The organism is uncultured Cytophaga sp. (genome assembly GCF_937863595.1).
Classification (GTDB): Bacteria; Bacteroidota; Bacteroidia; order Cytophagales; family Cytophagaceae; genus Cytophaga.
In genome coordinates, this window is sequence record NZ_CALMGQ010000014.1 from 1 (window position 1) to 57,671 (window position 57,671).

The 57,671-nt window shown below is 35.1% G+C and carries 50 protein-coding genes and 1 pseudogene (1 of these 51 running past the window's edge); 35 read left to right on the forward strand and 16 right to left on the reverse strand.

The genetic code is table 11. From position 1 onward, the window contains the following. Window positions 1–66: 66 nt before the first annotated feature. Together Q0543_RS01210 and Q0543_RS01215 are read left to right on the forward strand one after the other, a co-directional pair. Window positions 67–372: pseudogene (locus Q0543_RS01210) on the forward strand (ATP-binding cassette domain-containing protein); the annotation flags it as partial. A gap of 18 nt (window positions 373–390) precedes the next feature. After that, window positions 391–1,386, forward strand: coding sequence for an ATP-binding cassette domain-containing protein (locus Q0543_RS01215; RefSeq protein WP_366799922.1), 996 nt, complete (start codon window positions 391–393; stop codon window positions 1,384–1,386). 19 nt (window positions 1,387–1,405) lie between these two features. Here the strand turns inward: Q0543_RS01215 and Q0543_RS01220 are convergent, their stop codons facing one another. Beyond that, window positions 1,406–1,747 (reverse strand): helix-turn-helix transcriptional regulator, encoded by a 342-nt coding sequence (locus tag Q0543_RS01220; protein ID WP_299247929.1) that lies wholly within the window; start codon window positions 1,745–1,747, stop codon window positions 1,406–1,408. 222 nt (window positions 1,748–1,969) lie between these two features. Here Q0543_RS01220 and Q0543_RS01225 point away from each other — a divergent pair, with 222 nt between their 5' ends. The 3 genes from Q0543_RS01225 to Q0543_RS01235 all read left to right on the forward strand — a co-directional run bounded on the left by Q0543_RS01225 (window position 1,970) and on the right by Q0543_RS01235 (window position 7,813). Continuing rightward, entirely contained in the window at window positions 1,970–5,104 is a 3,135-nt protein-coding gene (locus Q0543_RS01225; protein WP_299247932.1) for a T9SS type A sorting domain-containing protein, read from the forward strand. A 66-nt stretch (window positions 5,105–5,170) separates the two neighbouring features. Further along, window positions 5,171–5,899 (forward strand): porin family protein, encoded by a 729-nt coding sequence (locus Q0543_RS01230; RefSeq protein ID WP_299247935.1) that lies wholly within the window; start codon window positions 5,171–5,173, stop codon window positions 5,897–5,899. Window positions 5,900–5,902: 3 nt separating this feature from the next. Further along, a complete protein-coding gene (locus Q0543_RS01235) occupies window positions 5,903–7,813 on the forward strand; it encodes a gliding motility-associated C-terminal domain-containing protein (RefSeq protein WP_299247938.1) in 1,911 nt (636 codons plus the stop codon). Window positions 7,814–7,921: 108 nt separating this feature from the next. On the opposite strand, the gene Q0543_RS01240 is transcribed toward Q0543_RS01235, so the two are convergent. Both Q0543_RS01240 and Q0543_RS01245 read right to left on the reverse strand, forming a co-directional pair. Beyond that, window positions 7,922–8,584: a hypothetical protein gene (locus Q0543_RS01240; RefSeq protein ID WP_299247942.1), complete on the reverse strand. Its 663-nt coding sequence runs from the start codon at window positions 8,582–8,584 to the stop codon at window positions 7,922–7,924. An 86-nt stretch (window positions 8,585–8,670) separates the two neighbouring features. Then, a complete protein-coding gene (locus Q0543_RS01245; protein WP_299247945.1) occupies window positions 8,671–9,264 on the reverse strand; it encodes a hypothetical protein in 594 nt (197 codons plus the stop codon). Between the two features lie 326 nt (window positions 9,265–9,590). On the opposite strand from Q0543_RS01245, the gene glyA reads away from it, so the two are divergent. The 3 genes from glyA to rpiB are packed head-to-tail and all read left to right on the forward strand — an operon-like array spanning window position 9,591 to window position 12,163. Then, the gene (glyA, locus tag Q0543_RS01250) at window positions 9,591–10,886 is read left to right on the forward strand and encodes a serine hydroxymethyltransferase (protein ID WP_299247948.1); all 1,296 of its coding nucleotides are present in this window, start codon (window positions 9,591–9,593) and stop codon (window positions 10,884–10,886) included. 53 nt (window positions 10,887–10,939) lie between these two features. Further along, window positions 10,940–11,719, forward strand: a complete 780-nt coding sequence (tatC, locus tag Q0543_RS01255) for a twin-arginine translocase subunit TatC (RefSeq protein ID WP_299248071.1) — start codon at window positions 10,940–10,942, stop codon at window positions 11,717–11,719. Window positions 11,720–11,725: 6 nt separating this feature from the next. Beyond that, on the forward strand, window positions 11,726–12,163 hold the full coding sequence (gene rpiB, locus Q0543_RS01260) for a ribose 5-phosphate isomerase B (RefSeq protein ID WP_299247950.1): 438 nt from the start codon (window positions 11,726–11,728) through the stop codon (window positions 12,161–12,163). Between the two features lie 180 nt (window positions 12,164–12,343). On the opposite strand, the gene Q0543_RS01265 is transcribed toward rpiB, so the two are convergent. Then, complete coding sequence (locus Q0543_RS01265) at window positions 12,344–13,759, reverse strand: DUF6427 family protein (RefSeq protein WP_299247952.1); 1,416 nt, start codon at window positions 13,757–13,759, stop codon at window positions 12,344–12,346. Between the two features lie 128 nt (window positions 13,760–13,887). Here Q0543_RS01265 and Q0543_RS01270 point away from each other — a divergent pair, with 128 nt between their 5' ends. The 3 genes from Q0543_RS01270 (at window position 13,888) to Q0543_RS01280 (ending at window position 18,605) form a co-directional block, all read left to right on the forward strand. Then, window positions 13,888–14,289, forward strand: coding sequence for a ribosome-binding factor A (locus Q0543_RS01270; protein WP_299247954.1), 402 nt, complete (start codon window positions 13,888–13,890; stop codon window positions 14,287–14,289). Window positions 14,290–14,376: 87 nt separating this feature from the next. Continuing rightward, window positions 14,377–15,525 (forward strand): FtsX-like permease family protein, encoded by a 1,149-nt coding sequence (locus Q0543_RS01275; RefSeq protein WP_299247956.1) that lies wholly within the window; start codon window positions 14,377–14,379, stop codon window positions 15,523–15,525. A gap of 131 nt (window positions 15,526–15,656) precedes the next feature. After that, window positions 15,657–18,605 carry an SNF2-related protein gene (locus Q0543_RS01280; protein WP_299247958.1) on the forward strand — a complete coding sequence of 983 codons (2,949 nt, stop codon included), beginning with the start codon at window positions 15,657–15,659 and terminating at the stop codon, window positions 18,603–18,605. 257 nt (window positions 18,606–18,862) lie between these two features. Here the strand turns inward: Q0543_RS01280 and rnk are convergent, their stop codons facing one another. After that, on the reverse strand, window positions 18,863–19,270 hold the full coding sequence (gene rnk / locus Q0543_RS01285; protein ID WP_299247961.1) for a nucleoside diphosphate kinase regulator: 408 nt from the start codon (window positions 19,268–19,270) through the stop codon (window positions 18,863–18,865). Between the two features lie 1,017 nt (window positions 19,271–20,287). Here rnk and Q0543_RS01290 point away from each other — a divergent pair. From Q0543_RS01290 to Q0543_RS01325, 8 genes are all read left to right on the forward strand, one after another. After that, complete coding sequence (locus Q0543_RS01290; RefSeq protein WP_299247963.1) at window positions 20,288–21,226, forward strand: hypothetical protein; 939 nt, start codon at window positions 20,288–20,290, stop codon at window positions 21,224–21,226. A 21-nt stretch (window positions 21,227–21,247) separates the two neighbouring features. Next, window positions 21,248–22,372, forward strand: coding sequence for a DUF4280 domain-containing protein (locus tag Q0543_RS01295; RefSeq protein ID WP_299248074.1), 1,125 nt, complete (start codon window positions 21,248–21,250; stop codon window positions 22,370–22,372). Between the two features lie 2 nt (window positions 22,373–22,374). After that, the gene (locus Q0543_RS01300; RefSeq protein WP_299247964.1) at window positions 22,375–23,118 is read left to right on the forward strand and encodes a hypothetical protein; all 744 of its coding nucleotides are present in this window, start codon (window positions 22,375–22,377) and stop codon (window positions 23,116–23,118) included. Between the two features lie 144 nt (window positions 23,119–23,262). Continuing rightward, window positions 23,263–23,949 carry a type 1 glutamine amidotransferase gene (locus tag Q0543_RS01305; RefSeq protein WP_299247965.1) on the forward strand — a complete coding sequence of 229 codons (687 nt, stop codon included), beginning with the start codon at window positions 23,263–23,265 and terminating at the stop codon, window positions 23,947–23,949. Window positions 23,950–24,063: 114 nt separating this feature from the next. Then, entirely contained in the window at window positions 24,064–24,900 is an 837-nt protein-coding gene (locus tag Q0543_RS01310; RefSeq protein ID WP_299247967.1) for a DUF2490 domain-containing protein, read from the forward strand. A gap of 125 nt (window positions 24,901–25,025) precedes the next feature. Next, on the forward strand, window positions 25,026–26,393 hold the full coding sequence (gene radA, locus Q0543_RS01315; protein WP_299247970.1) for a DNA repair protein RadA: 1,368 nt from the start codon (window positions 25,026–25,028) through the stop codon (window positions 26,391–26,393). Window positions 26,394–26,400: 7 nt separating this feature from the next. Next, entirely contained in the window at window positions 26,401–26,907 is a 507-nt protein-coding gene (locus Q0543_RS01320) for a hypothetical protein (protein WP_299247973.1), read from the forward strand. A 3-nt stretch (window positions 26,908–26,910) separates the two neighbouring features. Then, a complete protein-coding gene (locus Q0543_RS01325) occupies window positions 26,911–27,576 on the forward strand; it encodes an MgtC/SapB family protein (RefSeq protein ID WP_299247975.1) in 666 nt (221 codons plus the stop codon). Window positions 27,577–27,653: 77 nt separating this feature from the next. Here the strand turns inward: Q0543_RS01325 and Q0543_RS01330 are convergent, their stop codons facing one another. Next, a complete protein-coding gene (locus Q0543_RS01330; protein WP_299247978.1) occupies window positions 27,654–29,249 on the reverse strand; it encodes a hypothetical protein in 1,596 nt (531 codons plus the stop codon). Between the two features lie 52 nt (window positions 29,250–29,301). On the opposite strand from Q0543_RS01330, the gene Q0543_RS01335 reads away from it, so the two are divergent. Then, window positions 29,302–30,027 (forward strand): hypothetical protein, encoded by a 726-nt coding sequence (locus Q0543_RS01335; protein ID WP_299247981.1) that lies wholly within the window; start codon window positions 29,302–29,304, stop codon window positions 30,025–30,027. Window positions 30,028–30,087: 60 nt separating this feature from the next. On the opposite strand, the gene Q0543_RS01340 is transcribed toward Q0543_RS01335, so the two are convergent. Beyond that, window positions 30,088–30,486: a hypothetical protein gene (locus tag Q0543_RS01340; RefSeq protein WP_299247983.1), complete on the reverse strand. Its 399-nt coding sequence runs from the start codon at window positions 30,484–30,486 to the stop codon at window positions 30,088–30,090. Window positions 30,487–30,688: 202 nt separating this feature from the next. On the opposite strand from Q0543_RS01340, the gene Q0543_RS01345 reads away from it, so the two are divergent. Continuing rightward, window positions 30,689–31,468 carry a hypothetical protein gene (locus Q0543_RS01345; RefSeq protein WP_299247986.1) on the forward strand — a complete coding sequence of 260 codons (780 nt, stop codon included), beginning with the start codon at window positions 30,689–30,691 and terminating at the stop codon, window positions 31,466–31,468. Window positions 31,469–31,597: 129 nt separating this feature from the next. Further along, window positions 31,598–33,445: an asparagine synthase (glutamine-hydrolyzing) gene (gene asnB, locus Q0543_RS01350; protein ID WP_299247989.1), complete on the forward strand. Its 1,848-nt coding sequence runs from the start codon at window positions 31,598–31,600 to the stop codon at window positions 33,443–33,445. A 60-nt stretch (window positions 33,446–33,505) separates the two neighbouring features. Here the strand turns inward: asnB and Q0543_RS01355 are convergent, their stop codons facing one another. Beyond that, the gene (locus tag Q0543_RS01355) at window positions 33,506–34,786 is read right to left on the reverse strand and encodes an MFS transporter (RefSeq protein ID WP_299247992.1); all 1,281 of its coding nucleotides are present in this window, start codon (window positions 34,784–34,786) and stop codon (window positions 33,506–33,508) included. 145 nt (window positions 34,787–34,931) lie between these two features. Here Q0543_RS01355 and Q0543_RS01360 point away from each other — a divergent pair, with 145 nt between their 5' ends. Next, complete coding sequence (locus tag Q0543_RS01360) at window positions 34,932–35,237, forward strand: DUF4286 family protein (RefSeq protein ID WP_299247994.1); 306 nt, start codon at window positions 34,932–34,934, stop codon at window positions 35,235–35,237. 287 nt (window positions 35,238–35,524) lie between these two features. Here the strand turns inward: Q0543_RS01360 and serS are convergent, their stop codons facing one another. After that, entirely contained in the window at window positions 35,525–36,796 is a 1,272-nt protein-coding gene (gene serS, locus Q0543_RS01365) for a serine--tRNA ligase (RefSeq protein ID WP_299247996.1), read from the reverse strand. 306 nt (window positions 36,797–37,102) lie between these two features. Between serS and rho the strand changes: the two genes are divergently transcribed. Beyond that, window positions 37,103–38,857, forward strand: a complete 1,755-nt coding sequence (gene rho / locus Q0543_RS01370) for a transcription termination factor Rho (protein ID WP_299247999.1) — start codon at window positions 37,103–37,105, stop codon at window positions 38,855–38,857. Between the two features lie 79 nt (window positions 38,858–38,936). On the opposite strand, the gene Q0543_RS01375 is transcribed toward rho, so the two are convergent. After that, on the reverse strand, window positions 38,937–40,088 hold the full coding sequence (locus tag Q0543_RS01375) for a hypothetical protein (RefSeq protein WP_299248002.1): 1,152 nt from the start codon (window positions 40,086–40,088) through the stop codon (window positions 38,937–38,939). A 177-nt stretch (window positions 40,089–40,265) separates the two neighbouring features. Between Q0543_RS01375 and Q0543_RS01380 the strand changes: the two genes are divergently transcribed. After that, window positions 40,266–42,443: a DNA topoisomerase 3 gene (locus Q0543_RS01380; RefSeq protein WP_299248005.1), complete on the forward strand. Its 2,178-nt coding sequence runs from the start codon at window positions 40,266–40,268 to the stop codon at window positions 42,441–42,443. Window positions 42,444–42,643: 200 nt separating this feature from the next. Continuing rightward, window positions 42,644–43,927: a glycosyltransferase gene (locus Q0543_RS01385; RefSeq protein ID WP_299248008.1), complete on the forward strand. Its 1,284-nt coding sequence runs from the start codon at window positions 42,644–42,646 to the stop codon at window positions 43,925–43,927. An 81-nt stretch (window positions 43,928–44,008) separates the two neighbouring features. Here Q0543_RS01385 and Q0543_RS01390 read toward each other — a convergent pair whose 3' ends face one another. Next, window positions 44,009–44,602 carry a murein L,D-transpeptidase catalytic domain-containing protein gene (locus Q0543_RS01390; RefSeq protein WP_299248011.1) on the reverse strand — a complete coding sequence of 198 codons (594 nt, stop codon included), beginning with the start codon at window positions 44,600–44,602 and terminating at the stop codon, window positions 44,009–44,011. Between the two features lie 99 nt (window positions 44,603–44,701). Next, complete coding sequence (locus Q0543_RS01395) at window positions 44,702–45,016, reverse strand: hypothetical protein (RefSeq protein ID WP_299248014.1); 315 nt, start codon at window positions 45,014–45,016, stop codon at window positions 44,702–44,704. A 263-nt stretch (window positions 45,017–45,279) separates the two neighbouring features. Here Q0543_RS01395 and Q0543_RS01400 point away from each other — a divergent pair, with 263 nt between their 5' ends. Beyond that, a complete protein-coding gene (locus Q0543_RS01400) occupies window positions 45,280–45,651 on the forward strand; it encodes a hypothetical protein (RefSeq protein WP_299248017.1) in 372 nt (123 codons plus the stop codon). A 323-nt stretch (window positions 45,652–45,974) separates the two neighbouring features. Here Q0543_RS01400 and Q0543_RS01405 read toward each other — a convergent pair whose 3' ends face one another. The 3 genes from Q0543_RS01405 to Q0543_RS01415 all read right to left on the reverse strand — a co-directional run bounded on the left by Q0543_RS01405 (window position 45,975) and on the right by Q0543_RS01415 (window position 48,945). Beyond that, window positions 45,975–46,349 carry a hypothetical protein gene (locus tag Q0543_RS01405; RefSeq protein ID WP_299248020.1) on the reverse strand — a complete coding sequence of 125 codons (375 nt, stop codon included), beginning with the start codon at window positions 46,347–46,349 and terminating at the stop codon, window positions 45,975–45,977. 9 nt (window positions 46,350–46,358) lie between these two features. After that, window positions 46,359–46,997 (reverse strand): hypothetical protein, encoded by a 639-nt coding sequence (locus tag Q0543_RS01410; RefSeq protein ID WP_299248022.1) that lies wholly within the window; start codon window positions 46,995–46,997, stop codon window positions 46,359–46,361. Window positions 46,998–47,181: 184 nt separating this feature from the next. After that, window positions 47,182–48,945, reverse strand: a complete 1,764-nt coding sequence (locus tag Q0543_RS01415) for a long-chain fatty acid--CoA ligase (protein ID WP_299248024.1) — start codon at window positions 48,943–48,945, stop codon at window positions 47,182–47,184. 128 nt (window positions 48,946–49,073) lie between these two features. On the opposite strand from Q0543_RS01415, the gene Q0543_RS01420 reads away from it, so the two are divergent. The 8 genes from Q0543_RS01420 to Q0543_RS01455 all read left to right on the forward strand — a co-directional run bounded on the left by Q0543_RS01420 (window position 49,074) and on the right by Q0543_RS01455 (window position 57,004). Further along, the gene (locus Q0543_RS01420) at window positions 49,074–49,427 is read left to right on the forward strand and encodes a Spx/MgsR family RNA polymerase-binding regulatory protein (RefSeq protein ID WP_299248028.1); all 354 of its coding nucleotides are present in this window, start codon (window positions 49,074–49,076) and stop codon (window positions 49,425–49,427) included. Between the two features lie 80 nt (window positions 49,428–49,507). Beyond that, the gene (locus Q0543_RS01425) at window positions 49,508–49,774 is read left to right on the forward strand and encodes a hypothetical protein (RefSeq protein WP_299248031.1); all 267 of its coding nucleotides are present in this window, start codon (window positions 49,508–49,510) and stop codon (window positions 49,772–49,774) included. Between the two features lie 138 nt (window positions 49,775–49,912). After that, window positions 49,913–50,353 (forward strand): MarR family winged helix-turn-helix transcriptional regulator, encoded by a 441-nt coding sequence (locus Q0543_RS01430; RefSeq protein ID WP_299248034.1) that lies wholly within the window; start codon window positions 49,913–49,915, stop codon window positions 50,351–50,353. 16 nt (window positions 50,354–50,369) lie between these two features. Further along, the gene (locus Q0543_RS01435; RefSeq protein ID WP_299248037.1) at window positions 50,370–52,775 is read left to right on the forward strand and encodes a 3-hydroxyacyl-CoA dehydrogenase/enoyl-CoA hydratase family protein; all 2,406 of its coding nucleotides are present in this window, start codon (window positions 50,370–50,372) and stop codon (window positions 52,773–52,775) included. 169 nt (window positions 52,776–52,944) lie between these two features. Continuing rightward, a complete protein-coding gene (locus tag Q0543_RS01440; protein WP_299248040.1) occupies window positions 52,945–53,295 on the forward strand; it encodes a four helix bundle protein in 351 nt (116 codons plus the stop codon). A 46-nt stretch (window positions 53,296–53,341) separates the two neighbouring features. Next, window positions 53,342–54,526, forward strand: a complete 1,185-nt coding sequence (locus tag Q0543_RS01445) for an acetyl-CoA C-acyltransferase (RefSeq protein WP_299248043.1) — start codon at window positions 53,342–53,344, stop codon at window positions 54,524–54,526. 186 nt (window positions 54,527–54,712) lie between these two features. Then, window positions 54,713–56,506 carry an acyl-CoA dehydrogenase family protein gene (locus Q0543_RS01450; protein WP_299248046.1) on the forward strand — a complete coding sequence of 598 codons (1,794 nt, stop codon included), beginning with the start codon at window positions 54,713–54,715 and terminating at the stop codon, window positions 56,504–56,506. Between the two features lie 192 nt (window positions 56,507–56,698). Beyond that, a complete protein-coding gene (locus Q0543_RS01455) occupies window positions 56,699–57,004 on the forward strand; it encodes a hypothetical protein (protein ID WP_299248049.1) in 306 nt (101 codons plus the stop codon). 30 nt (window positions 57,005–57,034) lie between these two features. Here Q0543_RS01455 and Q0543_RS01460 read toward each other — a convergent pair whose 3' ends face one another. Further along, window positions 57,035–57,671: the 3' portion of a hypothetical protein gene (locus tag Q0543_RS01460; protein WP_299248052.1), read on the reverse strand. It continues 74 nt past the right edge of the window; 637 of the gene's 711 nt are visible here — the last part of the coding sequence; its start codon lies off the right edge, out of view; its stop codon occupies window positions 57,035–57,037.

Here is a 57,671-nt window from a genome sequence, read left to right on the forward strand (position 1 = left end):
ATTGTCTAAATTATTCGCCTAAACCAGTTGCTCCCCAGAAAATGGATGTGACCCCCTACTTCAGGAGAATTACTTTTTTCTTCCACAGAATTGAATAAAATTATTGTGCAGCAGCAGCACGATTTTAGATATGCGTTTGAAACGAAGTCGTATTTCGGACAACGTTACGATCGCAATTACAGCGACAATTTTCCTACGGTAAGGGATATTCTAATAAAAGAAAACCCAAACAAATTAGAATTAGAAAAAATTGTTGTTCAATTAAATCTTGGAGTGAAGCTAGAGCAACCTGTTATTGAATTATCTAATGGAGAAGGCAAACGTTTGCAATTGGCATTGGCACTGCTTGCTAAGCCAGATGTATTGATACTCGACCAGCCTTTTATTGGTTTGGATACGGCAACACGGAACCAACTTCATGACATAGTAAAAGACGTAAAAGAACAAAACATAACCGTTTTAATTATTACTACATCCGATGAAATACCTGATTGTGTAGACCAGCTTTTTCGAATGGAAAATGGAACAATCCGTGTATTGGATGAAAACAAGGATGATGTCACTGTAACAGTAGAGGCGAAAGAGCATACGTTTGATTGGGATCGCTTAAAAGAAATAGCTCTCACGAACGTTCCATACTTCGATGTTGCTGTGCAGATGAATCATGCAAACATTGCCTTCGGAGATAAAAAAATATTAGATGATATTTCGTGGACGGTAAAACGCGGAGAGCATTGGGCTTTGCTAGGCGCAAACGGTTCAGGGAAATCGACCTTATTGAGTTTAATCAATGCAGATAATCCGCAGGTGTATTTGAATGATGTGTCTCTATTTGACCAGAAGCGGGGCAATGGAGAAAGCATTTGGGAGATTAAGAAAAAGATTGGCTACGTTTCGCCAGAGATGCACAATCATGTGCTTCGCGGAAGTTCGTATATACAATCGCAAGCCATGGCAAAAAACGATTTTTCTTTGGGCGGATTTTCACAAGACAAAACAACTTGTTTCGAAATTGTAAGTTCCGGCTTGCACGATCAAGTGGGTTCTTCAACACGCTTAAGTACGATGCAACAAAAAACAGTATTGTATTGGATGGAAGCACTGGATGTATTGCAATTAAAACAAAAAGCATTTTATAAAACATCTTTAGGTCAACAACGCGTATTGTTATTAGCACGGGCATTGGTTAAGAATCCGCCTGTATTAATTTTAGATGAACCGTGTCAAGGATTGGATAAGCAGCAAACAAATTTATTTACATCTATTGTTGATGGTATTTGCAAACACATTGAAAAGACATTAATTTATGTGTCCCATTACGATAGTGATATGCCACGTTGCATAGATCACAAATTGGTGTTGGAAAAGGGTAGGGTGGTGAATTAAATAACGTGTCTAAAAGAATTTATCTGGCTTCAATCATCAATATTTTTTCTTCTAATAGCTTAATGGTTTTGTCATATAATTCACGTTCTTTTTCGGAAATATTAATGTAGTTAACTGAAAAAGATTTATCATGTGCTGTTCCATAATTATTAAAGATTAATTTTTCATCAAAATTAATTAAATCGTCGATTTTTATTTCGAGCAATTGCGCAATTTTATTTAATTGAGAAACTGTTAAATCACCATCTTCTTTTTCATATCTGCTGTATGTAGATTGACTAACATTAAGCTGTTGCGCCATGTATTCCTGAGTTAGATTTCGCAGTTCTCTAACTTTTTTTATTTTAATGCCGATTTCCATAACTAAATTATCTATTTAGTGCATAATCTATTCAAATAAAATAATATAATCAACAATGTTTTAAATTAATTTTGCAGGTAATCAGCTATTTATAGTTTGTTAAATGACAAACATTATTTTCATCTAATAAAGGATTTCCTTCAATCAGTATCTTAATCTTTTTAGTAGACATTGAGTGTATGCCATTTTTAAAATCAAATATTTTATATCTAAAAAAGTTTTATGAAAAAAATTTTAATTCTATGCATGTTATTATTATGTGTAGGTTCAGCACAGGCCCTGGATGTTCAAATAACAAGAGTAAAAACATCAATACGAAAATCTTATTGGGGCGGCACTAAAGACACTACACTATATGACAACGCAAAAATTACTCAAAATCTTTTGCCTTTGTCATTTTTAACCTTTTATATAAAATGGCAAGGCCTTGATCGTGTCGGAGATTTGGGTGAATATGTCAAATTTCAGGTATATAGTATTAATACCGATGGGAGTGAGGTATATGTGGGCTCCCAATCGCATTCAATCTCTAGCACTGACAATGATGATTCCACATCCATAATTGTAGCGGGTGAAGATTTTGAAAAGCTGCAGAAAGGCAAAGCCTCTACTTCCTATACTTATATAGTTCGAATCGAGCAACTTGATCCACCACCTGCAATCTTAACGTATCACAAAATAGCAGAAACTAATAAATGGCACTTTAGCATAATTGCAGACCCAAATAAAATATTTTACAATATAATATGTTGCTCCAAATTTGTTGATTTACCATATCAACCAACACAACCTATTGCACAGGATTCAAGCACTGGAGTTGGAGCTGCTACAGCGACTAATTTAACTATCAAATATTATTGGTTCAAACGGAATGAGGGGAATAATTTTTCAATTATAAGTGGTGAAAATGGGAAATCATATATGCCAGAAAAGCAAACCCGTAATACATATTATCGTAGAGTAGCAATTGCTTACAAGGGGGGGATTGAAATTTGTTATGACGAAAGTAATGTTGTCTCTTTCACTTTACTACATTGCCCTAGACCAGACAGTACATATAATGCAATTTGCGGAGATCAAGGATTTTTCAACCTTGTTGATGGAGATGTAATTTACCCTACAAGTGTTTTTGGCTCATTCATCAACTGGCCAAATCAAGGCAGAGAAAGACACCAAGGATATCAGTATATAATATCTAATGATGGCTATACATGGTATGATGTAGGTGATAAAGAGGAGTTATGGGGACCAGCAGCAAAACCAAAAGACTTTACACTTGACCCAGTAATTTTTAAAATCAATAAAGGACTTGTTCAGCACATTTACATAATAAGAAGATATTATGAACTTTATGATTCATGGGACTGTGGTTGGCCTATACCCTTGTATCCTTGCGGACAAAAGTGGCATTTAAAAAGCATAAGTAATGTTGTTACTTTTACATTAACCTCATTGACCCCTCCTAAACCTGTAACTGATACTATTACTAATGAATCAGGAATAGATAAAGCAACTTGTGATTATAACAATCAAACCAAAACATTTAGCATACCCCGCATCAATAACAACGAAACATACAAGTGGGAGATACCTCAAGGTTGGATTCCATATTCTGATTTACAAGGCCCATATGCAAATTCAATAACCGTTGGCACAAATTCTGGCGGTGCTAATTATGCAAAAGGTGGCAATGTATGTTTAACGATTACTCAACTTGGCCAGGTAAACAGTATGTGCAAATACATAAAAGGATCAGAACCATATACTGTAAGTCTACCTAATGTGCTGAAAGGTTGTGAAGGTTCTAATATAGTTGTAAAGCCAGTAATACTTCAAAATAATACGGTTCAATCTTCTGCGAATTATAAATTTAACTGGGAAGCTTATCAATCATCGAATATATCCTGTAATACACCAAATGATTTAAATAATGGAGACTGTAAAGAATTGAAAATCACGATTGGTAATGTGTATCAAAATCCGAGTCAACCAATTAAAGTAACAGCCACAAATTTGAACGGATGTACCGCTAGCACAACAACGAACTTAACAACTTCGCCTGGATTATTAATGGGTATTTTAAATAGTTTCAATGATCCATTAGCGAATACTACATCAAATTTAGCATTGAATGAGAATAGTAATCATTTATATTTTACAGCAAATAGTGGAGTTATACAAAGGGTATATTTTGATAATAGTACGAATATTTGGAGATATGTATCCTTAAAAGATAAAAGCACAAATGCACCAATATCGTGCTCAGGTTCTGTTGCATTTTATAAAGGAGTTCAATCAGATAAATTATTTTATGTTCTTAAGGACAATTTATATTATGCTGAAACCAATGATAATGGATTGACTTGGACAAATTTTAATAGTATTAACTTAGCTCCAAATGTAGGCTCTCGAATTAAAATTAATGATGATAAAATTTATTATATCGATAATACATCAAACAAAGTATATTATAAATCACTTATTGGTTTAAATCCTGCAGTATTAGTAGGAAATATTCCAATCAATTATTCTAATGATATGTTTACAGTTGAAGAGGGTATCGTTGCATATGCGGACCAAAGCGGCATATTAGTAGCTTTTGATGCAATAACGGGTATAATGTTTCCTATAAATCTTACTCCTCAATTAAAAACTGTTTCATATAATTCGGCTATTTCTATATTTAATAAAAATATTTATTTTGTTAACTATGCACGTAGTTTATCTATCATACAAAAAAGCAGTACCTCTACATCATATACTTCAAGTCAAAATGTATCTAATCAATTAGCAGGTCCTTTTGTAATCAATAAACAGACAGGAACAGTTTATGCTAAAGCTTATGATATACCAGGTAAGCAAATCTATTATTTAAATGGCCAATGGATTAGTAATCCTATAAAAAATTACGATCAAGGGATTCAAATTCAATCTTCAATGGTATACGGAAATGGGCATGCATATTATATTGGAGTTGGTAATATTGTTTCTAATACGTTTTATATTGCACCATGTGTGCCAAATGTTTTGCGCACAAGCGGCAATATGAATACAACGGAGGGTGATCCCCAAAATGATCCGATTCCAATTACTAGGGAAGCAATAAATGTTTTAAATATTTATCCGAATCCCGCAAAAAATTTAGTTCACGTGAATTTCACAACAGAGCAAGCTTCTAATATACAGGTTAAGGTTGTAAATCTTACAGGTAGCGCAGACATCGTAGTAGAAGAATATATTGAACAAGGCATGCAGGATATAGAAATACCCATAACAGAATACGCAGCAGGAGTCTATCTAATTCAGTTATATGTTGAAGGTGAATTATCTGCTACTTCTAAACTCATCACATATTAAATTTCTTTTTGTATCTTCAAACATTCCATTGATAACATCAATGGAATGTTTTTATTTAACAGCTATATGAAAAAAATCCATCTATTATTTTTAATAAGTATCTCTTCAAGTATTTGCTTCGGTCAACTAAATGTTGGTTTGAAATTAAACATGAATGTTAATAAATTTGCATTTAAGACAAATAGTGAGGATGAATATATAAAAGGTCCGCTCGTTGATTTTGGTTTTTTTGGAATAAGTGGAGGTGCTCTAGCAAACTATAGACTGAATCACCGGCTTTCAATTCAATCAGAATTGAATTTTAATGCATTTAGAACAACTTTTGCAAAAATGGAATATTATACGAATTGGGAAGGTGATCGAACCGCTATTGGTAATGGGTTTAATGTTAACATGAATTATTTAGAAATTCCACTGATGGGAAAAGTATCCTTTGGGAATAAAGTCACCTTTGATATAACAGCAGGTGCTTTTGTTGGATATCTACTTTCTGCCAAACAATCAACAGATAATGGAAGATTAAATTTACCAGCAGATACCATTTATCGACCATGGCAAGACCCTGAACCCAAAAGGATAACTTATTATAAGCAAAATGTGCGTTCTGATTATTCATCCTTTAATGCTGGAATATTAGTAGGATTGGGATTAACTATGAAGGATAGGGTGGTTATTGAATTACGATTAAATCGTGGTTTAGTAAATATTAATAAAACGCGCTCCGCAACAATGAATACGGTTCAAGCCCAATTCAGCGTAGGATATTATATTTTCAAACAAAAAAGAAAAGCGTAAAACGTGCTAACAAAATTCGCTATATCTCGAACACATTCAATCATAATTAGTATATGCTTAACATCCGTATTCTTTTTTAGCTTATTGCATACCAATGCCCAAAGCAAACGAGCAAATGTGTGGTACGTATCCGAAGGTATTGGGTATGATTTTAATTGCAATCCACCTTGTACAAATCAATTGGGTGGTTTGGGCGATGCTAAATCTAGTGCAACCATTTGTGATAAAAATGGAGCTTTGCAATTTTATACAGACAATGAAACAATCTGGAATTGGAAGCATCAGGTAATGGCAAATGGTACAGGATTATATTCCTGCCGCTGGGCACAGCAAGGCTCTGTTATTGTACCCTTAAGTACCAATCCATTTCAATATTATTTAATTACGTGCGACGATTTGCGTTATCCTGTAATTGCCAATGCACAATTTATTTGTAGCGATATAAATCCGGTAAGCTATATTTTAAGTTTGAATTTGATTGACATGTCTGCAAATAATTTTAATGGGCAAGTACTCATTAAAAATAAAGTAATTTATGGTAGTGGACATGTGATGAGCACAATTGCCGCTGTTAAACATGCCAATACAAAAGATACATGGATTATGACGTATGATTTTAAAATCAATCGGTTTGTGTCCTTGTTATTAACCGATTGCGGCATACAAGAAACAGTAATTTCTCCAGACTTAGGTATTGTTGTATTTTTAGAAAAAAATACCATTACATTTTCACCGAAGGGGGACTTATTTCATATACGTACGGGTTATATGTTACCAGAAAGTGGTAGCATGATTGCCCATTTTGATAACAGTACTGGCTTAGCTTATAACCCTATATTTTTTAGAGGTGAAAATACACAATCGTGCTTTTCAGTTGATAATACATACCTGTATCAAGCAGGTGGCGAAATTCGATATAATATTTCTGACCTTTCGGATACGGCAGCTATTTATGCTTCAAGAGAAAAGTTCGATTTTGGTTATGGGGCTAATTTTGGTGTTCAGAATGGTCCAGATGGCAAAGTGTATTTTGCGACTAATAAACCTTACTACGTAACGATGAATAGTGTGGATCAGCCAAGTTCAGCCAAAACTACTTACAGCACCCAACTAAGTACACACATAACAAAACCAATTCAGTATGCGCAATTGGTTGCTATTGCACCCAATTTTGTACAAAGTTGGTTTGATCCAAATTTTAAAGAGTATGAATACGGTAGCCCTGTAATTCAATATACCCGAACATGTATTACTTCGTCTGCAAGGTTTATAGCAACAGGTATTCCGCCAGCTACGCATTATCATTGGGAAATAGAAGAAGTAGGCGAGGCTGTTAAAAAATATTTTGATACAGATACGATTACACATGCATTTGCACATTCAGGCAAACATAGAGCAAAGCTAATCATCGATTTTTCGTGTAAGCCAGATATCATAACACGAAATGATATTTTTGTGGATGATTTCCCCAAAAAGGATTTTATAAAAGATGTTGATGTTTGTATTGGTGATAATTATGTTTTGAATGCAGAACCAAATCAAGTGCAATATCTCTGGAATACTGGAAATACAAATCCTCACCAAATAGGCATAGCAGGTAATACGTATGCTGTTCAAGTAAGTAATACCTGTGGACAAAATACCGATTCAGTGTATTTAAAAAGAATAAATTATAAGCTTCCTAATTTAATCACTCCCAATAATGATTCGCATAACGACACATTTGAAGTGGAATCAGATGAAACTTTTGAAGGCAATCTTGAAATATATAATTCGTGGGGATCAATGATTTATCAAAATTCAAAATATAAAAACACTTGGCCAGAGCAAGAAATAGATGAAGGCGTTTATTACTATCGATTTTCCTATAGTACTTGTGGGCCTGTAAATAGTTGGTTGCAGGTGATTAAATAAAAGTATATTCTAAAAAATGCCTCGAAATAAAAATTATATCGAGGCATTTTTCAATTAAATAGTTTGAGCAACAATACTGTAAGAAAAAATTTTCAAATCACTAATTTCTTATTTAACATTCGTAGGCGTCGTTGTCAAATACCTTCTTTTCCATTTTGGATAGCGCAATTGTCTTATATCTTCCATTACATTGAAATAACTCCCTGCCCAATAATTTCGAAGACCATTACCAATTACCATTCCTTGAATACGCTCATGTAAAAGAATTTCTTTCGTACTCATATTAAAGAAAACCACATGATAGTATGCACCACCGTATGATTTGTTCAAGCATTCAGTTATAAAAATTAAGCCAATACCACTTTTATTTATTAAGGGATAATTTGCAACAATTGATTGAATATAATCTGGTGTATAATACGGAGTAGAAGGCACTTCCAAAGAATCTAATAATGCTGCTGCATTAAGTGTTTTTACCATTTGAATGTCATTCACCACAGTTTTGTGGTAAATCATTTTTGGAATGGAATATTTTTCGGGTTCGTCTAAAATCAATTGATTCCATTCTGGATAGTATTTATCTCGTAATTCTAGCGCAGTGATAGGTGTTACGCCCCCGAATTGACTCATTTTACCAACAATTTTTGTGTGAGAATAATCAATCCCCAGCCAAGTAATTTCAGTACTTGGATTAAAGATATCTTGAACTGTTTGCGAAAAACAAGGAGAAAATATAAAGAAGGAAAGTAAGGCGACAAGTATACGTTTCATAACAAATAATAGACAACGGGAATTCTGAATGTAATTAAGGGTAAATATATTTTCTGTGAAATAATATTGCAACAAAACCTTTCAACCTACCATGTTGGGGCAGTCTTGCTTTTTGTATTATTGACCTTGCCATTATATTTTTTCTGCCATTTATAATAGCCATCTTCACGGATGTAATCCATTACCTTACTAATGGAAGTAGCCCAATAATTGCGCAAACCAAAGCCGCCGGCCGCACCTTTTAATCGCTCTTGGAGTAAGACTGTTTTTGTTTCAATATTAAAAAAAACTACGTGGTAATAGGCTTCATCTGTTGCCTTATCCATACTCTCTGCAATAAATACCAAACCAATTCCCGTTTTACCATCAATTGGATAGTTTGAAATAAATTGTTGGATTTCTGTGGTGGTATAATTCGGTGTTGTAATCGCTTCCATAGAATCAAGTGAGACAGAAGCATTTAATTTTTTCACCATACTCACATCTTTTGCAACACTGCCTCTATGAATCATACTTTGAATATTATATTTTTCAGGCTCAGACAGTATCAATTGATTCCATGCTGGATAATAACTATCGCGCAATTCTTGGGGAGAAGTAGGACTTTTTCCACCGAAGGAGCCTATAGAACCTATAATTTTGCACTGTGAATAATCGATACCAAACCATGTTACGCGCATATCGTAATTTTTAAAAATATCTTCTACGGTTTGAGCTTGGGAGTGAAAACACAAAAGCAAACATAGGCACACAAGCGGTATACTTTTTTTAATCATAGCATTATGGACATTAAAATTGAAAATCAAACAAAGGTACTCAAAATACTTTAACGACAAATGGCAGCCAACCATTAATATGTATCAAAACCTTTATAATTCAATAGGTTGCGAAACTAAAAAGATATCTAATGAAGTAGTATAAAAAATGCTGTGGATTAATTGGCCCTTTCCTTTTTAACCTGCCCGAAAAGCATTAATTTTGGACCTTAAAATCACCATCGAAACATATGTTTACTGCACCCATTCGCACAACAGTAAGAGACACTCAAATTTTTGATTTAATCTCTAAAGAAGCTCACCGTCAAGAAGAAGGTATCGAGTTAATTGCTTCAGAAAATTTCACTTCAAAACAAGTGATGGAAGCAACGGGAAGTGTATTAACCAACAAATATGCGGAAGGCCTACCGGGCAAGCGCTATTATGGTGGTTGCCAAGTGGTGGATCAAGTAGAGCAAATTGCTATTGATCGTTTAAAAAAATTATTCGGCGCAGAGTGGGCAAACGTACAACCACACTCGGGTGCACAAGCAAATGCTGCCATCATGATTGCATGTTTAAATCCTGGGGATTCAATCTTAGGCTTTGACTTATCACATGGTGGTCACCTTTCGCACGGTTCTCCAGTGAATATGTCTGGTAAATATTTTCAAGCACATTTTTATGGTGTTGAAAAGGACAATGGCTTAATCAACATGGATATCGTTGAAGCGATTGCATTAAAAGTAAAGCCTAAAATGATTATTTGCGGTGCTTCAGCGTACTCTCGTGATTGGGACTATGTTCGTTTCCGCAAAATAGCTGACAGTGTTGGCGCATTATTATTAGCTGATATTTCTCACCCTGCAGGTTTAATAGCTAAGGGTTTATTAAATGATCCAATCCCTCATTGCCACATCGTTTCTACTACTACACACAAGACGCTAAGAGGCCCTCGTGGTGGTGTTATTATGATGGGTAAAGATTTTGAAAACCCATTTGGTTTAAAAACACCAAAAGGAGATGTACGCATGATGTCGAATGTATTGGACATGGGCGTTTTCCCTGGTACACAAGGTGGTCCGTTGGAACACGTAATTGCTGCAAAAGCAATTGCATTTGGCGAAGCATTATCAGATGATTATTTAAAGTATGCACAACAAATAAAAAAGAATGCTCAAATAATGGCTGAAGCATTCTTGAAAAAAGGATACGATATTATTTCTGGGGGTACAGACAACCACTTGATGCTAATCGACCTTAGAAGCAAAGGCTTGACAGGTAAAGAAGCTGAAAATGCATTGATTCGTGCAGATATTACCATCAATAAAAACATGGTGCCATTTGACGACAAATCACCATTCGTTACTTCAGGTATGCGTGTAGGTACTGCTGCTATTACAAGTCGTGGTATGAAAGACGATGACATGATCCGAATTGTAGAAATGATCGATAGCGTATTGATGAACCAAACAAAAGATTCTGTAATCGAAACGGTTCGTAAAGATATAAACAACTGGATGGCAGAGTATCCTTTGTATATCTAATTCAACATGTATTAATCCCCAATTAAGTGGACGATAAAATAGTAAAAAAAGAAATGTCCTTTTTTGATCACATAGATGAACTAAGGAAACATTTAATGAAATCAATGATTGCGGTGATAGTCTTGGCTATCATCGCTTTTATTTACATGGATTTTATCTTTCATGAAATTTTAATGGCACCTTCAAGGCCAGATTTTTTTACCTTCAGAATATTATGCCAATACTTTGATTTTTGTGTGGGTAACATGAATTTCACATTGATGAGCCGTACCATGACAGGGCAGTTCTCCATGCACATTATGACGGCGATAATTGCGGGCTTAATTGCGGCGTTTCCATTTATAGTATATCAAATATGGGCTTTTATAGCACCAGCGCTACACGAAAAAGAACGTAGAAATGTAAAGGGAGTTGTATTTGGTGTTTCCATCTTGTTTTTCATCGGTATTCTTTTCGGTTATTATATCATTGCACCATTAGCCATTAACTTTCTAGCAAATTATCAGTTAGATCCTTCTATTGAAAATAATTTTGATGTAAGCTCTTATATCTCTACGTTGAGTATGATGGCTTTGGGCGGAGGAATTATATTTCAACTTCCCGTTGTTGTCTACTTCTTATCCTTGATGGGTATAATGACTCCAATGGTGATGAGACATTACAGAAGACATGCGATACTAGTAATGGCAGTAATTGCTGCAATTGTAACACCTTCTCCAGATATGCTAAGTCAGATGTTGATGCTTATACCGATGCTTTTATTGTATGAAGGAAGTATATTTGTAAGTGCTATTGTTTATAAAAGGAAATTAAAAGAAGCGGAAGAAAATTAATTTATTATGTCATATACCATTGCATTAGGTGGCGATCACGCTGGCTATACCTATAAAAAAGAAGTGATTGCTTATTTAGAATCTCAAGGCCATAAGACGATAGACTGTGGTCCGTTTTCAGAGGCTTCTGTAGATTATCCAGACTTCTCTCACCCTGTTGCAGAAGCGGTTGAATCAGGTAAAGCAACCTTTGGCATTTTAATTTGCGGCAGTGGCAACGGTGTGTGTATGACGGCAAACAAACATCAAGATATTCGTGCGGGTCTTTGCTGGACACCTGAAATAGCAATGCTTACACGTCAACATAATAATGCAAATGTACTGTGTTTGCCAGCACGTTTTATTCCAATTGAAGAAGCTATTGCCTGTGTAAAAATGTTTGTAGAAACTCCGTTTGAAGGCGGCAGACATGAAGGCAGAGTAAATAAAATTGCTTGTTGTTAATTAATCCTACTTCGTCATTTTATACAACAGAATTAAATTTTAATTGCTGCGAAGCTTGCTGTGTGTCTTTTCGACCAACAACTACTTGCTAATAAATTGCGACAAAGTACAAACTTGAAAAAGTAAAATTAAGAATAGAACCCCGAATAAAAAATCCCTACACAACTGTGTAGGGATTTTTTATTTTCTCAAGCGATATGTTTTTTTATCGTAGGAAGGTTCATAATAATCAGCAAGCTCGGGTATCCGTTCAATAAGACTTGGCATAATACCAATTTGGTCCAAAATATACTCAGGCTTATTGTCCATTACGTTCGAGTAAATAAAAGAAATATTATTGTAATTGGTCAAATCTCCAAAATGTCTCAAAGATAGATTCCAAGATGTATATATCGTAGACTGCTTATTGTGAATAAGAGCTGCAGGGTTGGGACCTAATAGTAACACATTTTTGTTTTGGATAACATCTCCATTAAAACGTACTTCTGCATCTCTATAAATTAATATTTTAGAGGAATGGGCTTCTAATTTTTCGGTATCAAGGTTTTTGTGATAGATGTGAAGTCCCACAAATGTAAAAATTACTAGCCACAACAAACTTTCTTTCAACCACAATCGATCAATTTCTAAAAATAAAAATACTGTGAAGAACGTAAAAACTGGAATCAATATATAGATGTTGTAACAAACCCGTTCATTCATGATAAAATAAGCTACGAGTCCATTGACAAACCACATAACCATTATTTTCATGGATGAATATTGGTAATTTAAGAACGTGCTTTTAGAAACAGTAAAAAAGAAAGCTATAACGGAAAGAATCGTGGCGGGCAAAGCCACTTGAATGATGGAATATAAATCAACGTAATTTTGTGGTCGGCCATAGATTGTACTTTGTATTAAGTTACTTAATACTTCATTTAAGGAACCATTTAAATAGTAATAGGAGAACACCATCATCCATGGAAAAACAAAAGCAGAAATTAACTGGAAGAAACGTTTAACATCAAAAGAACTAAATACGGCAAAAGAATAAATAATAAAGACAATAAAAAAAGCGAATGGTAGGTAGAACAAAGAGGCAATACCAAGGCATGCACCAGCAAAAAAGTGATTTTTTGATTTTTCGCCCATACGCACATCTTTAAATAAGAAATACATAACAGGCAACATAAATGTTAACCCCAATTGCACAGGTGATAGAGAAAAGAAATCATAATTTAAAGAGCTAAACAACACATAAAAAAATGCGGGATAAGCTGTTTTTTGATCGTATATATTGGTATTGGAGACGTAGTAGTTAAACAAAAAGGCTTGCAAAATGCACAACAGCAAGGATAATATGCGGAGCGCTAGAATAGATTTTCCGAAAACCAACTCAATGACATAATATGTGCCAGCACTGAATGGCTCTAAAGACGTCCAGATATCTTTATAAAGAACTCTATGGTCGGCCATTATTTCACCAATACTCAACCATTGTAAGGTTGGAATGATAACAATTTCATCTGATAGCCAATAAAAACGCGCTAAGAATGCAAGTATAGCAATAACTATAAATCGTACCGGATCAATATTCTTTAAAAATTGTAACACAAGCTTTCTATTTTTTATGCCAAATTAAGCATTTTTTTGCTTTCCATATCAGTATACTAGACATAAGCCGACTCTTTTTTGTATTTTTGTAGTCCCTTCTAGAAGGTAGTATTAACAAAAGGACGAATATGGAAAGCGTAAGACAACAAAAAGTAGCAAGATTGATTCAGAAAGAGATGGCAGATATTTTTTTGAAAGAAAGTCGGATGCTATTTGGTAATGTGTTTATCTCCATAACTACGGTTCGAATGAGTCCAGATTTGAGTGTTGCTAAATTATATTTGAGCATCATGTTGGTTGAGGATAAAAAATCATTTTTAAAGCAAATTCAAACTGAGATTAAACCCTTGCGTAAATTATTGGGAGATCGCATTCGCAAACAAGTGCGTATTATACCCGAGATTATTTTCTATTTGGATGACAATGTTGACTATGCCAACCACATGGATGATGTTATCTCTAAAATCACAATCCCTAAAAAAGAAGACGAAAATTTTGACCCCAAACAATATCCTGGGTTGAAAGACTAATTATACAATCGGTTGAAATCCATTTTATTTATTGCGCGACACTATTATTTTTCTGGCAAGAATTTACTTCTTATCAATGTAATATCTATGTTGTCCATACTTGTTGTGGCTGTTATAACGATGTCGCTCGTTATAGGAATGTCGGTTTTTAACGGAATGGAAAATTTAATTCGCTCTTTGTACAATTCGTTTGATCCGGAATTAAAGATCTCGCCCGTCGAAGGAAAAACATTTTTAATGACAGATAGCCTGCACAAGCTCATTCAGCAAACAGATGGCGTATTTATCATTACGGAAGTGATTGAAGACAATGCAGTTTTAAGATATAAAAACGAATCGGATGTAATTAAAATCAAAGGCTTATCCGAAAATTTTTTGCAACAACATCGTATGGATTCCTTTATTGTAGCGGGTAACATGAAGTTGGAAAAACAAGGAAGAGAGTTTGCCATTATTGGCAGAGGTGTGCAATACAAATTATCTGTACCACTAAACAATCAATTCGCACCTGTACAAATTTATTATCCAGATAAAGACAAAATTAAAAACCCAAGCTCTTTTGATGCATTTAAAATTAAAAGCATACAAGTAGGCGGCGTTTTTGCTATTGAAAAACAATACGACGACAACTATATTTTTGTACCACTTTCGTTTACGAAAGAGTTAATGAATTTCGAAAATGAACGCACTTCCTTAGAAGTAAAAGTTTCGAAAGGATATGACATCAACTCCGTTCGAAATACATTACGCGAAGTATTGGGAGACAAATTCTCAGTATTAAATAGCGACGAGCAACACAAAGGTTTATTGAAAGCTATTAAAGTCGAAAAATTTGTCGTCAATATCATGCTCAGCTTTATTTTAGCAATTTCATCTGTAGGTATATTCTTTTGTCTTACCATGTTAACCTTGAATAAAAGAAAAGATATTGCTGTATTAAAGTCAATGGGTGCCACTAAAACATTTATCCGGAATATTTTTATGACCGAAGGAATGATGATTGCAATTACAGGCGCAACCATCGGAATGGCTGTTGGTGTGGGTATTTGTTATTTACAACAACATTACGGACTTGTTTCCATTGGCACAGAAACATCCGTGATTGATGAATATCCCGTAGAGTTAAGAATGGCCGATTTAATTTGGATAGCTTGTACTGTAATATGTATTTCATTTGCCGCTTCTATACGCCCCTCTATTATAGCATCTAAGCTTGAATTGAAGAAATATCTATAATATAGAGACATGCATTTTTGTGAATAAATAGTATACATTCTTGCCCAAAACAACATTCTAGTTTAGTATATTGTAAATTCCTTTTAGTGAAAATAAAGAGAAAACAGTGTCATCACGTTTCTTTTTCATGAATGGAATTAAACAAGCTAGGCGTGAAAGTATCAACTACCGAACCATTTCAAATCATATACTCATTGTTCGAACATGAATACTTGGGATATCTGTTTGAATCATTTGTTATTCAATTGGATCATCAACGTAGACTTACGCTGAAACATCAAAATATTTCCGCTAAAAACGCAGATGAGTTTGCACGTGAATTAGACGAGGTAGATTATAAATTGATAGATTTGATTGACTCCATTCAACAAGAAGCAGTCGTTAAAAAATTCTATAATAAAAAAATAACCCCGCCAGAATTTTTTCTTAAAATATACAATAAAGAAAAAGGCGACGAATTAATTCAGGATGCGATACGCTCTTACATTGAAATTCGAAAGAATGAAATTTTGTGTTTGCTCGAAACTAAAATCCTTTTTGAAATGGGGCACGATGGCGAGCCTACTTGGAAACGCTTGTCTATAGCTCCTAAAAAAGCAAATGTCTTATTTCACTTCATGCGCAATGAAGACAACACCCATTATTTCCCAAGTATAAAATACGACGGAGAAAAAGTAGATTTTCAATACAAGAACGCAATCATTGTGTGTAGTTTACCTGCATGGTTGTTGGTTGAAAATACAATTTTTCATTTTAATAAAGATGTGGATGGCAACAAGCTTAAACCATTTTTAAATAAAAAATTCATCTTAGTTCCACGTAAAATGGAAGAGATGTATTATGAGAAATTTGTTACCCAAATCATTTCATCCTTTGATGTACATGCAAAGGGTTTCACCATACATGCAGAGGAGTATGCTCCTAAGCCCGTATTGACTTTAACAGAATTGGCAACCACTAAAGCGCCAGCGTCTTTATTTGACACAGGAAATGCAGCAGTAGCAGTTAAAGAAGAAAATAAAATTTTATTGAGTCTAGATTTCCAATACGGAAGCTTTATATTTTCATCTGACAAACTGTCTCCATCATTTGTAAAAATGGAGAAGACGGAAGATTCGTATGTATTTCATAAAGTAAAACGAGATTCGGAAAAAGAAAAAAACTTTTTGAATGTACTTCGTAATTCAGATCTAGAATTTAAAAGCGGAAAAGTTACCTTAGAAAAATCAAAAATATTTTCTTGGTTGGCTACCAATCGTGAAAGCCTAGAAGCACAAGGCTTGGTAATCCGCCAGAATTTAAAAGATGGCAAACGCTATTTTGTTGGCAGTTCTTCCATTAGCCTAGAAGTAAAAGAAAATAATGATTGGTTCGATATTCATGCAGTTGTTCGGTTTGGAGAATTTGAAATTCCATTTTTAAAATTAAAACAGTACATACTGAAAAAGAAAAAAGAATTTATTTTACCTAATGGAGAAATTGCAGTAATTCCTGAAGCATGGTTTAGTCAGTACTCAGATTTATTTTCGTTTATGGAGCAAGATTCAGACGATTTTAAATTGCGTAAACACCACATGGCTTTAGTGAAAGAATTGCAATCGGATCGTTTGGCGAATGTATCCATGGATCAAAAATTGGAACGCTTACGTGACTTTCAAGAGATTGAAGACTATGATTTGCCTGTTGAATTTAAAGGAGAGTTACGTGCCTACCAAAAAGCTGGATATAATTGGATGCGCTTCTTGCATCAATATAATTTTGGAGGCTGCTTAGCTGATGACATGGGTTTGGGTAAAACGGTACAGACTCTTGCCTTATTGCAATCGTTGCAAAAACAAGCCGAAGGGAAAGCAAGTTTACTTATCATGCCTACATCCCTTGTATACAACTGGGAAATGGAGGCCAAAAAGTTTACACCTGAATTAAAAATTTTAAATTTTACAGGAATAGGTAGAGATAAAAATGTTGAACAGTTTAAAGACTACGACCTTATCATCACCTCTTACGGAACTGTCCGTGTAGATATTGATTTGTTCAAACAATATCAATTCTATTACACCATTTTGGATGAATCTCAGGTAATCAAAAACCCGGAATCCATTATCGCAAAATCAGTTAAAGAACTAAATACCAAATACCGACTTATACTTACAGGTACGCCTGTAGAAAATAGCACCATGGATCTATGGTCGCAAATGACTTTTGTTAATCCTGGCTTATTGGGTACACAACAGTTTTTCAAAAATGAGTTTTTAAATCCGATTGAAAAGAAAAACGATGAGTTGAAAACAAAACGCTTGTACAGTATTATCAAGCCGTTTATTCTTCGTAGGCATAAATTACAAGTTGCAAAAGACTTGCCTGAAAAAATTGAAAACGTGCATTATTGCATCATGACAACGGAGCAAGAGGAAGAATACGAAAAAACAAAATCGAATTATAGAAACTTAATCCTGGAATCCATTGATGAAAAAGGCTTAGGTGGAAGTCAAATATTATTGCTTCAGGGTTTAACAAAATTGCGACAAATTGCCAATCACCCAAGTTTGGTAGATGAAGCGTTTGAAGGAAGTTCAGGTAAAATGGATGATGTGAATCACATGCTTCATAACGCGTTGGATCTTGATCATAAAATTCTTGTATTCTCTCAATTTGTAAAGCACTTACAATTGTATGCAAAACAATTAGACAAGGCAGGTATTAAATATGCATACCTCGACGGACAAACTAAAAACAGGCAAGCAGAAGTAGATCGTTTTCAAAAGGAGGAAGGAATACGTGTATTCTTAATCTCATTGAAAGCAGGTGGTGTTGGATTAAACTTAACAGCTGCAGATTATGTGTTCTTATTAGACCCATGGTGGAACCCAGCAGTAGAAGCACAAGCCGTAGATAGAGCGCACCGAATCGGGCAAAAGAATACCGTATTCACCTATAAATTTATTACGAAGAATACGGTTGAAGAAAAAATACTGAACCTTCAGAAAAATAAATTGAAGTTGGCAAATGATTTAATTAGTTCTGAAGAAACATTCTTTAAAGCTTTAAGCAAAGATGATATTCAGTCCATCTTTGATTAATAAAGCTTAAGGACTAAAACAAAAATTCGAGCTATCAGATATTCTTTATTCAATAGTATTTTCACTAATAAAGAATAAATAAACCACTTATAAAATAAAACCCTTCTTATAAATACGTTTATAAGAAGGGTTTTATTTTATAAGAAACAAGAATTAGCTATTGTAGCTGTATTTGGAGTTCCCGACTGCACAGGCTTTCGGCATGTATTAAAGATTATGCGGGCATGGCCAACTATATAGTAGCCACGAATATTAAATTAAATATTAAATTGTCCTGCAGCTTCAGGTTGGAATACAATTTCCTCAATACGTATTTTTGTCATACCAGCTGGTACGCACCATTCAATTTCATCACCGACTTTATAACCGATCAATGCCGTAGCAATCGGAGAGAAGATGGATATTTTATTGTTTTTTAAATCTGCTTTATCTGGATAGACAAGTTGAAATTCAACTGTTCTTTTAGAATCTAAAAAAGCAATTTTTACAATGGAGTTCATCGTTACCACATCGCTAGGTATTTCTTCAGGCTCCAATTGTTGACCTAGTCGCAATTCTTTCATCAAATTTGTGGCTTCTACCACAGTGATTGAATTTGCTTGTTTTGCATCACTGATGCATTTTTGAATTCTTGAAAAGTCAAGTTTGTTTATTACCGTTTGCATGATGTATCGAGTTTAAGTGATTGCAGAAAATAGCATGCCAATAACCGTGACATACGGGTTTATTGGTAGCTACATGTATATAATTACGTATTTACAATAGGATATTCTGCTTCTATATAGTGTATATGAAGAAAAAGACCGAATTGTATGTATTCTAACAAGTTGTGCAAAAAGCGTACCGATAAAATAATTTATTGAGAAAGGCTTACAGAATTTTCAGCATCCATTTATGTACACAATTCTAGATTGAAAGGAATGCTTGTTAAGAATATAGTTTAAATACTATTAGAAATAAAATCGATTAAAAGCAATTATCTAATTACTATATAAAAAAGATGAAAAACAGAAAGAGCCAAGTTATTAAAGGGAATAATAAGTAGTAAAATTTTAAAAGACTCTTTTTTATAAATGCGTATCCTACAAAAAACACATCCAATAAAAATACAATTGAATATAATAATAAGGGAAGAATGAAAGTTGTTGTATGCGAACTACTGAAATTTAATATGAAAGCGATAATAGCAAAACAAAAAATATGTATAGTTAGTAGTGAAAAGAAAGTTTTTCTTCTATCAGTAAATGGCATGATTATTTTTTCTCGTAGTTTGAATAATGCATAAAAGCGCTCTTCCATTAACAATTTCAAGAGGGCATCAATCTGCTCATCTTGGGCTTCTTCAAAGCTAAATTTTACAGGTTTTGGCTTGATATCTATAGATACAAGTTAATTGATTTTACGGAATAGCTATGATGTAACGTGTAAGCAATTAACATAAGATAACAAAAACAAAATTCATCCACCTATAGTTTATTATTCAATAAACTATAGGTATTATTACATAGTTTTCGGAATGCTTTTTTAAAACGTAAAAAGGCAAATCAAGCCGTAACAAATAAGACAAATTCTATTTGCTGTTCATTTCACGATTCATTAGTACTAAAAGTTAATCATGGTTGTTTATACGTTTAGCACATAAATGAAAAGGCAGATATGAATTTCATAACAAATCAATGACTATGCAAGATCCAATAATAGAGTTAAAAAGTACCATTAAAGAACGTACGTTTCAATTTGAAACACAGTCTAAATTGAGGGTGCTAAATATGTATTTTGAAAACCATATCACATGCACGGTAAAGCAAACATTTTTAGAATGGCTTGATGAGTACACAGACGAAGATGGCCATACCACGCATGAAGGATATGTAATTCAAGTAGACATCTCTGATGTTAACCAATCCGCCACGGATGAACTCAATCTGCTTATTGCAGAAATCAATACCGTAACCAATAAAGTTATCATTCGAACCGATTGTTATGGCTCTATTGAAGAAGTATTAAACATAGATGAAATTCTTTCGAAGTGGAAAAAGCTTCGGCCAATATTATTTGAAAAACATAAAAGCAAACCCAACGCCAACGATTTTCTTGACGCCTTTGAAAAACAATTTACAGAGGTTGAAGAAATAGAAGCGGCATTAGAGAACAAGGGCGTCTATGGTATTTTATTTTCAGGCATTTATAATAGAGATTATGGGAAAATATATGGTTATACGTACGAATATTATAAAACCATTCACAATTATTTCAACCAAATTGATTTGCCCTTAAAATCTACCTATCAAATAAGTCCCAAAGAAAAACAAACGCTTAAATCAGGCACTCGGGACTGGGGCGTTTTCTCAGATTTCGAAACTAAAAAATACCTAGAAATAGAATGTACCAATACGGTGATTAATGAAGTTGAATTCAAACGTTCAGATTTTGATTCAACGATCAAAACGATGCAAGATTCTTTAAAAGCAAAAGTTGAGCTTGTGCTCACAAATCAAGAAGACTATTGTGTAGATGCTGAAAATGGTTGGTTTATAAATGCCAAGCAAGTATTGAAAGTAGAAGTTGCTGGGGTTTACATGAACGAACAACAACACACGCTTACATTTTTAAATAGCTAAGGCATGGCAGGCTAAAAATATATACCCAGTGGCGTATGGCTTACCTGTGATAAAGGAGCTATTCCGAGTCAATTTACTTCAACACCCAAAACGATTAAATTATACGGCAAATTTTTCGCCACAGAAGCAGATTTGATACCAATGTTAAACATACAACCTTTTGGAGTATGTTCTGTTGATGGGTATCCGTGTATGCCAATACCCGTGCAGTGGTTAGATGTGCTAGACGGCGGCTTAAAAGTTTCAGGATTTAAACCCTTATTGGACTGTAGTAAATGTCAATGTGCAAAATCTGGAAAGATGGAAATACATATGACAAAGGCCGATGCCGACAATCATTTAATGGCAAAAGGCATACAAGAAGGTGCAAGTCTAGCCAAAGAAGTTTCTATGTGGGCATTTGTAGGCGCCATTGCATTAGGGACTGCAGGTATCATTTGTGCTTGCACAGGCGTGGGTGCTGTAGCGACTCCATTTTTGTTTGCCGCGGCAGTCGAATGCATGGAAGTTGCTGCTGTAAGTTTTGAGCTAGCCATAGCGGCCGACGCTGCAGCCTTTGTAGTAGAACCAAACAAAGAAAATGGATGGGTAGTAGTTGCCGATGCTGGGATATTAATAGGCGGTAAAATTATTGGGAAAGGTTTAGGTATCTTAGCCGAAGATTTATTGGCAACAGGCATAGGCAGAAAAATTGCCATTGCAGTAGAAGATGCTGTAATTGCGAAACCTAGATTTAAAATAGAAGGCCAACGCGAGGGAGGACCTGGCAAGTGGACAAAGGGATATAATCGTAGAGGAAAAGGTATGAAGTACCAATTTGATAAATCAGGCACAAAGTCTGAATATCGGGTTGGTACGATACACATGAAAAGCGGAAAGAAAAATTTTGATGATTATGATCCCAACACAAAAGAATTTATTGATTATAAAGATTGGAACAATGGCTATCCACCAAAGAATACCCGAATGGAAGAATCTGCATTTAGAGATGCGACAAAGCAAGCAAAAATTGCGAAAGAACACAATACGGTAACGAGGTGGGAAGTATCAAATGAAGCCGGAAAAGCAAGACTAGAGGAACTAATTTTTGATGGCGTTGACAAAGAATTATGGCCATATATTAAAGTTGTAGTAAATTTAAAATAAGGATGAAAGAATTAAAAATTAGAGCACATTTTAAGCACGACCCACTTACGGTAAAAGTATTTACGGAGAAGGCAGAAGCATATTTGAAGTTGCTTCAAAGAATACAACCCAAATTTGCGGACTTTTTGATATTACAGACAGGTTTGGAAAAAACTCCCATTAAAGCAGACTACAGCAATTTTAAAGAGTTGTTTTATAAGGGATGTTTTGATAAAGATTGGGCTTATACAAATTTAGACAAACATGGAAATGGGACGGATGAAAGTACAGGAGATTTTATGGTTTGGATTTCAAACAGAAAAAGACAGACAGATGATCAATTTCTTATAAAATTTTCAATAAACAACGATGATTTGAAAAACAATCATAGTACCGTCCAAATTGATTTACCTGTAAATGAGGATGTATTTTTTGATTGGAAATTTTGTTCTGAACTATTAAAAGTAACTGCAGCGTTTTGGAATGCTGAATTTGCCAGCATTTATACCCTCGATTTTGCAAGGAAAGTAGTTGGGAAAAATACAAGTTTTGATATTGGTTGGATCAATTATTTCCCAAACCAAGATATTTTAGGTCTTATCACCATAAAAGATGTAGACAGTATTGTACAAACAAATCTGGGGCAATGTATTGTCACCATTACAGAGAGTATGCCCGATGATAACAATCCAGAATACGTAGATAAGGCAATAAAATTCAGGGATAAAATAACACCACACGGACTTTTAAATTGGAAACAAGAGTAAGGCAAGGAAGCATTTCTAATAATACCTTTATATTTAAGGGTTGATAATGGAGACAAGTACAAATAGGCCCCTTCCTATCAAAAATTTGAATTATCTCTCATTTAAATGTATTTTTATAGAAATACCTTTTAGAATTGATTTGGAATGAATATTCATTATTTTCAACATGTTCCTTTTGAGGGACTTGCTTGTATGGAAGATTGGGTTAGACGCCCTAGCAATAAAGTTACCGCAACGCGTTTTTATGAAGATGGGCGCATGCCTTTTGTAGAATTGTTTGATGTATTAATAGTTTTAGGTGGTCCTATGAGTGTGCACGATGAAAAAGCATATCCATGGTTGGAACAAGAAAAAATATTGATTCAAAAAGCAATTGAGCGTGGCAAGAAAGTAATTGGAATTTGTTTGGGAGCACAGCTCATAGCGGAAGCTTTAGGCGCGTCGGTTTATAAAAATACATTTAGAGAAATTGGCTGGTTACCTGTTAGCAAAACTCCTGCAGCTAAAAAAATCGAACTGTTTTCAGATTTGCCCGACACGATGGATGTGTTTCACTGGCATGGTGAAACCTTTGATTTACCAAAAGGTGCTACGCATTTATTATCGTCTGAAGCATGCGTCAATCAAGCATTTTCATATGGTGACAATGTGCTTGCCTTACAATTCCACATGGAGATGACCAGCGAAGCAATTAAAACGATTACGGAGTTTTGTCAAGACGAATTGGTTGAAGGCCCTTATATTCATAAAGAAGAAACGTTTTACAACGACGATAATATTGTTCGCACAAACCAATGGATGTATCAATTATTAAATAAATTTACACAATAATAATCGTTACCGTTTTATCATAAAAAAGCGAATTGAATATTTTCAGTCCGTTTTTTTATCGTTCCAGATTGTTTCCTGTTTTGATTTCTATGTTTGAATATAGATTTCAACAATATGAAAAAGGGACAAAAAAATATACTTTTATTTTCATTACTGCTGCTATATTATTTAGCTTTTACTACCTATTGTAAAGCTCAAATTAGTCCGCCAGGACTAGGAGCATCTAACACCGCATCTTGGATGGCATTGGGTATTCGACAATCGCTAGATTCATCAAATAAGATACAATCCTTTACCTATGTTGGCTTGGGAAGAACTAGTGGACCTGTTTCACAAAACCCGTATTATAGGCAAGCTATTTTTGTACTCAACCAAGAATTTTATCATAGCTTTCACAAACATTGGCGCTATTCTGCAGCAGTTAGCTATCGTAATCAAAACGAATATAACGACCATGAGCCTTACGAATCGGCTTCTCCAGCACATTCTCAAGAGTTCAGAGTATATGGAAGGTATATGTATCAATTAAAAGTAAAAAGATTTAAATTTGTTGCAACCTATAGGCAGGAGTTTAGATCTTTCTTTAAACCAGATTTTGATCCAAGTCAAAGCCCATATCAATTACGAAGTCGTTTTAGATTGCAAGCAGCCGTTACCTTAGACAACCATAAAGTACACCGATTGAGCGCAAGCTTTGAAACCTTATTTTCTGCGAGTCAAATTTCGAATACATCTACTGCTTGGTCTACTTTTGGATACAAAGAAGCACGATTTTGTTTTTATTATTCTGTAGACCCCAGAAATGCCTCGCTTATTTTTAATGTAGGCTATATGAATGATTTAATCGGTAGAGGTGCGGATGTTCAAAGTGTTAGTTACCTCGCTTTCGATGTAATTTGGGAAAATCCTTTTAAAGCATTTCAACGGGAAGATTTAAAACCAATTGAATAATTGGAAATAAGGAACAATGTTTTTTAAAATTTCTACATTTTAATGGCATTCAATACTATTTTGTAAAACCTTTTTTCATTTTCATTTATACTATTCGTACTTTGTATGTTCCTAATTACAAATGTATGGCTAAAGTTAAATCCTCGTATTTCTGTCAAAGTTGTGGCGCACAATCACCAAAGTGGGTGGGCCGTTGTCCTTCTTGCGGCGAATGGAATACCTACGTAGAAGAAATTATCCAGAAAGAAGATAAAACTTCTTGGAATAGCAGTTCTACAAAAGTAGCACAACGCCCACGTCACTTAAAGGAAATTACATACAGTCAAGAGCAACGCATTGTAACACCTGATGGCGAGTTGAATAGAGTATTGGGAGGTGGCATTGTGCCGGGTTCAATTGTATTAATTGGCGGCGAACCAGGTATAGGTAAATCTACGTTAATGTTGCAAGTGGCTTTAAAACTTTCTACAATAAAAGTATTGTATGTGTCAGGAGAAGAGAGTGAGCAACAAATTAAAATGCGTGCCGAACGAATTGAAGTACCTTCGGACGCGTGCTATATTTTAACAGAAACATCTACTCAAAATATTTTTAAACAAATTGAAATACTCCAGCCAGAAGTGTTGGTTATTGATTCCATACAAACCTTACATTCAGCGTTTATCGAGTCTGCAGCCGGTAGCATTTCACAAGTGCGTGAATGTACAGCCGAATTATTAAAGTATGCTAAAGAAAGTGGAACACCTGTTTTCTTGATTGGACATATTACAAAAGAAGGCACCTTGGCTGGTCCGAAAGTATTAGAGCACATGGTTGATACGGTATTGCAATTTGAAGGGGATCAACATTTATCATATCGTATTTTACGCACAACAAAAAATCGTTTTGGATCCACGTCCGAGTTGGGGATTTATCAAATGTCAGCAGAAGGTTTGCGTGAAGTAACCAACCCATCTGAAATATTATTATCGCAACGCGACGAGCCAATAAGTGGCATTGCAATAGGCGCAACGCTAGAAGGGAATAGACCTCTATTAATAGAAATACAATCACTCGTGAGTGCAGCAACATACGGTACGCCACAACGCAGCAGCACAGGCTTTGATTCTAAACGATTAAATATGTTATTGGCCGTTTTAGAAAAGAGGGGCGGCATGCGCTTTGGTGCGCAAGATGTATTTTTAAATATTGCCGGTGGGATTAAAGTAGAAGACCCTGCGCTTGACATGGCCGTATGCGTAAGTTTGGTTTCGTCGTTTAATGATGCAATAATCCCAGGGGACATGTGCTTTGCTGGAGAAGTAGGTTTGGGTGGAGAAATCAGAGCTGTAAACCGTGTGGAGCAACGCATTTCGGAAGCAGAAAAGTTAGGCTTCAAGCACATATTCATTTCTAAATACAATATGAAGAGCTTGGATCAAAAACGCTTTTCAATCCAACTACATGAAGTATCTCGTTTAGGAGAAGTATTTGATTCTCTTTTGAATAATTAATTTTAAAATGAATTTAAAAGATTCCTTGTTAGAAGCTCATAGCCTTTCGAATACAACGAAGATTCGAGATTGGGTGTTGGAATCAAAGAAGAATCTTAAAAAATTAATGGTTTTATTTTTAAGTCCAGATAAGAAATGCGCGCAACGCGCATCTTGGGTAGTAAGTAAGGTGTATGATATAAAACCTGAATGGCTTTATGTTTACGAAAGAGAGTTGATTGCAGCCTTAGAAAAACCTATACACGGAAGTATACGTAGAAATAGTTTAAGGATGTTGCAAACGATGTCCATTCAGGAAGAAAACCAAGGTAAATTGGTAGAGATTGTATTCGAAAGACTTATGGATGCAAAGGAAGAACTCGCTGTAAAAGCTTTTGCCATGACGGTTGCATATAATTTAGTGTTGCCTTATCCGGAATTACAATCAGAATTAAAAATAATTATTCAAGACCAATTACCTTTTGCCACACCGAGTTTTAAAAGTCGTGCCAATAAAATTTTAAGTAAAATATAACCTATGGATATTATTGCAGACATAGAATCACAATTAAAGCACATAGATTATCCGTTGATAAAACTTGGACTTTCTTTGTGCTTGGGCGCATTGATTGGCGCCGAGAGAGAGTATAAAAGTAAAGTTGCTGGGTTCAGAACAATCATATTAATTACCATCGGTTCTACTTTGTTTACACTTGTTTCTGTAGCATTGATGGGACAAGGAGATCCAACACGTATTGCATCAACGATTGTTACAGGCATTGGTTTCTTGGGCGCAGGGGTTATCTATAAAGAAACGGGTTCAGTTAGAGGCATTACAACAGCAGCAGTTATCTGGACAGCAGCAGCAATTGGTATGATGGTGGGCTTTGGCATGTTTGCGATTTCTATCATTTCAGTGGTATTGGTATTAATTATTTTACTTACTTTTTCTTGGGTACAACGATACATTGATCGCACAAGTAGAGAAAAAATCTATCGCTTGTATCTTGGCAATAATGTAGACAATATTCAATCGATTAAACAATTGATCAAATCGTTTAAATTAAGTCCAAAAATTGTTAATCAAGGGAAGCGCAAAGGCATGATATACTTGGTGATTGAGGTAGATGGACCTGTAAAATTCCATCACAATTTAATGAAATCACTATATCAATTGGATATAGTTGATTCATTTGATGTGTAAAGAATTAATAGTATCAAAAAAATGGGTGGCTTTATACAAAGCCACCCATTTTTTTGATACTATTAATTCTACAATCTTTATTTCAATTCCAATTTCCCAATTTTATATTCACTAGATAAATAACCTAATAGAAGAACTTGATTGTCGTCTACTTGAGCTGAAAACTTCGGTCGTGTCGCTATACCTTTTCCTTTATCTGGAGCAGGCATTAACACACGTTTTTTCAAATTTCCGTCACCATCAATTGATATTAAAGCCACTTGAGATTTCTGAGGATTTTTAGTTCTGTATTGTTTTGGAGAAAACTCTGTACCATTTACTGGGTTGTCATTATAAAAAATATACACAATGTCTTTATGTTCAAAAACGCCAATGGAAGAATAGAAGCCATAATCGTCTGTAGACACTTGAAATTTTGGAATGTTAGAACACCATGCTCGCTCGCCACTAGAGTTGAATTTAGTGACCATAACATTGTTGTAATAATAATAATAGGTAGTCCTTGTTGTGGTTCCGCCATTCGCATTCGTAGTTGTTGTTGTAACAACATTAACCCAATACTTCTCACTAATTACAACAACTTCTTCTTTATCGTTTACAAATAAATCAACGATGTCATAATTGTATAATTGATCTGTAGCTTTTGGTTTCTTTTTTTCAGGTTTATTCGGATCAGAGACTTCTTCATCTAAGGGTTTATTGTATACCACAGCTAAGAAGGCAGCATCAAATTCTTTTTGTTTCGCATAAACTACTTTTTTGTTTAGTAAATCAATCTTAGAAATAATGGTACCAGCTAACGCATTTAATTTCTTTTCAGAATAAAATCCAGGCACATACATAAACCGTGATTCTTTATCAATGATAATAGACAAGCCCGTTATTTTATTATCACCAACACGCAAGTCATATTCTTTGTATTCTTTTGTAGCCGTATAATAAGATAAAATATAATAATTGAAATCTATTTTATCGTCATTTGATTTATTATTAAGTTCTTCTCTTTTTAAATCTACACTATATACCAAATGGATGTTACTTGCATTATCAATGATATAATCAATGATTGTTGTATTAGATCCTTTATAGGGCAATTCAATAAATGACATACCCTTTTCTAAGAAATTTTCATCGATTATTTTATAGTGAAATTTTTCTTTTTCGTTGTTTTTTTCTTTAAAATTTGAAAATATTAAAATAGACTTTTCATCTTCAGACAACGTAACATCATAGGTTACAGATTTTTTTGAAGCTAAATTGTCAAATGAATTTACTTCATAAAGTTTTGGATCCAGCAAACCTTCCTTTGAAATGTAACTGGCAAAAAGTCTTTTTGTATCGGTTTTGCCATCATACAAACTTGAAAAAACAATAATTTTTGTTTTAGAAATAATGATATTTTCAAAAATCGTTTTGTCTTTTTTCGTCAAATAGACATCTAACTCTTTGGTCCAAAGCCAATTCATATTTAAATCGAACTTTTCTAAGGACGTATTAACACCAACGCCTTTTAAAATATAGAATCCAGATTCATCTTTACCTAACACATCTGATGGCAAAGACCCTCTGCTAACTTTATTCGGCGCACCCCAACGCACTTCAATATCTTGGGCATGCAATTGCTGAAAAGCAATTACAAAAAGGAATGAAAACGCAACGAAAATAATTTTCATATTAGTTTATATTTATAAGTAACTTTGACAAATATCTAAAAAATCCATTCAAATGAAACCTTTTAAATCGGTATTATTTTTTATTCTGTTCTGCTATGGCTCACATGCACAGACAGTACCAGATAATTCAGGTCAAATTAAGGTATATGATTCATATCAACCTTCAAAAAGTACTAAGAGCTTAAAAAGGAACAAGTTCTCAATAAACCCCTTAGGCGTTTTAATTGGCGATTATCCCTTGTATTATGAAAGAATGTTTGGTAATACATTTAGTATTGAACTAGCAGTTGGTGTAACCTATCAAAACTATATAGGAAATATAGTCGACATTGGAAGGGCCAATTCAAATTCGAATAGTGACGATGAAAAATTGTATAAATTAGGCCGCACGTTTAGCATTTCTCCAAAAGTATATCTTCAAGATGATGGTTTTGAAGGATCCTATTTGGCGCTGTGCTATCGTCACAGGTATTACGCAGATGATGCTATAACTTACCAAGGAAATCCTCTGCCAAGCGCTATGGGAGAATATAAAAAAATTAATAGCTTCACATTTAATTACGGGTATTTATTTTATTTAGGTAAAAATATCATTTTGGATTATTATGTAGGCATAGGCATCAACACCATTAGCGACTCATATGTAGTTTCCGAATACAACCAAAATTATTATAATGGCTGGCCTAACACCAGTCCCCAATATACTTATAAAAACGAAACCAAGAGTAGAACACTTCCTACTGGAATGATGGGGCTAAAATTTTCTTATGAATTTTAGCGAATTTTCAGATAATGGCATTTAATAAAAAAGACTACAATAGATGTAGTCTTTTTTCATTTAATTATCATCATAATCTTTATTCAATTTCAATCTAATATAGAACAGCAAGGAATGTTCTTCAACGGATACATATTTATCGCTTTTTGCAATTTTATTTAATTCTTGCACAATCAATTCGTATACATCAAAAGGGATGTCGATTTTTTTAGCGAGGGTCTCTACAAGTTCCATTTTTTGTGTTTCAGTTAGTGTATGCGTATATGCATTCACTTCTTTAATGATGGCGTCTTTTTGTTCTTCCGTTTGAAAAAATACACGTACTAATGTATTGTGCAAACTATCGTTTAATGCGATTGCTTCTTCTTTATTAATAACAAAATCAGATTCTGCTAAAAAGATATACAGAAACGAAACCAAATAATTAATATCCCAATGTTCTAATAGTCTGTCTTTCATAGTTGTTTTATAAGGTATAAAGGTATGGTATTTACAAGAATGTTTTAATAGAAAATTGAATTATTATATTTTATAAGTATCTAAATAACAAGGAATAAAAATTTTTTGCCAATATGTTTAAAATACTTAAACAAGTCTTCGTTTATATTTTCTGTAAAATGCGCAATCCTGTTGTATCTTGCAGTATAATTAACGAGCTCTAATGAAAGGCTTTTTTAAAAAGTATCTAGGTTTTATTTACCCTTCAAAAACATCTGCTGATAAAGCAGATGCTGATATAACACACGGTGAAAGAGATCAACTACATCCGCTAACTACAACAAGACCTGCTGAAGAACCCTATGTATTCAAATCTGCTGTGGAGGAAGAAGAGGGGTACGAGGCATTTGCTCGTTATTTATCTTTACGAATCATTCGAAAAGTAGATTTAGAGACTTTTCCAGAAGATGCATTTTATGTGCGTGAAATGTTGGACGACACGAAGACTATTTTAGTATTAGATTATCCCTCATCTATTGAGCACGTATTAAGAACAAATGCAGCTGATTGGAAAATATCAGAAGAAGAATTATTTGATCGAGCACTAAAGAATATTCAAGAAACATATCATCGTGTTGTCATTCCGTATGAAGGGCATCCAAATGCAGGCATGCTAACTCTTTCTGGTGAGGACGCTTTTAAAACCTCTGCAGTTTTATATTTAGAAGAATATCCAGCCTTGCAAGGTACGCATGGGGCACTTGTGGCATTACCAGACAAAGATACCTTTTTATGCAAGCCTATTGAAGATGACTTATCCTTAGAAGTAGGAATGGAATTTCTGGTTCATTTTACAGATGAAACCTATTACAAGTCTGAACATCCTATTTCAAGACAAATCTATTGGTATATCAATGGCGAGTTTACCGTCATTCCGTATAGTATCGGTATTGAACGAATGAATTATGTCTTACCTTTTGATTTAGAAGATCGCTTGTTTTGATAGAATCCTTGGGTTAATTTATATTTTTTAAAACAACGACTATCTGAATAGAAAAGCCGTATGTATGATTAAAATCAAGCGCTTATTAACGCTTGGTTTTTTAAAAACAGAACTTTACCTTCGTAGGATATGTGTGGAATAACCGGATTTATTTCTAGTAACTGGGTATTGAATGATCTTCAAAAAATGACCCGAAAACTCAAACATCGAGGGCCAGATGCAGAAGGTTTTTATTCCAATACAGAACAAGATATATTTTTAGGACATAGAAGGCTAAGTATATTAGACTTATCAGATGCTGCAAACCAGCCATTTTATTCGAATGATAATCGGTATGTGATGGTGTATAACGGCGAGGTATTTAATTATCAGGAAATTGCTGCTAAATATGCCATTCAAACCAAGACGACAAGTGACACAGAAGTAATTATTGAACTCTTTGCAAAAATAGGAGTTGATGCATTTCAAGAATTCAACGGCATGTTTGCCATCGCAATTTGGGATACCTTAGAAGAAAAGTTGACTTTAGTACGAGATCGTTTCGGCATCAAACCACTTTGTTACTATGATGGTCCAAATGGATTTGCATTTGCTTCTGAGCTAAAAGCAATCATAGAACTTCCGATCCCTAGATTGATTAATACGGAAGCTTTGGCAGATTATTTATTTTTAGAATACATACCAAAACCGAATACCATTTTTCAAAATATAAAAAAATTGACGAATGGATGTTACCTAGAAGTTACGAATAAAGTGAACGTAAAAATCAAATCGTTTTATGATATTCGCGACAAGTACAATCCAACACCAATTAAGGAAGAAAATGCAATAGAGGAATTTCATTCATTACTTTCAAAAGCGGTAAAATCAAGAATGATTAGCGATGTACCCATAGGTGCATTTTTAAGTGGAGGTGTGGACTCATCTTTAATTGTAGCAAAGTTTCAAGAACAAAGCGCCTTGCCTGTCGAAACATTTACGATTTCATTTGATGAAAAAAAATTCGATGAAAGTTCATATGCACGTAGAGTTGCAGATATATTAAAAACAAACCATCACGAATACAAATTACCAAAGGAAGATATATTTAATGTATTGAAAGATGCAGTAGAGTTTTACGATGAACCATTTTCTGTATCTTCGGTTTTACCGAGTTTATTGATTTCGAAGGTTACGAAGCAACATACATCTGTAGCATTATCAGGTGATGGCGGAGACGAGTTATTCATGGGATACAATACCTATTATTGGTATAACCGAATTGACACATTAAAAAAAATAGGTGGCAATGCCTCCTTAAAGTTGGCTGGCAGTATATTGAAAATGTTAGGAGGAAAACCTGCATTGAAAGCACGATATTTTGAAGGAGCGAATGATGCGGACCCATATTTAAATTTATGGTCACAAGAGCAACATATGTTTACGCAAAAAGAAATTGGCTCATTGTTGAATTACAAGTATAAACATGCTACTACAATTCCGTATTGGGAATCTCTAGAAAAAATTTCTCTATCCAACGAACAAGCCATTTCATTTTTTGATATCAATCATTATTTAGCAGATGATTTAATGTACAAAATGGATATTGCTTCAATGCGTCATAGTTTAGAAGTACGTTGTCCATTTTTGGATTATAATTTAGCTGAATTTGCAATTAATTTGCCACTTGATTTAAAAATTAAAAATGGCACACAAAAGTATATTTTAAAAAAGGCATTAGAGCGCTATATTCCCAAAGATATTATTTATAGAACCAAATGGGGCTTTTCTGCACCTACAGAAGGTTGGCTTAAGGGATCTCATAATTATTTAATTGAGCATTATTTGAATAAAAAATATATTGACGCTCAAGGTATTTTTAATTCAAATGAAATTGAAAAATTAACATTTGAGTTTAAATCCGGAAATCTCTTTCATAACAAACGTATATGGACCTTATTAATTTTCCAATTATGGTTTGAGCAATTTATGGATTAAGAATACTAGTTGCGATGCAAATTACATTCATTAATATGTAAAATGACGACAACGAGTGTATCAATAAAAATTATTTCTTTTTTCGTATACAGAACCTTTAGTGCCAAACCAAATGAGTACAGAATAGGCTAGCAATAAAACAGGGAAGGCAGAAATGATGGAATAATCTGTTAACAAATACACAAATAACAAGGGCACTACAGCACCGCCAAATACAGACATTACCAAGACACCACTTGCTTTAACAGCATATTTACCCATCCCATCAATGCCCATGGTAAATACCGTTGGCCATACAATTGAATTGCACAAACCAATTAAAACCAATAGATACAAAGCAGGATCCACTGTCTGTGTTACAATATGTTTTTCATTGTTATTTACAATGAGATAAACCAACAATAAGAAGACTGCTGTACTACCAGAAAGCTTCATTAATTTACGCGGACTTGTTGCCACAAACAACAAACCTGCACCAACAAATCTACCTAGAAGTGCTAAGCCCCAATAGTAGGGGATTAATGAAACCCCTTTTTCTGAAATATAATAAGCCAAGGAAACTTCTGCACCAACATACAAAAATAAGGTTATTGCTCCATTTACAACTTGAGGATATTGGAATATATATTTGCGCGGCTCTTTTTCATTTGGTCGAATAAGAGGTGTCTGATCTTCAATATGTACTTTCGGCAATTCTGAAAGTACGACTATTAGCATGAGTAAAAACCAAATAGATCCAAATACAAGATAAGGGACTTGAACCATTAAAATTTTATGTTCCATAATTTGCTCAGGTGTCATGGCAACAATCGTTGCTGGATCTAATCCTGAAATCGAAAGAAATAAACCTCCAGCAAGCAAGGGCGCTAAAAATGTCCCAAACGAGTTAAATGCTTGAATAAAAGATAATTTTGCAGCACCTTTCCCCCGCATACCCAATAAAGCAACATAAGGATTACTTGCTACTTGTAAAAACGTAAAACCGGCACCCAATACAAAAAGTGCCATTAATAGTTTTACAAATGAATTGGATTCGGCTGCTGGGTAAAATAAGAAACAACCAAAGCTTGCCAATCCCGCCCCAATGATTATTCCTTTTCTAAAACCAACGATATTGATTAAATAACCAGCAGGCAGTGCAATTACAAAGTAGGTGGCATAAAGCGCAAGGTTAATACTCAAAGATTCGTAAAAACTTAATTTAAAAACGTCGCGCAACTCTTCAATCAAAGAGAAATTTAATACAGTTATAAACCCCCACATTAAAAAAAGGGTTGAAAGTACTAAAAAAACTTTTGTGTAATTGATGGAACTTTGCGTGTTTGGATACATCGAATTCATTATGGTTTGTTCAACAAAAAAAGATTCAAGTGTTTTACGAAAATAAGAAACTTATGTTCGACCATTAATTTACTATTTTAATGTATTGAATAAAATGTATGTTCATTTATTTTTTATTTTCATTCTAAAGTATTAATTCGCATACATGATTTTATTTAATACAACATTTAATTTAGATCCTGCTGTTGAAACAGACTGGATTAATTGGGCGAAAGACGTTTACTTCACAAATGCCTTAGATTCAGGCTATGTGCTTCGACATAATTTAATGAAATTGCGCTTCGAGCAAGAAGGAAGCGGCAGTACGTACAGTCTTCAGTTGTTTTTTGACAAAGACAATCATCTAGAAAAATTCTTGCAAGATTGGGAACAGAAAGCAATGAATGAACTTGCACAACGATTTGGCTCAAATGCTGTGTATTTCCAAACTATGCTAGACGTTGTAATATAAGGGAGTAAGCTTTTTAAGCAAAGGCAGTTTTGATTAGAGCGCATTGAAAAATTGTAATAAACCTGTCTAATAAATTGTATAGCAATCAAAGCTACGTTGCTCATTACATAGGCTAATACAGTTTCTCTGCCTTGGCGTATTATTTAACAAGGGTTTTGGGAATAATAGATTATACTGCAGAATTTCTACACTAAACTACGTTGTTGCAAAAGACTACGTTGTTGCAAAAGTATAAAAAAATATAAGTGGTTGAGGGATTCAGGTCGAATCAATCAACCACTTATATTTTAATTAATGGTATCAAATCCTGTATACGATTGCAATACTTTTGGAATACGAATACCTTCAGGTGTTTGATTGTTCTCTAAAATTGAAGCCACAATGCGTGGCAAAGCTAAAGCACTACCATTTAGCGTATGCAATAACTGCATTTTACCATCTGTTTTATAACGTAGCTTAAGTCTATTCGCTTGATAGGATTCGAAGTTACTTACCGAACTTACTTCCAACCAACGTTTTTGTGCAGCAGAAAATACTTCAAAATCAAACGTAAGTGCAGATGTAAAACTCATATCGCCTGCACATAGATGCAAAATGCGGTACGGCAATTCAAGTTTTTCTAATATACCTTGTACATGTTTTTTCATTTCTTCTAAAACAGCATAGGAATTTTCTGGCTTGGTAATTTGTACTATTTCAACTTTATCGAATTGATGCAATCTATTTAAGCCTCTAACATCCGCACCCCAAGACCCCGCTTCTCTTCTGAAGCATGGCGTATAACCCGCATTTTTAATTGGAAGATCTTCTTCTTTAAGAATCACATCACGATACATATTGGTAATAGGCACTTCAGCCGTAGGGATCAAATAATATTTATCTTCATTTGCATAATACATTTGACCGTCTTTGTCGGGCAATTGGCCTGTAGCATAAGCCGAAGCTTCATTTACTAGAATAGGAGGTTGCACCTCTATGTAGCCACTTTTAACAGCTTCATCCAAGAAAAAATTGATTAAGGCACGCTGCAAACGAGCACCTTTATTTTTGTATACAGGAAAACCTGCTCCCGTAATTTTATTCCCTAATTCAAAATCAATAATATCATACTTCTTAATCAGCTCCCAATGCGGCTGCGCATCAACATGTAAAACGGGTATTTCACCGTGAGAATGAATGGTAATATTTTCCTCTGGAGTTTTACCAGCGGGAACACTTGCATGGGGAAGGTTGGGTAATGTTACAAGGAGATTTATTAGCTCGTCTTCCGACTTGGTTAAAGATTCTTGCAATTCTTTTGTTTTCGTACGCAATTCAGTTGCAGCTACCTTTTCAAGTTCCGCCTCTTCTTTTTTGCCTGACTTCATTAAATCACCTACGAGCTTGGCTTTATTATTTGCTTCTGCTAGAAGTACATCCAAATTATGTTGTGTTTCTCTTCTAAATTGGTCTTTATCAATGACTTCATTTACTAAAACTTCAGCGTTAGCAACATATTTCTTTGTAAGTCCCTCAATAACGACAGACTTATTTTCACGGATATAATTGATTTGCAACATGTTTATATTAAATTTGGGTGCTGAATATAGGTATGCAAGTTACAAGAAATACGGCTTATTGAAATTAAAAATTTCATAATGTTTTATGTTTTTCCTTACTTGCCCTTGACAATAACACATTGTTCTAGTATACTTGTATCATCAATTCGTTATCAGCCACAATTTTCTGCTGCTCACCAAGATTTCAATAATCAAATACGTTGTATTATTATTCTTTGAACCAGGCGTTGCGCGAGCAAACTGTGCAAAAATACGAATGAATTAAACCCACCTACCCTTAGATTTCAATTACATCAGCACACATTTATGTACAACATTGAAGAATTAGATTTAAAGCTATTATCTGAATTAAGAGTAATAGCCGAAAAAATGGACGTTTCGAATTACAAAAAATTACAAAAAAAAGAATTGGTTTATAAAATTTTAGACCAACAAGCATTAAACCCAACAATCGCAACAGCCGTGCGAAAAGAAGTAGCAAGCGAATCCACTTTTTCAGATAACGCAGAAAGAATCACCGAAACAGAAAGCAACACCACAAGCGGAAGTCGTGCGAAACGATCGAACGTTAAAGCTGCAGAAACGGCAGAAGACGATAATTATATAACTGCTGAAGCATCTGCTCCAGAACCTACACCATCAACTGCTAAAGCTGCACCTTCAGTAAAAGCAGATTCAACACCAGGCAGAAGAGTTAGACAGTCTATTGTTCCTACAGAGGAAGTGCCTTTGGAAAGAGAAAGACCTGTTCGCACTTCGTATTCTGAAGAAAGACCAGCACGCAATAACTTTGAAGAACGCCAACCGCGCAGTTCTAATACTGAAGAGCGTCAACCGCGTTCATATAATGAAGAGCGTATCTCTCCAAGATCTATGGAAGAACGTACAGATGTTCCAGAACGCCCAATGAGACAAACGACATCATCACAATATTCCGTAAAAGAATTTGATGGTGTAATTGTAAACTCAGGTGTATTGGAAATTATCTCTGAAGGATACGGCTTCTTGCGTTCTCCAGATTACAACTTCATGGCTAGCCCAGATGATATCTACGTTTCTCCTTCTCAAATAAAACTATTTGGGTTGAAAACTGGAGATACTATCGTTGGACAAATTCGCCCTCCAAAAGAAGGAGAAAAATATTTTGCTTTATTAAAAGTTGAAACAGTAAACGGAAAAACAACGGAACAAATTCGCGACCGTATTCCGTTTGAATACTTAACACCGATATTTCCTCAAGACCGTTTAAATCTTTCTACTACGCACAACCAATTGTCAACACGTATCTTGGATATGTTTGCACCGATTGGTAAAGGTCAACGTGGTATGATTGTAGCACAACCTAAAACAGGTAAAACGGTTTTATTAAAAGAAATCGCAAACGCAATCGCAGCAAATCACCCAGAGGTATACTTAATCATTTTATTGATTGACGAGCGTCCGGAAGAAGTTACAGACATTGCACGTAGCGTTAAAGCAGAAGTGATCTCTTCTACGTTTGATGAACAAGCAGATCGTCACGTGAAGGTTGCAAGCATGGTGCTTGAAAAAGCCAAACGTATGGTAGAATGTGGTCACGATGTTGTAATCCTATTAGATTCAATCACTCGTTTGGCTAGAGCATACAATACGGTTGTTCCTTCCTCAGGTAAAATACTTTCAGGAGGTGTGGATGCAAATGCATTGCATAAGCCTAAAAAATTCTTTGGTGCAGCACGTAACGTAGAAAACGGAGGCTCATTAACAATCATCGCTACCGCATTGATTGAAACAGGTTCTAAAATGGACGAAGTTATCTTTGAAGAATTTAAAGGTACTGGTAACATGGAACTTCAATTGGATCGTAAGCTTGCAAACAAACGTATTTATCCTGCAATCGATGTACCTGCATCTGGCACACGTCGCGAAGATTTATTGATCGATAAAGAAGCACTTTCTCGTATCTGGATCTTACGTAAATACATGTCTGATATGAACTCAATTGAAGCAATGGACTTCTTGATTGACAGAATGGCGAAAACAAAAAATAACGATGAGTTTTTGATTTCCATGAATGGGTAATCAATGCATCTAATCCATATAATTAAAAATGCCCCTGTAAATTTACAGGGGCATTTTTAATTATATGGATTATGAAATTTTAGAAGCCTAGGGGTGAGTTATTGAAAAAGTGGTAATAAGTATATAATTGCAGGCAAAATAAACAACCTAAAATAAGAAATTTATATTTCGTTTTATATAGATGGTATGCAAGGATGATAAAGAGTGGAAACAACGTTGAAATATAACGAGGCATTGAAATTACAGAACCAGCAGTTAATGGCAAAATGATTGCGAGCCAAATAAGTATATTAAAACTTAAGGGAAGTTTTCTCCATGCAAAAAGAGCAAAAATCATTGCAATTACCGTATATGTTGAATTGAACATATCCATCAAATTACTTGCTTGATCATGATATTGATATAATGCATTGTAAGGCATCATTGTTGTTTTTCCCCAGCCTCCCTGAGCAACTGCAAAAGCGAAATAATATCCGGTTTTAGAGTATTGATATAAGCAGTAAATACCTAATGCAATTGGTGCAGCCAGAAAGTACAAAGAATTTAAAATTGTAGATCGGCTAAAAAGTTTTTTCCAGTCAAAACTCCAATTTTGAAAAACATCAGTTTGTTCCAAATAGTAAAAATAAAGCGGTGCAACGAGAACAATTCCATTTGGCCTGATTAACGTCAAAGGAATTAGAAAAAGAGAAAGTAGCAGGTATTGTTTTTTATATATACAGATAAAACTAAAGATCATGAAGGTAAAAAACAATGCTTCCGTGTAAAACATAGAATAATAGTAATGGAAAGGGAATACCATAACGAGTATCGTAATATAAAACGCTTGCAAATTATTTTTACAGTACAAACAACAAAAAGTAAAGAGTCCTACAAAAGTAGTAATTGAAAAGATATAGGATAACAATAAAGCACTTTCAAAAACGCTCCATCCAGCTATATTGGTTATAGCTCTGCAAAGGGAAGGATATACAGGAAAGAAGGCCCATTCACTTTGAATAAGTCTTCCATCATACCAACCTCCAGCTAAGTCTCTTTTTTGAGTGATAGTAGAATAGCCATTTGTTGCAATTCTACTATACCATCCAAAGTCATTTCTACTAAGTGAATATTTATAGGAATCATAATTTATTTCGTTGATATTGCCAGAAAAATAGGCAAATAATAAATAACCAACTTTGAGTAAAAATAAAACAGCTATTATTCGTACAACACCATTAATGTATGTCATTTTCCAAAATTTCAATAATTTGTAATAAAATTCAACGTTAATGTTACAAATTAATAGTTTAAAAACCAATTGACTGGATCCTATAGTTTTTGAGTATACGTATTAAAAATTTAAGCAAGGTGAAATGTTTGTACTATTTTAACGAATATATCACCATAGTAAACAATAAAATAAATAATGAAACTTTGTATTGCCGAAAAACCGAGTGTTGCCAAAGACATAGCAGAAGTGCTGGGTGCAAAAGCACGTAAAGACGGATATTGGGAAGGCAATGGATATCAAGTTACCTGGACGTTTGGCCATTTTTGTACACTGAAAGAACCACACGATTATTTAGACCGTTGGAAAATGTGGCGCTTGGAAGATCTTCCAATGATACCACCAAGTTTTGGCATTAAGCTCATCGATAATTCTGGTGTTAAAAAGCAGTTCAAAGTTATAGAACGATTGGTCCATTCCTGCGAAGAAGTTATAAACTGCGGGGATGCGGGCCAAGAAGGGGAGTTGATACAACGCTGGGTATTGTTGAAAGCAAAATGCGCCGTACCTGTAAAACGTTTGTGGATTTCGTCTTTAACGACACAAGCTATAAAAGATGGATTCTTAAAGTTAAAAGAAGCCGATCAATACAACAACCTATATGCAGCAGGCAGCGCACGTGCTATTGGAGATTGGTTGCTGGGCATGAATGCTACACGTTTGTTTACGAAAAAATTCGGACAAGGTAAAATTGTATTGTCCATTGGTCGTGTGCAAACGCCAACATTGGCAATGATTGTAGCGCGACAAAAAGAAATTGATGCATTCGTTTCCGAAGAGTATTGGGAACTAAAAACACTCTACCGTGAAACGGAGTTTACCGCTACGATAGAACGCTTAAAATCCGTAGAGAAAGCAAACAAAGGCTTAGAATATTTAAAAGGACATCCCTTTGTAGTTACCTCTTTCGAAATCAAAGAAGGTAAAGAAGGCAATCCCAAATTATACGATCTAACATCGTTGCAAGTAGACGCCAATAAAAGGTTTGGATACACGGCAGAAGATACATTAAAACATATACAAACCTTATACGAAAAAAAGGTGGTCTCCTATCCAAGAGTGGACACAACATATCTTTCTGAGGACATATACCCCAAGGTTAAAGGTATTTTAGAAGACCTGACGATGTATAAAAATTTTACTGCCCCTGTATTAGCAAAACCCATCCCAAAATCGAAGGCAGTTTTTGATGATAAAAAAGTAACAGATCACCACGCTATTATTCCAACAGGTGTATTACCTTCTTCTAATCTGCAAATGGAAGAGAAACGCATTTATGATTTAATTGCACGCAGATTTATATCCGTATTTTATCCAGAATGTAAAGTATCAAATACAACGGTGTTGGGTACCGTGGGGCAAGTAGAATTTAAAGCAACGGGAAAACAAATCATCGAGCCGGGCTGGAAAGAAGTCTATGCGAACGATAAAACGGAGAAAAAAGAAGGGGAAGACGAAGAAAAAGTAATGCCCAACTTTGTGGTTGGTGAAACGGGTCCGCACGAACCAAAAGTGCATCAAGGCAAAACCTCTCCGCCCAAAGCTTATACAGAAGCGACCTTATTGCGTGCCATGGAAACAGCTGGCAAGCAAGTGGAAGACGAGGAGATGCGCGAATTGCTAAAGGACAATGGAATCGGACGACCATCCACAAGAGCCAATATTATTGAAACCTTATTCAGACGTAAATACATTGAGCGTAAGAAGAAAAATATTTTTGCTACCCAAACAGGTATGGATTTGATCGACTGCATCCATTCTGAATTATTGAAAAGTGCAGAGCTGACAGGTACTTGGGAACGCAAACTTCGCTTGATGGAGAAAGGAGAATATCAACTTGAGACCTTCAAACAAGAGTTGATTGATATGGTGACCGATATTACCAAAGAGGTAAAAAGTAATTCGTATAAGGCAATCTACATAGCACCTGAAAAATCAAAAACATTTTCAAAAACGGAGAAAGGTGGCACTGCTAAAGAAGCTAGCACGAAAGAAGTCAAAACCAAAGAACTAAAGGAAGCAAAAGAAAAAAAACCGAAAGAAGACGTTGCTATTGACACCTTGAAATGCCCTAAGTGCAAAGAACATTTATTAAAGAAGGGAAACACAGCATATGGCTGCGCAAATTATCAGCAGTGTGGATTTAAAATACCATTTGAGATGTTAGGTAAAAAGCTAAGCGATAAAAATATTTTTGATTTGTTAAGCAAAGGCAAAACAGCTAAACTGAAAGGGTTGAAAATGCCAGGCAACCCAGCAGAGGTGGAAGGCACATTAGTGATGGAAACTGGATTTGTAATTGGATTGAAAAAATAAACATTAAAATAGAGCCTGGTGTAATGCAATCAATGGTATTTAATTAATGGAATGAAGTTACAATTTTGGAAGGTTTTAAAGCTGAAAGCCTTTCATATTAGAGCTAGCGGTATCGCCCCTATAAATTGAGATTATGCACGTACTATGGCTTAATGACATTTTAATAAAAAATTATATTCATTATTTACTTTTTAATACGCATGAAAATACCTGGTTGGTGGAGAGTCTCTTACTTTTATGATAGAAGAGTTGAAGATTTGATTGAATTTGATAAGAACTTTCAGAATTTTAAAATAGGAATATCATTTCGCTATACTAAATGGAAGCTCGATAGAAGCAAACTATTAAATGGTGTTAATATTATTGGTTTTGCAAAAGGAGACTTTGGCATTGCCCAATCCATGCGTCTTGTAACCGATGCCATGAAAACGACGAATATATCGTTTAGTGTTAATAATTCTGGAGATACAGGCGAGCATTCTACAACAAATGAAGAGCTTACTCCTTACCTCACAAAAGATGCACCTTATTTGATCAATCTTTTCACCTATAATGCTGATTTAACTATAAGCTATTGTGAGGGCGCATTTTTTACAAGAGATGGATCTATCCCTTCAAAAAAACAATACAACATTGGTTACGGCTATTGGGAACTTTCTATATTTCCTGTTAAATGGCAGGCACAGGACAAATATCTCAATGAGATCTGGGCTCCTTCAAAATTTATTCAAGGGTTAATAGAAAAATATTCAACACTACCAATACGTTACATACCCCTTCCTGTAGATTTTAAAATCCCGGAGGGCTATACAAGATCACAATTCAACTTGTCGGAAGATAGCATGTTGTATTTGTTTACGTTTGACATGTCTTCTTCTGTTGAAAGGAAAAATCCTCAAGCCGTAATTACGGCATTTTGTAGCGCATTTCCGGTAGAACGTAATGAACAGGTAAGCCTTGTTATTAAAGTAAACAGGGTACAAAATAGGGAAGATCAAGCGTTGAAAGTAGAAGCGTTGAGGCAACAAATTGCCTTCGATCCAAGAATACAAATTATAGATAAAATTCTAGATCGAAGTTCTATATTGGGATTGATATATGTTTGTGATTGTTATGTGTCGCTTCATAGAGCAGAAGGCTTTGGACTTGGTATTGCTGAGGCTATGAAAATGAGCAAAGTGGTGATTGCAACAAACTATTCGGGAAATACAGATTTTATGAATGAAGAAAATTCATGCTTGGTAAATTACACGTTGATACCTGTTCATAAAAATGAATATGTACATGTAGAAGACGGCGCTGTTTGGGCAGATCCAGATGTTGACCAAGCTGCATCTTATATGAAAAAAGTTTACGAAGATAAAGGATACGTAAAAAAGAAAGCAGAGGCGGCTAAATTATATATAGATACACATCATAGTTTTGAAGCGATCGGTAAAGCATACCAACAAAGGCTGCTTGAAATTCTGCATACTGCTGAGTAATCGCGAAGTAAAATAAAAATTTATTTATCTATAGAATCTCTCTTACAACAATTCTTTAATAAATTTTAAATTAGATATCTCTTACTTATAAATCCACAGCAGCGTAGGCTTTGTTTTCTTTTTCAGCAACGCATCTAAATTGGTCATCATGCCATCGGACACTACTGGGCAACCGAGGCTATAGCCCATGGATAAATGAAACGGGTAAATTTCTTTTTCCGATACTGCATAATACGAATGCAAGACAACAATTCTGTTAAAGGCATTTGAGTTGGTAGTTTCTAAGCCATGCATTTTGTAATGTACATGTATACCATACTGACTGTAGGAACGAATGCCAATTTTATATTTTCCTAAAGAGGTACAATAGCTTCCGTTTTCGTTACTAAATACGGGCGTAGACCCAGTGCTTCCTTTGCCCATTCCATGACAACAAAGCCCTTCATGTAAAATTTTTTTGGCTGCAAAATCCCATACAAAAAATCTGTTTTCACCAGAGTGTATGGCCATGTCCACAAAAAACGCAGTTGTGGTATCGAAGCCATTTTTCTTACAATAGTTAAAAGCCTCTGCAATTTTTGTGCTATCAATTTTTGCGTAGACAGCATTTTTCTTTCCAGCGTTTGAACAAGTGCAAAGCAATAAAAAACAAAAAGGAATAAGTAGTCGCAGCATAAATATATGGTTTATATGTAACACAGCTTTTTTAGTGCAGAATAGGTGTGTATATATATTCATAATGCGAAGGATGAGAAAAGATACAGGTGTTTATTATTATTTTTCAACTATTTCTTTTGTAACAAAAATCTTAACAGATTGATCATAATTAAAATCAATTAATTCAAAGGTCCAATCTTTCCAAGCAACAGGGTCACAATATTCAATTTCAGTTTTTCCATCTTTGCCATGTACAGAAAGTAAAAAGTCTTTGGTCTCATTTCCGTCTAAAAGTGTTACATAAGCCGTTGCTTTCGTTGGTCCGCCTGTCATTGCATGTTTATGAGAAAAGGACGTTAAAACAATCTCTAACGAATCGTTTGTGATTTGCTTTTCATTTATGAGCAGCGTTAATGTATCAGAATGTTTCATGGTTGAGTTAAAAGTTTGTGCACATGCTGGTTGCAGAGTTAGACAACAATTGTAAAGTGACAAGATGAATATTATGAGTAGAATACGACTGGAATTACTTTTATTCATACGATTTTGTTTAAGAGGTTCAATAATATATAATACCTACTCCTTCGAATGCATTATAATATCTTATTAGACGTAATTATACCTAATAAGTTGGTTTTTACCTTATTCCTCATTTCGCGATTTGCGAAATAAGGAATAAGGTAAAAATTTGTATTATGAGAAAGCATAATGGCATGCGCCCCCAAGATGTAGTTATTTTATTGAAAATTATTTCAATAGGTGATCAACATTGGCAGCTAACAAGTCTTTCGACAGAGCTTGGAATAAGTATTTCAGAAATCTCAGAATCGTTGAATAGAAGTCAATTAGCAGGCTTAATTGATTATAACAAGAAAAGGGTAAATCGACAAAATTTAGTTGAATTTTTAGAACATGGCATCCGTTATGTATTTCCTCAAATGCCAGGATCAATGGTTCGGGGAATAGCTACGGCACATTCACATGATTTTATGAAGGAAAAATTTATCAGTGAAATGAATTATGTGTGGCCAGATACAAATGGAGACATTATGGGTTTAGCTATATAACCATTTTACCCCAAACAAGTTGAGGCAAGTAAAAAGAGCCAAGCGTTTTATAAATTATTAGTGCTTGTAGATGTCATACGTGTGGGTAAAGTAAGAGAAGTAAATTATGCCGTGAATGAACTGAAAAAAACAATTTTTGAATGAGTCATAAAATTAATATAACACGAATTAAAGCTGTAGCCAATTCGTTGAAAGTATTGAACATTAGGCTATCTAACACTAACCTTGCTGTTATGCCTTTTCTGCCCAAGAGCGTGGTAAGGAGAAATGCTGTTTAATTGATACTTGACATATGTACTTAATAATATAAGATAAATGCAGCATTATTCTAAAGCCATTACAAAGGGAATTGCCAAACCGAAAAGGCCATTTACAAACATCGATATGCCTATTAAGAGATCGGCATAGCCAATGTTCTTTTTGTCTATATGGTTAATTTTTCGAGAAAGATGTAAGCCCAAGATATTTGAAATCAGGCCTGCAATTGAAAGCGGAAGGATAGACAATAAAAAAAATACAAAGGTCAATAGGTCTGACACATGAAACAGATTGGAGTCAATTACAAGCCATACAATGTATAAGAAGGGGAAAAAATAAAAGAACAATGCGATTTGGTATAGCTTCTTAATTTTTTTTAAGGCTAATTCTTTGTCGGACTTTGTGATTTTGCTCTTTGTGATTTCTTTAGATATTATCATTATTTCATTTTATTTCAACAGTCCATTTTTGCAGCATTCATATGCTCCATCAATTTCTAATCGATTAAGCATATAACCAGTACCACAAGAATAATATTGAATGTATTTTTTGTCAGCCAGTTCAACGTAGCTTAATGCCGTTTGAAATTGTTCTTTTTCAATATATATTTTTGCCAAATACAAGCTAGCAGTATGTTTATAATGAGAAGTATAACTTCCGTAGCCGTATGAGTTGGTTATGGTGTCTCCAGGAATATCAGAGGAATGTCTATAGCTAATATTATACGCTGGTAAATCAGAGTCCATTATTTTTAAAAAAAGGCTTTCGGACTCAGCTGTTTTATAAATTTCCCAAAGTGCACAAGCAAGCATAAAGTAGTCAGTACAATTTTTTTCTGTCGGTTCAGCTGAAATTAGTTTCTGATGCTTTTTATATAAACGGTAATTTTCTTTTGTCGAATCGTGCAAGAGAAAAAAATTGCAACTTGACGAAACTATTAAAGTAGTGGTGGTGTCCCAATGGAATATTGGAATGGAATCCACATATAATGTCAAAAACTTCGAACTATCTTGTGCAAAAGACGCCTGCGTTGCGAACATCAATAAAAGCGAACATAGACCTGTTAGTGTATGTTTAAGTTTTTTCATATTCCCCCTATTTATTTTTAGTAAATCAATCGGAGACCCAAAACAATCTTTTCAAAAAAGAACGGCCCTGACTCCCCATCAAAACCGTTCTTTCTTTCGTCTTAGTACTAAGTACTCCGTACTCTTTACTTCTCGTCTCGGGACTCCGTACTCTATACTTCTCTCGTCTAGCAACTGGAAACTATTACCTCGCGTACATTTTCTCAATCTTCTCTATGCAATTCTGCATTACAATCTTACGTTTCAATTTCAAGGTTGGGGTCATTTCTCCACTCTCTATTGTAAAAGGCCTTGGCATTAAAATGAATTTCTTCACACGTTCGTACTGTGCAAAACCTTCATTCAACTCATCAAACTCTTTTTGAAATTTTGCAATTACCTGTGTATTGCAAACCATTTCTTCATTGGTTGTATAGGAAACCCCTTTTAGTTCACACCAGCTTTTAACATCTGGGAAAGAAGGAACAACAATTGCGGAAGGGAATTTTTCACCTTCTCCAATGACCATGATTTGCTCAATATAACGCGACTCTTTAAATTTATTTTCAACCAATTGAGGCGCTATGTATTTACCGCCTGATGTTTTAAACATCTCTTTTTTACGATCGGTAATTTTTAGGAATTTATTTTCTACAAATTGTCCAATGTCTCCTGTGTGAAACCAGCCTTCACTATCAATGGCTTCGGCAGTTAAGTCTGGGCGTTTGTAATACCCCTTCATAATATGCGGTCCACGAGTCAATATTTCTCCATCCTCAGCAATCTTCACTTCAACACCAGGTAGCAATGGCCCAACGGTACTGATTCGAGTTTCATCCGGATTAAATCGGTTCACTGCAATTACGGGAGAGGTTTCTGTTAAGCCGTATCCTTCCATAATCGGAATCCTTGCAGCCCAAAAGATGCGAGCCAAGCGGGGTTGCAATGCCGCACCACCCGAAACAATGTTTATGACGTTGCGACCGAGCGCTTCGCGCCATTTATTAAAAATAATTTTGTTCGCAAGCGCTAGTTGAATGTTATATAAGAACCCTTGATTTGTTTGCATATCGTATTTCAAGCCCAAATCAAGTGCCCAATAGAAAAGAGATTTTTTTATTCCAGAAAGTTCCGACCCTTTTGCTACAATTTTATCATACACTTTTTCAAGCAAACGTGGTACGGTAACAAACATGTGCGGTTTTACCTCTTTTAAATTCTCCCCAACGGCATCTGTACTTTCAGCATAATATATCGATACACCTTGTGATAAGTATAAGTAGCACAGCATGCGCTCATACACGTGACACAAGGGCAAGAAACTAAGCGCGCGGTGATTGTGATCAACCGGCATAAGTGGAATCGATGCTAGTACATTGCTCAATATATTATTATGTGTAAGCATTACACCTTTTGGTTTTCCTGTAGTACCAGATGTATATATAAGTGTTAGTAAATCATGGTTGAATACATTCGCCTTATATGGATCAAGCATGGAAGCTGATTCACCTTCTGCTAATGCGGTGATTTCTTTCCAACTTTTTGCACCTGGAACTTCTTTTAAGGAATAAATAATCGGATTGGTTGTTGAGCCTTGTGCTGCTTCTGTTGCTTTGTGATATAGCGCTTCGTCATAAGCGAAAACCATTTTCACTTCCGCGTCATTAAAAATATATCTGAAATCTTCAACGGTAAGTGTGGGATAAATCGGCACACTTACAGCACCAATTTGCTGAAGCCCTAAATCAATAAAATTCCATTCAGGCCTATTGGGTGAAATGATTGCAACTTTATCGTCCTTCTTCAAGCCCAATTTCACAAACCCTATACTAACTGTATCAATAATTTCTTGTATGCGTTCAGAAGAATAGGTAATCCAAGTACCGTTTTCTTTGGTTGCCAAAGCATCCGTTTTGGGATATTTCGCAATCTGCTGCGGAATTAAATCGAATAAACGCGTAACAGTCATGTAAGTTTTTGATTAGTTTATTTTGCCACTTAAGTTATATACGATTATCTGTATTAAAAAGATATAAGTCAATAATTTCCATTAAGACGTTCAATATCCTATTTTTGAACAAAATTAGATCATTTCGTATGCCAACACTCACTATTTTCGGAATAAAAAGTTGCGACACCATGAAGAAAGCATTTCAATGGTTGGATGGCAAAAAGGTTGCCTATACATTTCACGACTATAAAAAAGGGAATTTGACGAAAGAGGACATTGAAGTCTGGATGAAAGATTTGCCAATTGAAGAAATTATCAATAAGAAAGGAACAACGTGGAAGAAATCTACGGATGAAGAAAAAGCGTCCATTTCTGACTCGAATAAAGCAATTGAATTAATTTTGAAAAATCCATCCATTGTAAAACGACCTTTGGTACAAATGGGCAAAAAGCATCTTGTTGGCTTCAATCCAGAACAATGGGATATTTTCTTTTCCTAAAATGAACGCACATATAATTTCACTACAATTGTAACTAAATGAGAGCCGGTGCGTTTATGTAAGAAATTGCATAAAAAACGATGGAATCAAATCTTACAGCAGACAATATTTATTGCATCTTTCAAACACTTAAGAAAGATGGCAGAAGTGATGCCGAAATCAAAAAGAACTTAGTTCAGATTTTTATGAATGAGAAAAATGCATTTAAAGATTTTTGTATTGAAAGTGTAATGACTCCACAAAAACGCCAATCCTTTTTCTCTCAAAAAAACATTTTGTATTCTATAGGACTCATTGCTAGCTCTTATTTGCTGTATTTATTTTTACAAGCAGAGAACATCCTATAACAGAATCATCGATTGTATTGAAGCCATTTTTTAGGCCCTTGCTTCAATAAAAACCCATTTTGCATATTTTTTTATCTTTTTCATAAATATTACTATGAATGCATAACATTTTTTTGAATTATTCCGTTAGATTATTGTATGAAACCTAACGAAACAGTTTGTTTTAACATTAAATATTCTTGGCATTCCATTTCAAGGATGTATAATGAGCGTGCTTCAAAATATGGCACCACTGCAGCAATAGGTTTTGTTTTATTAAATATTGATCCCGAACAAGGCACTGCAGCTACTCAAATTGGCCCTGCTTTGGGGATGGAGGCCACAAGCCTTTCTCGTGTTTTTAATAATATGGAGCAAGAGGGCTTGATTGAACGCAAAAACGACCATACAGATAAAAGAAAAGTGACTATTTTTCTAACCAAGCTAGGTAAGGAGAAAAGACAAATTGCCAAAGATTTTGTAGTAGATTTCAATGATAAGGTGAAAGATCAGATTCCAGCTTCTAAACTGGAAGTGTTTTTTGAAGTATTAAATGAAATTCAAACCATTATCGAGAATAAAAATACATCGTTAACCTAATAACCTTCAGTTTAAAATGAGCCATAGAAAAATTCGCAAAGTTGCAGTATTGGGTTCCGGCGTAATGGGTTCTCGCATTGCATGTCATTTTGCAAACATTGGTCTAGAAGTACTCCTTCTAGACATTGTTCCTAAAGAACCCAATGATGCTGAAAAAGCTAAAGGTTTAACCCTAGAAAGCAAAGCCGTTCGCAATAGAATTGTAAACGATGCACTACTCGCTTGTTTAAAATCAAATCCTGCTGCTTTATACGATACTGCAAATGCGTCGCGCATCACGACAGGGAATTTTGAAGACAACATGAAAGACATTGCTTCTTTCGACTGGGTCTTAGAGGCGGTTGTAGAAAATTTAGATATTAAGAAGAAGGTATACGAGCAAGTAGAAACGTTTCGTAAACCAGGCACATTAGTAACATCCAATACTTCGGGTATTCCCATGCACATGATGTCTGAAGGAAGAAGTGAAGACTTCCAAAAGCATTTCTGTGGCGTGCATTTTTTCAACCCACCACGCTACATGCGTTTGTTAGAAATTATACCTGGACCGAAAACAAGTCCAGAGGTAATTGATTTCTTAATGTTGTACGGCGATTTATATTTAGGGAAAACGACGGTACTTTGTAAAGATACTCCTGGTTTTATTGCCAATCGCATAGGTATATACGGAATCATGGAAGCCTTACATACAATTATAGAACTTGGCTTAACCGTTGAAGAAGTTGATAAATTAACAGGGCCCGTTATTGGTCGTCCAAAATCTGCAACCTTCCGTACGCTTGATGTAGTTGGTATTGACACCGTAATAAAAGTTGCAAATGGTTTATTAGCTGGTGCGCCAAATGACGAATCAAAAGACATGTTTGTTCTTCCAGACATTTTGAAAAAAATTGATGAGAATAAATGGTATGGTGATAAATCACAACAAGGTTTTTATAAGAAAACAAAAAACGATACCGGACAAACAGAAATTCTTTCGTTAAATCTGAATTCCTTATTGTATGGCCAGCAACAAAAAGTAAAATTTGGAGCACTAGAGCAAACAAAAGTTATTGAAGATTTAAAACCACGTTTTTCTGTATTGATAAAATCAACAGACAAAGCAGGACAGTTTTATAGAAGAACATTTTTAGGCTTGTTCAAATATGCTTCATGGCGTATTCCTGAAATTTCAGACGAATTGTACCGCATAGATGATGCGATGCGTACTGGTTTCGGTTGGGAACTTGGTCCCTTCGAAACGTGGGATGCTGTTGGTGTAGCCAAAGGCGTAAAGTTAATGGAAGAAGACAATCGCAAACCAGCTCAATGGGTATATGATATGCTTGAAGCTGGCAATGCAAGTTTCTATAAAGTTGAAAATGGAAAGCGTTTGTATTATGACATTCCAAGCAAGTCATATAAAGTAATTCCGGGTACAGAATCATTCATTATTTTAGATACACTTCGTGGAAACAAACCTGTATTCAAAAATGCAGGTGCAACCTTACACGATATTGGAGATGGAATTGTAAACTTAGAGTTCCATACAAAAATGAATACGCTGGGCGGAGAAGTAGTCGATGCAATAAATCGTTCAATAGGTATTGCAGAAAATGATTTCCGTGGAATTGTAATTGGGAACGATGGCGCTAATTTCTCTGCAGGAGCAAACCTTGCATTGGTCTTGATGTATGCGATCGAACAAGAATACGATGAAATCGATTTCATGATTCGAGCGTTCCAAAATACGATGATGCGTGCCCGATACTCTTCTATACCAGTTGTTGTAGCACCACATAACTTAACATTGGGCGGCGGTTGCGAGATGACACTTCACGCCGATCACGTTCAAGCATTTTCTGAAACGTATATTGGTTTGGTTGAATTTGGTGTGGGATTAATTCCTGCAGGCGGTGGTACCAAAGAGTTTACCTTACGTGTAAGCGACTCGTTTGAAGAAGGAGATATTCTAGTAAACAATCTTAAAAATGCGTACATGAATATTGCAACGGCAAAGGTTGCAACTTCTGCAGAAGAAGCACGCAAGATGGGCATTCTTCGTAAAAGCGATGGCATTACATTAAATAGAAGTCGCTTGATTTCTGATGCAAAAGCAGCTGCTATTAGCTTAGCTGAAGCAGGGTACACGCAACCAAAACAACGCAAAGACATTAAAGTACTTGGGCAGTCTGCATTGGGCATGTTCTATGCGGGAGCCAACTCTATGGTTTCTGGGAAATACATGTCAGAGCACGATCGTAAAATTTCTGAGAAGCTAGCCTACATTATGTGTGGTGGAGATTTGTCTGCACACACCTTGGTATCCGAGCAATACTTGTTGGATTTGGAACGTGAAGCATTCTTGTCTTTAACGGGCGAAAAGAAAACACTTGAGCGTATCCAGAGTATCCTTACTTCAGGCAAGCCACTAAGAAACTAGTAAAAAGTACAGAGTACTTAGTATAGAGTACTTAGTACAAAAATAAAATAAAAAGCATTTGAATTGTCGGGGGATAAAACTCAAGTGTAGTAAAACAGAAATCAATTCTTATCAATCCGTACTTTGTACTTTGTACTTTGTACTCCGTACTTAATACTTTCGATCAGTTATGTATAAATACAAACAGTTAAAACTGTGGCAGAAATCTATGAATGTAACAGCTGATATATATAAGATAACAGAAAAGCTTCCCGATAAGGAAAGGTATAATCTGATTTCTCAAATATGTAGATCAGCCGTCTCTATTCCTTCTAATATTGCTGAAGGGGCTGGGAGAAATTCAAAGAAAGACTTTTCACACTTCTTAAGCATTGCTCTTGGTTCTTCATTTGAATTAGAAACTCAGGTGATACTAACAGAAAAATTAAATTATTTATCTAAAACTCAAATTGACGACATACTAGCACAGCTTATTGAAATACAAAGTATGATTTTAGGATTAAAAAAATCGTTAGAATAAATACTCTGTACTCTGTACTCCGTACTTAGTACTTAATACTACAATTATGAAGACACAAGAAGTATATATAGTAGCCGCATACAGAACAGCAGTAGGCAAAGCACCTCGCGGACTCTTCCGTTTTTATCGTGCAGATGATTTAGGTGCAGATGTTGTAAGACATTTAGTTGCATCTGTTCCGGCATTGGATAAAAATCGTATTGATGATGTAATCGTTGGTAACGCTACGCCAGAAGCAGAACAAGGATTGAACATCGGCAGAATGATTTCATTGATGGGCTTGGATACGGTTAAAGTTCCAGGTATGACCGTGAATAGATATTGTTCATCCGGCTTAGAAACGATTGCTATTGCAGATGCAAAAATTCGAGCGGGCTACGCCGATTGTATTATTGCGGGTGGAGTGGAAACGATGAGTCCAATACCTTTTGGTGGTTGGAAAACTGTTCCAAATTACGAGTTGACAAAATCGCATGCGGATTACTACTGGGGAATGGGATTAACTGCAGAAGCGGTAGCTGCACAATACAATGTATCTAGAGAAGATCAAGATTTGTTCTCATACAATTCACATCAAAAAGCAATCGCTGCAATTAAAAATGGTCACTTGCAAGATGGTATTGTTCCGATAACAATTAAGGAAACGTATTTGGATGCAAATGAAAAAAAGAAAACAAAAGAATATATAGTTGACGTAGATGAAGGTCCGCGGGCTGACACAAGTGTTGCAGCATTAGCAAAACTTCGTCCCGTATTTGCAAATGGAGGATCCGTAACGGCTGGTAACTCTTCCCAAACATCAGACGGCGCAGCATTTGTGATGTTGATGTCTGAAAAGATGGTGAAAGAATTAAATTTAAAACCAATCGCACGTATGGTATCCTACGCCGTTGCTGGTGTTGAACCGCGCATTATGGGTATTGGTCCGGTAGATGCCATTCCAAAAGCATTGAAATTAGCAGGCATGAAACAAGACGACATCAATTTGATCGAATTGAATGAAGCATTTGCTGCGCAATCCCTAGCAGTTATTCGTACACTTGGCTTAGACGATTCTAAAGTGAATGTAAACGGTGGCGCTATTGCATTGGGTCACCCACTTGGTTGCACCGGAGCAAAATTGTCTGTACAAATCTTCAACGAACTGAAGCGCACCAATCAGAAATACGGCATGGTAACCATGTGCGTAGGCTCTGGACAAGGCGCGGCAGGGATATTTGAGATGCTTTAAGAAGTACTAAGTATAGAGTACTAAGTATAGAGTACAAAAAGTAAATAAATAACTTTAGTACCTAATTCAATCTTAATACTCTTTACAGAAAAACATAAATTAAAATCATCACATACTTTGTACTCAGTACTCTGTACTCCGTACTTATCACAACAAGTCCAAGACTAACCATTAACACCAAACCATATGTCCACACCATCCACAAACACTGAAAAACGCTTTAAAGGAGGCGAGTATATCGTTCGCGAACAAGAAGCATCAAGCATCTTCATACCTGAAGAGTTTGACGAAGAACAACGCATGATTGCCGATATGGCGCGTGATTTTTTAGCTACAGAGGTACTTCCAATCTTGGATCGCATCGATGCGCAGGAGCCAGGTTTGATGGAAAAACTACTTGAAAAAGCAGGAGAGTTGGGCTTACTTGCTACGTCTATTCCAGAGAAGTACGATGGATTTGGAAAAGATTTCAATACTTCTTTGTTGTTAACGGAAGTTGTTGGAGCAGGGCATTCATTTGCGGTTGCTTTAGCAGCGCACACAGGGATTGGTACATTGCCAATTTTATACTTTGGCACAGATGAACAGAAGAAAAAATATTTACCGAAGCTTGCAAGCGGTGAGTGGAAAGCAAGTTATTGCTTAACTGAACCAGGATCTGGTTCAGATGCGTTGGCTGCAAAAACAAAAGCAGTACTTTCAGAAGATGGAAAACACTACATCTTGAACGGACAAAAGATGTGGATTACAAACGCAGGTTTTGCAGACACCTTTATTGTATTTGCACAAATTGATGGCGATAAGTTCACAGGCTTTATTGTTGAAAAAGGCGAAGGCGTTACGCTTGGTAACGAAGAACATAAAATGGGTATCAAAGGATCTTCAACCCGTCAGGTCTTCTTTAACGACTGCAAAGTACCGAAAGAAAATGTGTTGGGAGAAATTGGCAAAGGACATTTAATTGCGTTCAATATTTTAAATATTGGTCGCATTAAATTGGCTGCAGCAGCATTGGGTGGATCTACACGTGTATCAACACTTTCTATTCAATATGCAAAAGAACGGATACAATTCAAACAACCGATTGCAAACTTTGGCGCAATTCAATATAAATTAGCCGAGCAAGCAATTCGAATATATACCGTACAATCTGCGATGTATCGTGCTGGACAAGGCATTCAAGATGCAGAAGAGGAATTGGTAAAACAAGGTAAAACATACGAAGAAGCATTATTAGCTGCTGCGCAAGAATACGCCATTGAATGTGCCATGTTAAAAGTTGCAGGTTCTGAAACATTGGATTATGTAAGTGATGAAGGTGTTCAAATTTTAGGAGGTTATGGTTTCTCTGCCGATTATCCAATGGATCGTTCATACAGAGATTCGCGTATCAATCGCATCTTTGAAGGTACGAATGAAATCAATCGTATGCTTACGATGGATATGTTCTTGAAGAAAGCAATGAAAGGCGAACTTGATTTAATGGGCCCAGCAATGGCCGTTCAAAAAGAATTGATGGCTATTCCTGATTTTGGTGCAGAAGATGAAGGCTTGTTTGCAGAAGAAAAGAAAGCAATCAAAAACATGAAGAAAGCATTGTTGATGATTGCAGGTGCTGCAGCTCAAAAATATATGGATAAGCTTGCCAGCGAACAAGAAATATTGATGAACATGGCAGATATTGCAATTGATATTTATGTTGCGGAATCTACGTTGATGCGCACGGAAAAATTAATTGCAATGAAAGGTGAAGCAGCGGTTAAAGGTCAGATTGACATGACCAAAGTTAATGTGTTTGATGCTGCAGATAGAATTAATGTTGCTGGTAAAAATGCAATCAACTCTATGACGGATGGCGACATGCAACGTATGATGTTGATGGGCTTAAAACGTTTCACAAAAGTTGCTCCATTAAATACCAAAGATGCACGAAGAAGAATCGCTGCAATATTGATTGAAGCAAATCAATATTGCTTCTAGAATAATAAATAAAATTTTAAAAAACGCCATGCAGTAGTGTGGCGTTTTTTGTTTTTAAAAGAATAAATTATTCAGTTTCACTTCAGTTTCACTTCAGTTTCCCTTCAGTTTCCCTTCAGTTTCCCTTCAGTTTTCCTACCAATTCACTACAGAATTATTTTGTTCATTATAATAAACAAAATAGAAAATGGTATGAAAACGATACGATTTATTAAGAGAGCATCAACTGCTTTAGTAGCTTTAAGCATGGTATTTATAGTTTTCGGTTCAAGTGCAAGCAACTTAAATGTGGTGTTGCACAAGAGGGATCGTACCGAAGAATTTCACAAAACGTTAGAAAGTAAAGGATATACACACATTACAGAATTTAGTGTTATTAAAAGTGATATACATTCATCTAAATACTTTGTAAATTTTGTCGATTCGGGCAAAGTATATGATGCCTATTTTTCAAAAAAGGGAGAGTTGATTGAAGTATACGAAGTAGCAAAAATGTAAAGAAAGGGGCTTTAAGCCCCTTTCTTATTGTTAAATTAACAATAATAGGATTAAGGTGCATAGAATCGCTCCAACAAGAGCAAACCCTAAACCTCTGAGTCTACCCCTTCTTGAAGAAATTTTTATAATACTTATAATTCCTAATACAAGACCAGCAAGTACGAGTGGTAAAAATACGACACCCAAAAGGAAAACCATTGCAACAGAACCTAGACCAAAATAAAAGGATAACTTTGCCAAGGGGTCTTTTCGCGGTCTAGCATACGGGTTCATTTTTGGCTTTTCAACTTCATCCGCCGGGGTATCAACCTCTTCATCCGTAGTGACATTATCTGATGGCTTAATAACTTCTACAGATGTAATAACTTCTTCTCTACCATTTGCATATCTGATTTTTTGAATGCTTGATTTATTGGTTACAATATTTGGGCCTTCTAGATAATCACACATTTTATAGGTAATTGTTTCTGGAGTCACTTCAGTAATTTTACAGTAATCTATTTTTCCAGATTTAAAAAAAATGATATCGCAAGGTGGGAGAATCGTGTCTTGTACGATTTCTTTATTTTCATAAAGAGACGAAGCTCTACCAATTTTCAATGGAGAAAAAGCAAAAGTACTTGTATCTCCGAACTGAATATCAATTGGGGCGGACTTTGCAATTTTT

Bases quoted from the DNA above. Each gene is read 5' to 3' on its own strand.
- Q0543_RS01220 (WP_299247929.1), bottom strand. From the start codon at position 1,747: ATGGAAATCGGCATTAAAATAAAAAAAGTTAGAGAACTGCGAAATCTA.
- Q0543_RS01225 (WP_299247932.1), top strand. From the start codon at position 1,970: ATGAAAAAAATTTTAATTCTATGCATGTTATTATTATGTGTAGGTTCA.
- Q0543_RS01230 (WP_299247935.1), top strand. From the start codon at position 5,171: ATGAAAAAAATCCATCTATTATTTTTAATAAGTATCTCTTCAAGTATT.
- Q0543_RS01240 (WP_299247942.1), bottom strand. From the start codon at position 8,584: ATGAAACGTATACTTGTCGCCTTACTTTCCTTCTTTATATTTTCTCCT.
- Q0543_RS01245 (WP_299247945.1), bottom strand. From the start codon at position 9,264: ATGCGCGTAACATGGTTTGGTATCGATTATTCACAGTGCAAAATTATA.
- glyA (WP_299247948.1), top strand. From the start codon at position 9,591: ATGTTTACTGCACCCATTCGCACAACAGTAAGAGACACTCAAATTTTT.
- tatC (WP_299248071.1), top strand. From the start codon at position 10,940: ATGTCCTTTTTTGATCACATAGATGAACTAAGGAAACATTTAATGAAA.
- rpiB (WP_299247950.1), top strand. From the start codon at position 11,726: ATGTCATATACCATTGCATTAGGTGGCGATCACGCTGGCTATACCTAT.
- Q0543_RS01270 (WP_299247954.1), top strand. From the start codon at position 13,888: ATGGAAAGCGTAAGACAACAAAAAGTAGCAAGATTGATTCAGAAAGAG.
- Q0543_RS01275 (WP_299247956.1), top strand. From the start codon at position 14,377: ATGTTGTCCATACTTGTTGTGGCTGTTATAACGATGTCGCTCGTTATA.
- Q0543_RS01280 (WP_299247958.1), top strand. From the start codon at position 15,657: ATGGAATTAAACAAGCTAGGCGTGAAAGTATCAACTACCGAACCATTT.
- rnk (WP_299247961.1), bottom strand. From the start codon at position 19,270: ATGCAAACGGTAATAAACAAACTTGACTTTTCAAGAATTCAAAAATGC.
- Q0543_RS01290 (WP_299247963.1), top strand. From the start codon at position 20,288: ATGCAAGATCCAATAATAGAGTTAAAAAGTACCATTAAAGAACGTACG.
- Q0543_RS01300 (WP_299247964.1), top strand. From the start codon at position 22,375: ATGAAAGAATTAAAAATTAGAGCACATTTTAAGCACGACCCACTTACG.
- Q0543_RS01305 (WP_299247965.1), top strand. From the start codon at position 23,263: ATGAATATTCATTATTTTCAACATGTTCCTTTTGAGGGACTTGCTTGT.
- Q0543_RS01310 (WP_299247967.1), top strand. From the start codon at position 24,064: ATGAAAAAGGGACAAAAAAATATACTTTTATTTTCATTACTGCTGCTA.
- radA (WP_299247970.1), top strand. From the start codon at position 25,026: ATGGCTAAAGTTAAATCCTCGTATTTCTGTCAAAGTTGTGGCGCACAA.
- Q0543_RS01320 (WP_299247973.1), top strand. From the start codon at position 26,401: ATGAATTTAAAAGATTCCTTGTTAGAAGCTCATAGCCTTTCGAATACA.
- Q0543_RS01325 (WP_299247975.1), top strand. From the start codon at position 26,911: ATGGATATTATTGCAGACATAGAATCACAATTAAAGCACATAGATTAT.
- Q0543_RS01330 (WP_299247978.1), bottom strand. From the start codon at position 29,249: ATGAAAATTATTTTCGTTGCGTTTTCATTCCTTTTTGTAATTGCTTTT.
- Q0543_RS01335 (WP_299247981.1), top strand. From the start codon at position 29,302: ATGAAACCTTTTAAATCGGTATTATTTTTTATTCTGTTCTGCTATGGC.
- Q0543_RS01340 (WP_299247983.1), bottom strand. From the start codon at position 30,486: ATGAAAGACAGACTATTAGAACATTGGGATATTAATTATTTGGTTTCG.
- Q0543_RS01345 (WP_299247986.1), top strand. From the start codon at position 30,689: ATGAAAGGCTTTTTTAAAAAGTATCTAGGTTTTATTTACCCTTCAAAA.
- asnB (WP_299247989.1), top strand. From the start codon at position 31,598: ATGTGTGGAATAACCGGATTTATTTCTAGTAACTGGGTATTGAATGAT.
- Q0543_RS01355 (WP_299247992.1), bottom strand. From the start codon at position 34,786: ATGAATTCGATGTATCCAAACACGCAAAGTTCCATCAATTACACAAAA.
- Q0543_RS01360 (WP_299247994.1), top strand. From the start codon at position 34,932: ATGATTTTATTTAATACAACATTTAATTTAGATCCTGCTGTTGAAACA.
- serS (WP_299247996.1), bottom strand. From the start codon at position 36,796: ATGTTGCAAATCAATTATATCCGTGAAAATAAGTCTGTCGTTATTGAG.
- rho (WP_299247999.1), top strand. From the start codon at position 37,103: ATGTACAACATTGAAGAATTAGATTTAAAGCTATTATCTGAATTAAGA.
- Q0543_RS01375 (WP_299248002.1), bottom strand. From the start codon at position 40,088: ATGACATACATTAATGGTGTTGTACGAATAATAGCTGTTTTATTTTTA.
- Q0543_RS01380 (WP_299248005.1), top strand. From the start codon at position 40,266: ATGAAACTTTGTATTGCCGAAAAACCGAGTGTTGCCAAAGACATAGCA.
- Q0543_RS01385 (WP_299248008.1), top strand. From the start codon at position 42,644: ATGAAAATACCTGGTTGGTGGAGAGTCTCTTACTTTTATGATAGAAGA.
- Q0543_RS01390 (WP_299248011.1), bottom strand. From the start codon at position 44,602: ATGCTGCGACTACTTATTCCTTTTTGTTTTTTATTGCTTTGCACTTGT.
- Q0543_RS01395 (WP_299248014.1), bottom strand. From the start codon at position 45,016: ATGAAACATTCTGATACATTAACGCTGCTCATAAATGAAAAGCAAATC.
- Q0543_RS01400 (WP_299248017.1), top strand. From the start codon at position 45,280: ATGAGAAAGCATAATGGCATGCGCCCCCAAGATGTAGTTATTTTATTG.
- Q0543_RS01405 (WP_299248020.1), bottom strand. From the start codon at position 46,349: ATGATAATATCTAAAGAAATCACAAAGAGCAAAATCACAAAGTCCGAC.
- Q0543_RS01410 (WP_299248022.1), bottom strand. From the start codon at position 46,997: ATGAAAAAACTTAAACATACACTAACAGGTCTATGTTCGCTTTTATTG.
- Q0543_RS01415 (WP_299248024.1), bottom strand. From the start codon at position 48,945: ATGACTGTTACGCGTTTATTCGATTTAATTCCGCAGCAGATTGCGAAA.
- Q0543_RS01420 (WP_299248028.1), top strand. From the start codon at position 49,074: ATGCCAACACTCACTATTTTCGGAATAAAAAGTTGCGACACCATGAAG.
- Q0543_RS01425 (WP_299248031.1), top strand. From the start codon at position 49,508: ATGGAATCAAATCTTACAGCAGACAATATTTATTGCATCTTTCAAACA.
- Q0543_RS01430 (WP_299248034.1), top strand. From the start codon at position 49,913: ATGAAACCTAACGAAACAGTTTGTTTTAACATTAAATATTCTTGGCAT.
- Q0543_RS01435 (WP_299248037.1), top strand. From the start codon at position 50,370: ATGAGCCATAGAAAAATTCGCAAAGTTGCAGTATTGGGTTCCGGCGTA.
- Q0543_RS01440 (WP_299248040.1), top strand. From the start codon at position 52,945: ATGTATAAATACAAACAGTTAAAACTGTGGCAGAAATCTATGAATGTA.
- Q0543_RS01445 (WP_299248043.1), top strand. From the start codon at position 53,342: ATGAAGACACAAGAAGTATATATAGTAGCCGCATACAGAACAGCAGTA.
- Q0543_RS01450 (WP_299248046.1), top strand. From the start codon at position 54,713: ATGTCCACACCATCCACAAACACTGAAAAACGCTTTAAAGGAGGCGAG.
- Q0543_RS01455 (WP_299248049.1), top strand. From the start codon at position 56,699: ATGAAAACGATACGATTTATTAAGAGAGCATCAACTGCTTTAGTAGCT.